At 46.6% G+C, this 57,671-nt stretch carries 52 protein-coding genes (2 of these 52 cut by a window edge); 18 read left to right on the top strand and 34 right to left on the bottom strand.

The window, feature by feature from the left end:
- The 24 genes from dnaN to mraZ all read right to left on the bottom strand — a co-directional run.
- Positions 1–251: the start of a DNA polymerase III subunit beta gene (gene dnaN / locus F752_RS0111350; RefSeq protein WP_017731863.1), read on the bottom strand. Its footprint begins 874 nt before the window's first position; only the first 251 of its 1,125 coding nucleotides appear in the window; its start codon is at positions 249–251; its stop codon lies off the left edge, out of view.
- A 214-nt stretch (positions 252–465) separates the two neighbouring features.
- Positions 466–1,161 (bottom strand): SGNH/GDSL hydrolase family protein, encoded by a 696-nt coding sequence (locus F752_RS0111345; RefSeq protein ID WP_017731862.1) that lies wholly within the window; start codon positions 1,159–1,161, stop codon positions 466–468.
- Between the two features lie 138 nt (positions 1,162–1,299).
- The gene (locus F752_RS0111340; protein WP_017731861.1) at positions 1,300–2,235 is read right to left on the bottom strand and encodes a hypothetical protein; all 936 of its coding nucleotides are present in this window, start codon (positions 2,233–2,235) and stop codon (positions 1,300–1,302) included.
- A gap of 1 nt (position 2,236) precedes the next feature.
- Positions 2,237–3,952, bottom strand: a complete 1,716-nt coding sequence (gldG, locus tag F752_RS0111335) for a gliding motility-associated ABC transporter substrate-binding protein GldG (protein WP_017731860.1) — start codon at positions 3,950–3,952, stop codon at positions 2,237–2,239.
- Positions 3,946–4,674: a gliding motility-associated ABC transporter permease subunit GldF gene (gene gldF, locus F752_RS0111330; protein WP_017731859.1), complete on the bottom strand. Its 729-nt coding sequence runs from the start codon at positions 4,672–4,674 to the stop codon at positions 3,946–3,948. Before gldF ends, gldG begins: the two co-directional genes overlap by 7 nt.
- Positions 4,671–5,600, bottom strand: coding sequence for a gliding motility-associated ABC transporter ATP-binding subunit GldA (gene gldA / locus F752_RS0111325; RefSeq protein ID WP_017731858.1), 930 nt, complete (start codon positions 5,598–5,600; stop codon positions 4,671–4,673). The genes gldF and gldA overlap by 4 nt, the downstream gene beginning before the upstream one ends.
- Positions 5,601–5,738: 138 nt before the next feature.
- A complete protein-coding gene (locus F752_RS25360) occupies positions 5,739–7,706 on the bottom strand; it encodes an ATP-binding protein (protein ID WP_081604549.1) in 1,968 nt (655 codons plus the stop codon).
- A 23-nt stretch (positions 7,707–7,729) separates the two neighbouring features.
- Complete coding sequence (locus F752_RS0111315; protein WP_040664538.1) at positions 7,730–8,872, bottom strand: acyl-CoA dehydrogenase family protein; 1,143 nt, start codon at positions 8,870–8,872, stop codon at positions 7,730–7,732.
- Positions 8,873–8,932: 60 nt separating this feature from the next.
- The gene (locus F752_RS0111310; protein ID WP_017731855.1) at positions 8,933–9,625 is read right to left on the bottom strand and encodes an SDR family oxidoreductase; all 693 of its coding nucleotides are present in this window, start codon (positions 9,623–9,625) and stop codon (positions 8,933–8,935) included.
- A 136-nt stretch (positions 9,626–9,761) separates the two neighbouring features.
- Positions 9,762–10,271 carry a DinB family protein gene (locus F752_RS0111305; RefSeq protein ID WP_017731854.1) on the bottom strand — a complete coding sequence of 170 codons (510 nt, stop codon included), beginning with the start codon at positions 10,269–10,271 and terminating at the stop codon, positions 9,762–9,764.
- Positions 10,272–10,274: 3 nt separating this feature from the next.
- Positions 10,275–11,093, bottom strand: coding sequence for a purine-nucleoside phosphorylase (locus F752_RS0111300; protein ID WP_017731853.1), 819 nt, complete (start codon positions 11,091–11,093; stop codon positions 10,275–10,277).
- Positions 11,094–11,503: 410 nt separating this feature from the next.
- Positions 11,504–13,021: a cell division protein FtsZ gene (ftsZ, locus tag F752_RS0111290; RefSeq protein ID WP_017731852.1), complete on the bottom strand. Its 1,518-nt coding sequence runs from the start codon at positions 13,019–13,021 to the stop codon at positions 11,504–11,506.
- A gap of 43 nt (positions 13,022–13,064) precedes the next feature.
- Entirely contained in the window at positions 13,065–14,378 is a 1,314-nt protein-coding gene (gene ftsA / locus F752_RS0111285) for a cell division protein FtsA (RefSeq protein WP_017731851.1), read from the bottom strand.
- A gap of 12 nt (positions 14,379–14,390) precedes the next feature.
- Positions 14,391–15,155: a cell division protein FtsQ/DivIB gene (locus F752_RS0111280; RefSeq protein WP_017731850.1), complete on the bottom strand. Its 765-nt coding sequence runs from the start codon at positions 15,153–15,155 to the stop codon at positions 14,391–14,393.
- Entirely contained in the window at positions 15,145–16,548 is a 1,404-nt protein-coding gene (gene murC, locus F752_RS0111275) for a UDP-N-acetylmuramate--L-alanine ligase (RefSeq protein ID WP_017731849.1), read from the bottom strand. The genes F752_RS0111280 and murC overlap by 11 nt, the downstream gene beginning before the upstream one ends.
- On the bottom strand, positions 16,545–17,657 hold the full coding sequence (gene murG, locus F752_RS0111270) for an undecaprenyldiphospho-muramoylpentapeptide beta-N-acetylglucosaminyltransferase (protein WP_026135677.1): 1,113 nt from the start codon (positions 17,655–17,657) through the stop codon (positions 16,545–16,547). Before murG ends, murC begins: the two co-directional genes overlap by 4 nt.
- Before the next feature lie 90 nt (positions 17,658–17,747).
- Positions 17,748–18,905 carry an FtsW/RodA/SpoVE family cell cycle protein gene (locus F752_RS23920; RefSeq protein ID WP_017731847.1) on the bottom strand — a complete coding sequence of 386 codons (1,158 nt, stop codon included), beginning with the start codon at positions 18,903–18,905 and terminating at the stop codon, positions 17,748–17,750.
- A gap of 25 nt (positions 18,906–18,930) precedes the next feature.
- Positions 18,931–20,271, bottom strand: coding sequence for a UDP-N-acetylmuramoyl-L-alanine--D-glutamate ligase (gene murD / locus F752_RS0111260; protein ID WP_017731846.1), 1,341 nt, complete (start codon positions 20,269–20,271; stop codon positions 18,931–18,933).
- Between the two features lie 2 nt (positions 20,272–20,273).
- Entirely contained in the window at positions 20,274–21,506 is a 1,233-nt protein-coding gene (gene mraY / locus F752_RS0111255) for a phospho-N-acetylmuramoyl-pentapeptide-transferase (RefSeq protein WP_017731845.1), read from the bottom strand.
- Positions 21,507–21,532: 26 nt separating this feature from the next.
- A complete protein-coding gene (locus F752_RS0111250; RefSeq protein ID WP_017731844.1) occupies positions 21,533–22,996 on the bottom strand; it encodes a UDP-N-acetylmuramoyl-L-alanyl-D-glutamate--2,6-diaminopimelate ligase in 1,464 nt (487 codons plus the stop codon).
- Complete coding sequence (locus F752_RS0111245; protein WP_017731843.1) at positions 22,996–25,089, bottom strand: penicillin-binding protein; 2,094 nt, start codon at positions 25,087–25,089, stop codon at positions 22,996–22,998. Before F752_RS0111245 ends, F752_RS0111250 begins: the two co-directional genes overlap by 1 nt.
- Positions 25,079–25,459, bottom strand: coding sequence for an FtsL-like putative cell division protein (locus F752_RS0111240; RefSeq protein ID WP_017731842.1), 381 nt, complete (start codon positions 25,457–25,459; stop codon positions 25,079–25,081). Before F752_RS0111240 ends, F752_RS0111245 begins: the two co-directional genes overlap by 11 nt.
- Positions 25,460–25,476: 17 nt before the next feature.
- A complete protein-coding gene (rsmH, locus tag F752_RS0111235) occupies positions 25,477–26,379 on the bottom strand; it encodes a 16S rRNA (cytosine(1402)-N(4))-methyltransferase RsmH (RefSeq protein WP_017731841.1) in 903 nt (300 codons plus the stop codon).
- Position 26,380: 1 nt separating this feature from the next.
- A complete protein-coding gene (gene mraZ, locus F752_RS0111230) occupies positions 26,381–26,824 on the bottom strand; it encodes a division/cell wall cluster transcriptional repressor MraZ (protein WP_017731840.1) in 444 nt (147 codons plus the stop codon).
- 679 nt (positions 26,825–27,503) lie between these two features.
- Here mraZ and F752_RS0111210 point away from each other — a divergent pair.
- On the top strand, positions 27,504–28,751 hold the full coding sequence (locus F752_RS0111210; protein ID WP_017731837.1) for a TlpA disulfide reductase family protein: 1,248 nt from the start codon (positions 27,504–27,506) through the stop codon (positions 28,749–28,751).
- Positions 28,752–29,005: 254 nt separating this feature from the next.
- Here F752_RS0111210 and F752_RS0111205 read toward each other — a convergent pair whose 3' ends face one another.
- A complete protein-coding gene (locus F752_RS0111205; RefSeq protein ID WP_017731836.1) occupies positions 29,006–29,983 on the bottom strand; it encodes a polyprenyl synthetase family protein in 978 nt (325 codons plus the stop codon).
- Between the two features lie 71 nt (positions 29,984–30,054).
- On the opposite strand from F752_RS0111205, the gene F752_RS0111200 reads away from it, so the two are divergent.
- The 3 genes from F752_RS0111200 (at position 30,055) to F752_RS0111190 (ending at position 32,088) form a co-directional block, all read left to right on the top strand.
- Complete coding sequence (locus F752_RS0111200; protein WP_017731835.1) at positions 30,055–30,918, top strand: alpha/beta hydrolase family protein; 864 nt, start codon at positions 30,055–30,057, stop codon at positions 30,916–30,918.
- A gap of 25 nt (positions 30,919–30,943) precedes the next feature.
- Positions 30,944–31,156 carry a hypothetical protein gene (locus F752_RS0111195; RefSeq protein WP_017731834.1) on the top strand — a complete coding sequence of 71 codons (213 nt, stop codon included), beginning with the start codon at positions 30,944–30,946 and terminating at the stop codon, positions 31,154–31,156.
- Between the two features lie 308 nt (positions 31,157–31,464).
- The gene (locus F752_RS0111190) at positions 31,465–32,088 is read left to right on the top strand and encodes a hypothetical protein (protein WP_017731833.1); all 624 of its coding nucleotides are present in this window, start codon (positions 31,465–31,467) and stop codon (positions 32,086–32,088) included.
- Between the two features lie 468 nt (positions 32,089–32,556).
- Here F752_RS0111190 and F752_RS0111185 read toward each other — a convergent pair whose 3' ends face one another.
- Both F752_RS0111185 and F752_RS0111180 read right to left on the bottom strand, forming a co-directional pair.
- Positions 32,557–32,934 (bottom strand): DUF3703 domain-containing protein, encoded by a 378-nt coding sequence (locus F752_RS0111185; RefSeq protein ID WP_017731832.1) that lies wholly within the window; start codon positions 32,932–32,934, stop codon positions 32,557–32,559.
- An 18-nt stretch (positions 32,935–32,952) separates the two neighbouring features.
- The gene (locus tag F752_RS0111180) at positions 32,953–35,577 is read right to left on the bottom strand and encodes a valine--tRNA ligase (RefSeq protein ID WP_026135674.1); all 2,625 of its coding nucleotides are present in this window, start codon (positions 35,575–35,577) and stop codon (positions 32,953–32,955) included.
- A gap of 185 nt (positions 35,578–35,762) precedes the next feature.
- On the opposite strand from F752_RS0111180, the gene fahA reads away from it, so the two are divergent.
- The 4 genes from fahA to F752_RS0111155 all read left to right on the top strand — a co-directional run bounded on the left by fahA (position 35,763) and on the right by F752_RS0111155 (position 39,978).
- Positions 35,763–37,040 carry a fumarylacetoacetase gene (fahA, locus tag F752_RS0111175; protein ID WP_017731830.1) on the top strand — a complete coding sequence of 426 codons (1,278 nt, stop codon included), beginning with the start codon at positions 35,763–35,765 and terminating at the stop codon, positions 37,038–37,040.
- 186 nt (positions 37,041–37,226) lie between these two features.
- Positions 37,227–38,078, top strand: a complete 852-nt coding sequence (locus F752_RS0111170; RefSeq protein WP_407635421.1) for a flavin reductase family protein — start codon at positions 37,227–37,229, stop codon at positions 38,076–38,078.
- Positions 38,079–38,295: 217 nt separating this feature from the next.
- Positions 38,296–38,952, top strand: a complete 657-nt coding sequence (locus F752_RS0111160; RefSeq protein WP_017731827.1) for a phosphoadenylyl-sulfate reductase — start codon at positions 38,296–38,298, stop codon at positions 38,950–38,952.
- 105 nt (positions 38,953–39,057) lie between these two features.
- Complete coding sequence (locus F752_RS0111155; RefSeq protein WP_017731826.1) at positions 39,058–39,978, top strand: NAD-dependent epimerase/dehydratase family protein; 921 nt, start codon at positions 39,058–39,060, stop codon at positions 39,976–39,978.
- 43 nt (positions 39,979–40,021) lie between these two features.
- On the opposite strand, the gene F752_RS0111150 is transcribed toward F752_RS0111155, so the two are convergent.
- The 3 genes from F752_RS0111150 to porX are packed head-to-tail and all read right to left on the bottom strand — an operon-like array spanning position 40,022 to position 43,251.
- Positions 40,022–41,251: an alanine dehydrogenase gene (locus F752_RS0111150; protein ID WP_017731825.1), complete on the bottom strand. Its 1,230-nt coding sequence runs from the start codon at positions 41,249–41,251 to the stop codon at positions 40,022–40,024.
- Positions 41,244–41,693: a tRNA (adenosine(37)-N6)-threonylcarbamoyltransferase complex ATPase subunit type 1 TsaE gene (gene tsaE / locus F752_RS0111145; RefSeq protein ID WP_017731824.1), complete on the bottom strand. Its 450-nt coding sequence runs from the start codon at positions 41,691–41,693 to the stop codon at positions 41,244–41,246. Before tsaE ends, F752_RS0111150 begins: the two co-directional genes overlap by 8 nt.
- A gap of 1 nt (position 41,694) precedes the next feature.
- Positions 41,695–43,251, bottom strand: coding sequence for a T9SS response regulator signal transducer PorX (porX, locus tag F752_RS0111140; protein WP_017731823.1), 1,557 nt, complete (start codon positions 43,249–43,251; stop codon positions 41,695–41,697).
- A 142-nt stretch (positions 43,252–43,393) separates the two neighbouring features.
- Between porX and F752_RS0111135 the strand changes: the two genes are divergently transcribed.
- The 6 genes from F752_RS0111135 to F752_RS0111110 all read left to right on the top strand — a co-directional run bounded on the left by F752_RS0111135 (position 43,394) and on the right by F752_RS0111110 (position 49,088).
- A complete protein-coding gene (locus F752_RS0111135) occupies positions 43,394–44,641 on the top strand; it encodes an HD domain-containing protein (RefSeq protein WP_017731822.1) in 1,248 nt (415 codons plus the stop codon).
- Between the two features lie 4 nt (positions 44,642–44,645).
- Positions 44,646–45,695, top strand: coding sequence for a UDP-3-O-(3-hydroxymyristoyl)glucosamine N-acyltransferase (gene lpxD / locus F752_RS0111130; protein WP_017731821.1), 1,050 nt, complete (start codon positions 44,646–44,648; stop codon positions 45,693–45,695).
- On the top strand, positions 45,696–47,093 hold the full coding sequence (locus tag F752_RS0111125) for a bifunctional UDP-3-O-[3-hydroxymyristoyl] N-acetylglucosamine deacetylase/3-hydroxyacyl-ACP dehydratase (protein ID WP_017731820.1): 1,398 nt from the start codon (positions 45,696–45,698) through the stop codon (positions 47,091–47,093). It begins immediately after the preceding gene.
- Positions 47,090–47,869 carry an acyl-ACP--UDP-N-acetylglucosamine O-acyltransferase gene (gene lpxA / locus F752_RS0111120; RefSeq protein ID WP_017731819.1) on the top strand — a complete coding sequence of 260 codons (780 nt, stop codon included), beginning with the start codon at positions 47,090–47,092 and terminating at the stop codon, positions 47,867–47,869. The genes F752_RS0111125 and lpxA overlap by 4 nt, the downstream gene beginning before the upstream one ends.
- A gap of 61 nt (positions 47,870–47,930) precedes the next feature.
- Positions 47,931–48,569, top strand: a complete 639-nt coding sequence (locus F752_RS0111115; RefSeq protein ID WP_026135672.1) for an ABC transporter ATP-binding protein — start codon at positions 47,931–47,933, stop codon at positions 48,567–48,569.
- 60 nt (positions 48,570–48,629) lie between these two features.
- Positions 48,630–49,088 carry a hypothetical protein gene (locus tag F752_RS0111110; RefSeq protein WP_152425111.1) on the top strand — a complete coding sequence of 153 codons (459 nt, stop codon included), beginning with the start codon at positions 48,630–48,632 and terminating at the stop codon, positions 49,086–49,088.
- Positions 49,089–49,157: 69 nt separating this feature from the next.
- Here the strand turns inward: F752_RS0111110 and F752_RS0111105 are convergent, their stop codons facing one another.
- Both F752_RS0111105 and F752_RS0111100 read right to left on the bottom strand, forming a co-directional pair.
- Entirely contained in the window at positions 49,158–51,566 is a 2,409-nt protein-coding gene (locus F752_RS0111105) for an endonuclease MutS2 (protein WP_017731816.1), read from the bottom strand.
- A gap of 252 nt (positions 51,567–51,818) precedes the next feature.
- The gene (locus F752_RS0111100; protein WP_017731815.1) at positions 51,819–52,166 is read right to left on the bottom strand and encodes a DUF4296 domain-containing protein; all 348 of its coding nucleotides are present in this window, start codon (positions 52,164–52,166) and stop codon (positions 51,819–51,821) included.
- Between the two features lie 52 nt (positions 52,167–52,218).
- Between F752_RS0111100 and F752_RS0111095 the strand changes: the two genes are divergently transcribed.
- Genes F752_RS0111095 through F752_RS0111085 form a run of 3 tightly spaced genes read left to right on the top strand, consistent with a single transcriptional unit; the run spans position 52,219 to position 55,037 of the window.
- Positions 52,219–53,097: a DUF58 domain-containing protein gene (locus F752_RS0111095; RefSeq protein ID WP_017731814.1), complete on the top strand. Its 879-nt coding sequence runs from the start codon at positions 52,219–52,221 to the stop codon at positions 53,095–53,097.
- Positions 53,090–53,992, top strand: coding sequence for a hypothetical protein (locus F752_RS0111090; protein WP_017731813.1), 903 nt, complete (start codon positions 53,090–53,092; stop codon positions 53,990–53,992). Before F752_RS0111095 ends, F752_RS0111090 begins: the two co-directional genes overlap by 8 nt.
- On the top strand, positions 53,985–55,037 hold the full coding sequence (locus F752_RS0111085; protein WP_017731812.1) for a vWA domain-containing protein: 1,053 nt from the start codon (positions 53,985–53,987) through the stop codon (positions 55,035–55,037). Before F752_RS0111090 ends, F752_RS0111085 begins: the two co-directional genes overlap by 8 nt.
- 105 nt (positions 55,038–55,142) lie before the next feature.
- Here F752_RS0111085 and F752_RS0111080 read toward each other — a convergent pair whose 3' ends face one another.
- Both F752_RS0111080 and F752_RS0111075 read right to left on the bottom strand, forming a co-directional pair.
- Positions 55,143–55,784 (bottom strand): LysE family translocator, encoded by a 642-nt coding sequence (locus tag F752_RS0111080; RefSeq protein WP_017731811.1) that lies wholly within the window; start codon positions 55,782–55,784, stop codon positions 55,143–55,145.
- A complete protein-coding gene (locus tag F752_RS0111075) occupies positions 55,772–57,334 on the bottom strand; it encodes a GH3 family domain-containing protein (RefSeq protein WP_017731810.1) in 1,563 nt (520 codons plus the stop codon). Before F752_RS0111075 ends, F752_RS0111080 begins: the two co-directional genes overlap by 13 nt.
- Positions 57,335–57,485: 151 nt before the next feature.
- Between F752_RS0111075 and F752_RS0111070 the strand changes: the two genes are divergently transcribed.
- Positions 57,486–57,671 carry the start of a YggS family pyridoxal phosphate-dependent enzyme gene (locus tag F752_RS0111070; protein WP_026135671.1) on the top strand. The gene runs 489 nt beyond the window's last position, so only the first 186 of its 675 coding nucleotides appear in the window; its start codon is at positions 57,486–57,488; its stop codon lies off the right edge, out of view.

The following is a 57,671-nucleotide window of genomic DNA, read 5'->3' as shown; positions in this document are numbered from 1 at the left end:
TGCTCCGGCAGGTTCTTTAGCGTATCCATTAAAATTCGGGCAGGTACTGCAATATTACCGCTATCTTTTGCCTCTACTTCGAGCTGGGTAATCATGCTGGTTTGCAGGTCGGAAGCCGTAATGGTTAATACGCCATTATTAATTTCAAACAGAAAGTTCTCCAGAATAGGAACCACCGGGTTTGTGGTAATAACTCCGTTTATTCCCGAAAGCTGCTTTAATAAGGATGAAGACGAAACAATAAATTTCATATACCTTGTTTTGATTGAATTTGAAGTAGATAGCTGCGAAAGCTGTAAAGATAAAATAAAAATATAAATAGAACGAAAAATACCCGGGCTGTTCCCTAAAAATTAGGGCTTCGGGCTATATTATTTGAACCTTCCCCTCAATTACTCTTTTCTCCTCTACAAAAATTCACCTCCCTATACTAACCATAAACTTCAATCAGGCCAGTAGAGCAGCTTAAGGCTCCTGTACCATCATCAACACCTCGTCCAGTATAAGGTCTATCCATAACTGATACATGGCACCGGAAGGATGCAGCCCATCATCCGCAACCAGTGCGGGTTGCTCAAGGCCCTGCCGGGAAATTGGCGTAATATTAAAGTAGCGGATACCCTCTTCTGCCGCTATTTCCTTATTAATGGTATTGAATGAATCAATTTGTTCGCTAATAGTTTCCTGCCGTGCCTCTCCAAAGGGGGTGTAGCCATAGTCCGGGATGGAAACAACAAAAACATTTTCCTTCTCTCCACCCGCCAGCTCAATGGATTTGTTCAGCAACAGCCTGAATTCGGCTTCATACTCCTCCAGGCTTCTCCCCTGATACTGGTTATTGACTCCAATGAGCAGGGAAACAAGGTCGAATTCCTGACCAGCCAATTCAGCAGCCTCAATGGCCGCCAGCAGGTCGCCGGTTGTCCAGCCGGTTTGGGCAATAATTTTCGGCCCCATCACCTCTACGCCTGCCTCTTCCAGCTCATTGGCTAAAATAACCGGAAAGCGCTCCGCTTCAGCCACACTTTCTCCAATGGTATAAGAATCGCCAAGGGCAAGATAAGAAACGGCATTTTCAGTTTCAGAAGGTGCCGGATCCTTTCCTTTGCAGCTGAGTAAAAGAAGGAAGGGGAGCAGCAATAGTATTCGCAGGTCTATCATGGTTGAATCTTTTTCTATAGACCTACGAAAAGAAAAGCTTTATGGATTTATTTTATTCCTGGGCTCCTTATTAGCTACTGCGGTGGTAAATAAAAAATTCTATTTCAATTCCCCTGTTACTTTTCAATTCCCCTGTTACTACTGCCGCAGCTCTCCTGCTTCTATAAGTAATGCCTGCGCAAGCCGCTCATCGAGCAGTAAAGCCTGCTGCTCTTCCGGCAGGTAGCCTAGCCGGAAACGGCCGTCGGGTGTGGGCGCATAAATTTCCAGCTCCTTGCCATCAGGATTATTGAGGTCGGTTACCACCACCTTTGCCACTGGTGGTTGCTGCAGGAGACTGTCCAGCTCCGGGTACTCCTTTACATTTACAAAGCCGGTGGCCTGCAGATTTTCGAACAAACTTAAAAAATTAAGTAGCTGTGCACTATCCGGCACGCCCGTACCTCCTACTTCCAGGGTAGCGCCATCGAAACGAACCACCACATCCTCTGTTTCTCCCGGGTAGTTCACCAGCACCTCCTGCAGGTTAAGATAATTACTGGTAAATAGGGTTCTGTCGCGCAGGTTATTTTCTGTAAGCCGGAAAATACCGCTGATATAATTGACATATCCAGGCAACTCTACCACATAAGCCTGGTCGTTCTGCATAAACACCGAGAGTTGCTCGGCTTCCTCACCGCCGGCTATATATTCTTCCAGCAATCCGTCTGCCCCAAAAATCTGCACACGTATCCCTTCCTTCCGGAGTTCGGCCTGCACTTCTTCCTGCTGGCTCCCGGCCACCGGGCGCTTCACCTCCACGCGCTCCAGCACGCTTAAAAGCACCCGCATCAGCTGCTCATCGGCCTTGTATTGCCCGTTCAGCAGCCAGCTCCCGCCCTTCTTTTCCAGCACCTGTGTCGCCCCTCCGGGCTGAAGCAGTTCAATTCGCTGGATTGCAGCTGTATCGGCAACGGCAAAAAGCTCTTCCTCTACTTCCAGACTGGTATTGGCGCTATCCTGGCTGATGAGTAAGCCAAAAATCCCGCTCAGCACCAGGAGTATGATTAGTAAGGCCCAGTTTTTCTTCGTCATCTTACAAATAGCTTTTAAAATGGGTATACCGGCGCTTCCGCACATAATTAAAAACAAGGCCGAGCAAAATGACCAGCACAACAGGCCCCGCCAGGTTCACTACCTGCCAGAAGAGCTTTTCCTCCTCGCTTTGCACCGGGTCCAGCGGACGGATACTTACTTCTTTGTTTCTGGCCAGAATAAGCCCTTCCTCATTGGTTAAATAAGCCAGTGAATTCATAACGAACTCCTGGTTGGCAAAGGTTTGCTGTGTAAAGGGTGCAAAGCCTAAAGGATAAGGCTCCCCCGTGCGGAAGTTTAATTCATTGGCAATAAAATCGCCATCTGCCACCGTAATTAGTCTGGCCTCTCCCTCTTCCAGAAAACCTTCATTAGGTACCCCCTCGGGTAAAAAGCGGTTCTGATAAAGGGAGGGAAACCGCCCTTCCAGCAGAAAGCCTACCGGCAGCGGCCCTTCAGTGTATTGCTTGGGGTTGAGGTCTCGCCGCAAATCGTTTATGCTAACCCGAACGGGAGCATTAAAGGTACGGGCATACTCAGAGGTAAGAATGAGGGGCACTTTACTAATTCCCTCAGACTTTACCGTATCGATGGTGCTCATAAACTGCCCGTAGGTAGCATCGAGGTTGCGGACGATGACGTGGGGCCCATAGTTGTTTAAAACCGGGAAGAAAGGCCAGGGCATCATCTGGATTTGGGGCTCGGTACCGATATTACCAACGACCACCGGATAAGCCCCTGAGCTCAGATCCTGCACCAGGTTTTGATTCAGGCGGATACCATAGTTAAAGAAAAAGTCATTCAGGTTGAGGTTGAGCGGAATTCCCAGGGTTCCTTCTCCCCCGGCGCTATCCATATTTACCAGCACCTGGTCGACAAAAAACAAGCCACGGCCACCATTGAGCAGGTACTGGTCCAGCTTATATTTAGCCTGCTCGCTAAAGGGCTGCGTAGGTTTGGCCATAATAAGGGCATCGTAGCGGTCGAGATTTTGCGCGGCAGGCAGAAAAACCTCTTCCAGTATATACTTTTCGGCAATTGCCTCCTGTACGCTGCTTACCCGCACCGAATCCAGCTCTCCGTGGCCGGTGAGCCAGCCAACTCTAAACTGCTGCTCCCGGGCCAGCGCCTGAATAGTGCTGGCGAGGGCATATTCTATTCCTTCCACCGACTGGTTCAGCTTTTCTTCCGGAGAGGCAGCTTTATTGCCTCCTAACAGCATTACCCCCTGCTCCTCGCCGCCATAGGAAATGACCGCACCGGGCACCACAATTTTTTCTGTTTTCCGGCCGCCTTCCGTATCGATGATATTGGTGGGCTGCAGCCCTTTGGCGGCCAGGCGCTGGTAAAATTCATTCCGGGCCTCCGGCGATGCCGCTTCGGCGGGATCTATAAAGCTGAACTGCACCTTAGGCCCTGCAATATTCCGGAACTCCTCCAGGGTTTCGCGGATGGAACGCTGCAGTCGTTTAAAACCGCCCGGTACTTCTCCTTCCAGGTATACCTCCACATATACCACATCGTCGAGCTCGCGCAGCAGGTTTTTGGTGGCATCGGTAATGGTGTAGCGCTTGTCTTCGGTAAGGTCGATGCGAAAAAAATAATCCCTGGCCAGTACATTGGCTATCAGCAGCAGCATAATAACAATGCCGAAGCGAAGGAGGCTTTCGATTTTCTTCTGGGTTCCGCTATAGGGCTGTCGGGAATTATTTACCATTTTCTACTGCTCAGAACTAATTTGGTGAAGGACAACATCAGTAAGATGACACTCAGGAAGTACACCAGGTTTCTGGAATCTATAAGACCACGGCTCAGGGCATCGTAATGGTATACAATCCCTAACTGCTGAATAATATAAGCGCCGGTTCCCCACACATCGATAGCTGCCAGGGAAGCAAAACCGGTATACAGCAGAAAGCAAAGGAAAAGAGCCACCAGGAAAGCCACAATCTGGTTCTCGGTTAAGGAAGAGGCAAAAACCCCGATAGCGGCAAACACTGCCCCTAAAAGGAACAAACCCAGGTAGGAGCCTGCAAAACCCGCCGTATCAATATTCCCCACCGGGTTCCCCAGCTCATATACGCTGTAATAGTAAAGAAGCGTGGGCAGCAGAGCTAACAGTAATAAAAACAGGCTGCTGAAGTACTTTCCGAGTATGATTTGCCAATCCGTTAGCGGACGGGTAAAGAGCAGCTCCATGGTACCGGCCTTTCGCTCTTCCGCAAACAGGCGCATGGTAATGGCCGGAATCAGGAACAGCAGCACATATGGCCCGAAGGAAAACAGGGTTTCGAGGTCGGCATAGCCATAATTGAGCACGCTCGTTTCGGGAAATACCCACACCAGCAGCCCTACTCCTATCAGGAATACGCTGAGCACGATATAGGCAATGAGGGAACTCAGAAATGCATTGACTTCTTTAAAAAAGATTTCTTTCATGCCGAGGGTTTTGGATTATGGGTTAACTCCTGAAAGATACTCTCCAGCGAGCTTTCTTCCTGTCTCAGCCCAATGAGCGGAAGGTCGTTATCGGCCGCCACACGAAAGATGCGGGAGCGCAGGCCCCGGTCTTCATTGCCATACAGCACGTAGCGGGTATTGGAAGGCTGCTCTATTTGGTGGATACCTTCAATCTGCTGTAAGAGGCGGCTATCCACAGGGCGTTCAAATTCTACGCTGATGACCCTCCCTTTTCCTCTTTGTTCCCTCAGGCGCTCCACCGGGCTATCGGCCACAATATTTCCACGATTGATAATAACTACCCGACTACACAGCGCCTGCACCTCCTGCATAATATGGGTGGAAAATACCACTGTTTTCTGGCTGCTGATATCTTTTATCAGCTCCCGGATTTCCAGAATCTGGTTTGGGTCCAGGCCGGTGGTGGGCTCATCCAGGATCAGCACTTTAGGGTCATGCACTAAGGCCTGCGCAAGCCCGACTCTTTGCCGATAGCCTTTGCTGAGTGCCTGAATCCGCTTATTTTGCTCATGCTCCAGCCCGCAAAGGCCAACAACATCCTTTACCCGCTCCCGGAGCTTTTTCCCTCCCAGGCCATGGAGGGAGCCAATAAAGCGCAGGTATTCGTGCACATACATTTCCAGGTAAAGGGGGTTATGTTCGGGCAGGTATCCAATAGTTTTGCGAACCGCCAGTGGGTTTTGCTGCACATCCAGTCCATTTACTTTTACTGTTCCTGCGGTAGGAGGAATAAAGCAGGTGGCAATTTTCATGGTGGTAGATTTACCAGCCCCATTCGGCCCCAGAAAGCCCAGTATTTCCCCTTCCTTTACAGAGAAAGAGATGTTATCAACCGCTTTCTGCTTTCCGTAATGTTTACTAAGACCGATTATCTCTAATGACATGGTGCAATTTTTAGCATTAACGGCTAAATTAATAAATCCTTATGGAGACTGGCAAACCACAACTGTTTTTATCTCATTAACCCATCCCCGGTTTTCTCTTCCATCGGAAGAGATACCTCTATCAGTCGTTTACCTGTTTTATCTTTCCGGAAAATAAACTCTAAAGGTAGAGCCCTTCCCCGGCTGACTTTCCACTTTAATAAAGCCTCCTTCATTTTCTATTATCTTTCTAACCATATATAAGCCTATTCCGGTCCCTTCTACATGAGAGTGCATTCGCCTGAACATACCAAAAATCTTTTCAGGATCTTTAAACTCCATTCCTAATCCATTATCCTGTACAGCCAGCACCTGGAACCGCCCTTCCTGGCAGGAAGTGATTTTAATATGTAGCTTCCGTTCCGGGCTTCGGTACTTTATAGCATTGGAAAGCAGGTTATAGATGATACTCTTTAAGTTTTTACGGGAAAAGGAAACCGTCAGATTATTATCAACCTGCACCTCCACCCTGGCCTCCACTTCCTGTAATTGTTGCGAAAAATCCAGTTTTACATCTTCTATTAATTTAGCAACATTAACCTCTTCCACCTCTATCTCCATCAGTCTCTGAAGCTTAACAACCTCTGTTAAATCAGCAATGGTCCCCTGAAAACGCCTGACGGAAGAATGGATCATTCCAAAAATATTCCGCACCTGCTGATTTTCCTTATCCTCCTTAACAAGCTTTTTTTCCAGAAGGAGCACAAGACCTTCTATATTGGCAATTGGTGCCTTTAAATCATGGGAAGCGGTATAGATAAAATTATCTAAATCGGCATTTACCTTTATTAACCGCTCATTTATTTCATGAAGCTCTTCATTACTGGCCGTAATCTCCTCATTGGCCGCGGAAAGCTCTTCATTACTGGCGGCCAACTCTTCGGCCGTCATCTGCAGCTCTTTCTGGGTGTCTTTTAAGCTTTGAATATCGGTACAGGTACCCACCCACGACAGGATTTTCCCTTCTTTATCCTTTACCGGAAGTGCACGGGTGAGGTGCCACCGGTAGATTTGGTCACTAGCCTGCAAATAACGGCATTCCAGCTGGTAAAGCTTTCCTTTCTGTAACGCCTCACCCCAGAGGGAAAGTACTCCTGGCAAATCATCCGGGTGAACGGCCTGTTCCCATGCAGCTACCGAAGGTGTTTGGCCAGTATACTCATACCAGCGATGGTTCAAAAAGTCAATCTTTCCATCCGGCTGGGCTGTCCATGCCATTTCAGGCATAGCTCCGACGATCATTTTTACTTTCTGGGCACTCTCCTCTATTGATTTCCGGGCCAGCACCTGGTCTGTTACATCTTTAATAAGGGCAATTTTGTAGGAGAAGCCTTCCTTCTCTACATAAGATAAAATAACCTCCAGAAAGGTTGGCTTCTTATCTGCCGGGTAGGCTACATTTCTGCTTATTGGTGCTGACCGGGACTGGCCAAAGAACTCCTCCATTTCCTCCCGCACATCTTCAGGAAAAAGCGTTGCTACAGAAGTGCCCAGCACCTCCCTTTCAGATTTCTTAAATAAACCAGCAGCATAGGTATTAAACGAAAGAATAATCCCTGCCTTACTCATCAGTACCAGTCCAACCGGAGCCCCTTCCAGCACCTTGTGTAAATAATCGGTCTTGATCCTTTCCACCTTTTGGGTGGAGACAACCGTAACACCAGCAAGGGAATTTTTAATACTGCTGTAGCTCCTCCGCTGTTGTGTCCGTTGCACATGATCTTTTACAACAGCAGCCAAACCTCTTCCGGCTGCATTTGATACGCTTTGAACAGTGGAACCAATAAAGGGAGTAAAGAGCAGGGACTGCTTTATTTTATGGTAGTTTTGTTCATCATTAACAACAATAATGGAAAGCTGGGCATCGTGGCTAAAAACCTTTTGGGTAATTTGAATAGGGTTAAGCGCTTCCTCTCCGATAAGAAGCAGATCTGCTTCGTGGAGCTCTCCCCAGGCAGAAGAAAGATCTGCTTCAGGTATGGGTAAGAATATTGCTTTCGGATCCTCCAGACTCTCCTTTATCAACTGCAATGTTGCTTCTCGTAACCCGATGTAGACAACCTTCATTTTTCCAGGAAAAAGTTTAGTTACTAATCATTTAAGATTGGCTGTTCAAGAATTGCCCGCCCCAACCAGGTATACAGCAAATCGGTAGTAGGTGCCATAATATGGGCGGCACGGGCATCGCGAAGCAGCACATCGAATCTGGAATTTTCGCGGTAGGCGAGGCCTCCTGTGAGCGTCATGGCTTCGTTTACCACCTCTTCCACACAATGTGCCACCTCTGCTTTAGCTGATAAAAGGGCCAGGAGAGCCCCCTCTCCCTCACGGGCCGCATGGTAAATAAGCTGTCGTGTTCTTTCTATCTTCGCCCAAAGCCGCCCTAGCTTATACTGTAAATGGGATACCTGCCCCAGCACGAGACCACTGTGACTATGCGAACGTTCTGATAAATGCTGTTTGGCCTCATCGAAAGCAGCCTGCGCAATGCCCAAATAAGTACCTGCCATGGCAGTTAAAAAGTAAGGAGCCACCACATGGAAGATATACCACAACTGATCTCCCCGCTCTCCCAGCAGGTTTTTGGCAGGAACCACCACGTTCTTTAAGTTCAGGTTACGTGACGAATTTCCCCGCATGCCCATTCCATTCCACCCCGGCCCCCACACCATTCCGGCCGTAGACTTTTCAAGCAGTACACACGAAAACTGGTGGACGGGAGCATCGGCCTCGACTCCTACGGTAGAAACTACATACGAATCGCAAAATCCCCCATTTGTCACAAAACTTTTGGTGCCATTGAGCATGAACCCCTGCTCCGAAGTGGCCAGCAACTGAGTTTGAGGAAAATAAAAGTGAGCGCCTGTTCCCGGCTCGCTCAGGGCCAGTGAAGTTAGATGTTCTCCTCTGGCAATGGGCTCCAGAAAATTCTTTGCCTGCTCTTTTGTGGCTTTTGCTGCAATAACGGCAGAGCCTACACAATGCATCCCAAAACACAAGGCAGTAGAGCCGGAGGCCTGACCAATGATCTCACAGGCCCTGGCCAGACCAAAAAGCCCCTGACCCAAGCCTCCAAATTCTTTTGGCACTACCAGACCAGCCAGTCCTTTCTGCTGCATCAGGCGGATACTGCTTTCCGGCCATTTAGCCTGCTTGTCTACCTCCGCGGCTTCCTTGCTGACTGTTGAATCAGTGATGGCTTTAAATTCTTTCAGAATATTTTCTAATTCCATAATTAAATAAATGAGGCAGCTGTAAGATAGCAAAAAGTGAATCCAATCACGAAGAGATGCTTATCCTTTCGGCTTCAGGGGACGCATTTCTATATCTACCAGGTGAAAGTTCCGGTGGGTTTGAATGGCATGCAGGATGGTTTCCGCAACATCTTCCGGCCGCATCATATTATCATTGGCTGTTACGGTATCGATAGCATCGAAAAAGTTGGTCTTAACAGAACCGGGGTATATGCAGGTCACTTTTACCCCATCGTTACGTACCTCCTTGTACAAAGAGTGAGAGATACCTCTTACCGCATGCTTTGAGCCGCAGTAACCTGCCATGGTTTCAATGCCAGTCGTTCCTGCAATGGACGAAACATTAATGATGTGCCCTTCGCCTCTTTTTTTCATCAGTGGAAGAACTAAGCGGGTTGCATAAAAGATCCCGTTAACGTTGGTTTCGAACATGGCATGCCACTCTTCCATTGGCATTTCTTCGAATTTTCCCTGGTAGCCAAGACCGGCATTATTCACCAGCACCGCCATTTCGTCGCCCCAACGCTCGCGGGTTTGCCGCAATGCCTGCTCTACCGAGGCATAATCGCGGATGTCTGTTTCCACATGTAAAAAGTTTTCATGCCCGAGTGCTGGTTTACTTCTACTCCACCCGGCTACTTTGGCCCCGGCCTCCAGCAGACTTTTGGCTGTTTCCAGGCCTATTCCCTTACTTGCTCCGGTTACTATCGCTATTTTATCTTTCAGTTCCATGTTAGTTGTTCGTTATTTGTTGTTGGTTGTTCGATTTTAGATGCTGGCAGGTTTGTTAAGAGCCACTTTAATGGCTTTCCTATCGCCCGAACTTTTCCTCTATTATCCTATTGTCTCAGGTCTAAAGTCATCCTTCTCATTTTAAATACCGCTCCTGCAGTATGTTAAAATGATGTCGCTGATGGCCTGCGATGATAAATCCTATGGCTCTAACCGAAGCAGGCTGCCCGCTGGCTTTTCCTTTTCTTTTTAAATCTTCTTCCGAAAAGCCCCTGAATAAACTAAGGGTACTGTTGCGGAGCTCCAGGAATTCAGCCACCAGAGAGGATAATTTTCTATTACTCAAATCCAGTACGCTTACATATGCATCCTCATCAAAGCCTGCGAGTTCCGTCTGGTCGTTTCGGGCAAAGCGGAGGGCCCTGTAGCCCATAATTCTTTCGGTATCGATCATATGCTGCAATAGCTCCTTTACACTCCACTTCCCTTCTGCGTATCGGTGGTCGGCCTTCTCTTTTGGGATGCTCTGCAAAAAAGGCAGGGCTTCTTTAAAAGACTGCTCAAGGGCTTCGATAGCCGATTCTTCCTTACATGCCTCTACATATCCGGCATAAAAAGGAGCATATTCTTCCTGCTTGGGTCTCATGTTTCAGTCGTTTAATTGTGCAGTTAGTTCTGTTATTATGCTGGTTAGCTTAGGCTCTGCTCCCGCAGCAGCGGCTAATACCTTTTCAATAGAAACCGGCTCCAGATAACCGGGCATGCATAGGTCGGTCAGGACGGAAATAGCCATTACCGGCAGGTTCATGTGCCGTGCCACTATATTCTCTGGTATGGTGGACATTCCCACCGCGTCGGCGCCGATGGTGCGAAGGTAGCGATACTCTGCCGGCGTTTCGAGGTTCGGCCCGGGAACACCGGCATATACTCCCTGGTGCACTTTAATGTTGAGCGTATCAGCTACATATAAAGTCTGCTTTAAAAGCTGGCGGTCGTAAGGCTCAAACATATCCGGGAAGCGAGGACCAAACTCATCCAGGTTTTGCCCCCAGAGTGGATTCTCCGGAAAAAGATTGATGTGGTCGTTTAGGACCATTAGGTCTCCTAACCGATGATCGGGGTTGAGGGCGCCTGCCGCATTGGAAATAAACAGCCGAAGGATGCCCAGTTTCTTTAACACCCTTACCGGAAAAGTTACCTGTTTCATGTTGTAGCCTTCATAATAATGAAAGCGGCCCTGCATTACCACTACCGGCTTATCGCTTAACCAGCCAAAAATTAAGTGACCGCTGTGGCTCTCTACCGTGGAAACCGGAAACTGAGGTATATCGGCATACGGAATCTGGGCCTCAATTTTCACTTTATTGATTAGCTGCCCCAGACCCGTACCGAGAATAATACCCGTTCTGGGCAAAAAAGAAGTCTTTCTGCGGATAAAATCAACCGCTTCATTAATTTGCTCTATCATAGATCCAAAAATTTAGGCGCCTGCAGAAAAACAACAAAAGTACTATCTGCTTTACGTTTAGCTGACTACCTGTTTATTAATACGTTAGCAAAAAGATTGTTTTATTGCTCAGCTTAAGGGGCTGAAAGAGGCAATTTAGAAAAAAAGCCTTCCCATTTGCAAAAAGGAAGGCTGCTTCTTTTCCGTGTAGCAGCTCCTAACCCTCTTCCTCCTCACTTTAAGAAGTTAAGAAGAGTTTCTTCCTGATCTGGAAATCAATGGCGCCTGGCTTAAGGGCATCTCATAATGGCATAAAAAAATCCTGGAGTACATGCCTTCGCTGTACTCCAGGATAAAGGAAATTAAAAGTATGACAGAAAAGATTAAAAAGTCTTTAAATGGCAGGGAATAAAAAGTCTTCCCTGCAAGACTTAATCTACATTATCGTGCAAAAACTTATTGTTCCCTAAAATCTGATTATCGTCATTCAGGTTAAAACGCGAAATATTCTTTTCAGAAGAGTGCGGCACATCCTTCAGGCGAACATTTTTACGCAAATAAGCCGGCTGGTCGAGGCGATCTTTAAAATCATCTTCGCTGTAATTCTGGCCTCCGTGTTTTAAGCCTTTCAGACGGCGTACCCGCTCCTGTGCCTTTTGCATTAATACCTGGCGCTTATGCGCAAGACTGGCATCGCTCTCCTCTTCTTCCTCAAACTTTGCTTCAAAGCTTTGTGGGTTCGCACTCACAAACTCATACTCCTCGCCCAAATCCAGATAAGGGGTTGACTCCTGCTCCTCAGGCTTGGGCGAATGGGCCGGCTGCTCGAAAGAGTAGCCTTTAGTAAAATTTTGCTTGCTGTCCTCGTTATTGTTTGGTTTTGACGACTCCTGCTCATACAGGTTCAGCTGTTTGTTCGACTCCAGGTCAATTACACGCTTGCTGTTATCGGAAGCCAAAAAGGCACTTGATTCTTCCAGGTTAAAGCCGGTGGCAATTACCGTTACTCTTATGCTGTTACCCAGCTCCGGATCAATACCATGACCGAAAATAACCTCTGCATCGTCGCCAGCTTTATCCTGGATAAACTCAGTGATTTCTGTCAGCTCATCCATCTGCAGTTCAGCCTGCTCGCCGGAAATAATTGAGAGCAGTATCTTCTGGGCTCCCAGAATATTGCGGCTGTCCAGTAGTGGCGAAGAAATAGCCTCTTCTGCTGCACGGCGGGCACGGTTCTCTCCTTCTGTCTGGGAAGAGCCCATTACGGCAGCACCGCTATCTTTCATGACCGTTTTCACATCTTCAAAGTCCACGTTTACGTGGCCCGGAACGGTAATAATTTCGGCAATACCTTTCGCAGCGGTAGTTAAAACATTATCGGCCTGTGCAAAGGCATCGCTAATAGGCAGGTTGCCATAGATTTCACGAAGCTTATCGTTCAAAATTACGATAACCGTATCGCAATTTGCCTTTAGCTCATCAATCCCTTTCTGGGCCTGTTTTAGCTTTTTACGGCCTTCGAAGTTAAAAGGAAGGGTTACAATACCCACGGTAAGTACACCAAGCTCTTTAGCTACACGGGCAATTTCAGGTGCTGCACCGGTACCGGTACCACCCCCCATACCAGCGGTAATAAACACCATTTTAGTGTCTTTGCTCAGCAGGTCGCGAATTTCCTCCTTACTTTCGATGGCCGCATTTTTACCTTTTTCAGGATTGGCACCCGCACCAAGGCCTTCGGTAAGGTTTACGCCAATCTGTAATTTATTAGGCACCAGGCTACCTTTCAGCGCCTGCGAGTCTGTATTACACACGTAGAATTCAACATCCCGGATACCCTGGCTAAACATGTGATTAACCGCATTGCTACCACCGCCGCCTACGCCTATTACCTTGATGATAGATTTGTGATGAGAGGGCATCTCGAAAGAATACTTATTTTCTGTCATAATAATTCTCCTTTCCTATAATAATTAAATTGTAAATTCTGGTTTAGTAATCTTCTTTATCGTCGATATCGTCGATGAGCAGATTTTTGGTTTTGTCTAGGATACGTCCGAAGAAACCGGCACCACCATTGGCTTTTCCGTCCTTCTTCGGCTGCTGCTTGTTTTGCAGCTGACTCCGCTTTTCGTTGTAACGGTTTTCGCGGTCATCCACTGCTTTAAAGCCTGTTAATACCAGGCCTACCGTAGTGGCGTACATCGGGCTCTTTACCAGCTCTATTTTGCTCTTACCCAGGTGCTCGTTCGGATAACCAATACGGGCATCCATTCCGGTCATATACTCAAACAGCTGCTTAACACCCGCCAGCTGCGATCCGCCACCGGTAATAACGATACCTCCTGCCAGGCGATTTTCATAGCCTGATGTAATTATTTCGGCATGTACCAGCTCGATAATCTCTTCCATCCTGGCTTCGATAATGTGCGCCAGGTTTTTGATGGAGATTTCTTTAGGTGCACGGTTGCGTAGGCCCGGAATAGAAACGATTTCATTCTCGCTCGCTTCTTCCCCTATGGCACGACCAAACTTTGTTTTTAACAGCTCTGCCTGGTGTTGCATTACCATACAGCCCTGCTTAATATCCGAAGTAATGATGTTGCCCCCGAAAGGAACAACAGCCGTATGGCGGATGATATTGTCATGGAAGATTGCAATATCAGTAGTTCCGCCACCTATGTCGACCAGGCAAACACCGGCTTCTTTCTCCTCCTCGCTCAAAACGGCAAGACTACTGGCCAGTGGCTCCAGAATCAGGTTTTCTATTTCGAGGCCTGCACGGCGCACGCACTTATTAACGTTGTTAATGGCATTTGTCTGGGCGGTAATAATATGGAAGTCGGCCTCCAGTTTTACGCCCGACATCCCTACCGGGTCTTTAATCCCTTCTTCATAGTCGACCGTATAGTTTTGCGGCATCACGTGAATGATTTCGCTGCCCGGAGGAATCACGATCCGGTACATATCATTGGTGAGCCTGTTTACATCCTCTACCGTAATTTCATCGTCGTTAGAGTTGCGGGTAATGCTGCCATGATGGATGGAGCTTTTGATGTGCTGACCGGCAATGCCAACATTTACCACGCCAATGCTAATGCCCGACTGCTCTTCGGCCTCCGCAATGGCTTTTTCAATTCCGCTCACCGTTTTATCGATGTTGGTAACAATGCCCCGGACTACTCCATCCGAAACAGCTTTGCCCATTCCCAACACCTCGAGCTTACCATACTCATTCCTGCGACCCACAATCGCACAAATTTTAGTGGTTCCAATATCGAGTCCAACTACTATTTTGTCTTCCATGCCTTAAAAAAATTATTCACAAATGATCTGGTCCTGGTATTTTACATTTACTTTTCTATAGCTATTCCAGCCTTTGGCAGGCAGAATTTTGTCATAGAAAATTTTGAGCTTTTTAAACTTCTGTTCAATCTGCTCGGCTTTACCAAACTCAATAAATTGTTTGGTCACCTGCGGGTACATTATTATGTGGCCCTTTGCGTCGATTTCCAATTGCGCAATCTGCGCCTTCCAGAAAGGATCTTCATCGATATAGCGCAGCAGTTCATAGACCTGCCGGCCTTCTTCAGTTTCTGAAAGGTCGCTCTTCACTAGCTTGTCGGTATAAGGGCCGCTGATTAATGGAACCCGGGCAGTAAAGCGTTCGGATACCGGCAGTATTTCTCCTTCAGTACTTATGTAAGCATGAGGGCTGTACTGGCGGATAATTCTGGCCAAGGGTCGGTTTTGTGTAATATTCACAAATAAATTACCCCTGAAGTCTTTGAAGACTTCCGTACTATTTACAAACTTATGAGTCTTTATCCTATTTTCAACTTTTTTAAGGCTTAAACTTTCGTAAGCAGTGCCTAAAATTTTTTCGGTCCCTCCGGCAGAAATCAGGTGCATTACATCGGCCTCATTTACAAAATAATTATCGTACTGATTTTCGATGTTAATGACAATCTTTTTAAAAGACCGCTCCCCTTCCTTATGCACCACCAGGCCTACCGAGCCTACTACTGCAATGGAAGCCAGCACCCACTTTCCTGCCCTTAAAAGTCCTGAATTAACCTTCATACTTTTCCTCCAATAGCTTCTTTATCAGCGGTATTTGTTTATCAATATCGCCTGCACCTATGGTTAGCACCACCTCAAATTCGCCTTTTCTTATCTGTTCCGGCAGGTGTACCATTTCAATCAGCTGCTTTTCCTGACTTGTAATATTTTTGAATATCATTTCAGAACTTACACCTTCCATCGGCAACTCGCGCGCCGGGTAAACCTCCGTCAGAATTACCTCGTCGGCCAGGCTAAGCGAAGCACTGAAGCCTTCGGCAAAATCGCGGGTGCGGCTGAAAAGGTGCGGCTGAAAAATAGCCGTAATCTTTTTTGTCGGAAACAGGGCCCTTACCGATTTTAAAAAGGCGCTGATTTCCTCCGGATGATGCGCATAATCATCGATAAACTTAATGTTAGGCCGGTCGAGTATATATTCAAATCGCCTTTTCACGCCCTTGTAACTGTCCAGAGCACTTCTTAATTGCTCTTCTGTCAGGTTGAGCTGAAGCCCCACACTAATGGCTGCTACTGCATTCTCTACATTATGGAAGCCTGGCATTGGCATAGAAAGTGCCGGAATGGTAGTACCATTGCCATAGTAGTCGAACACAAAGCGGCCCTCTTCTATCCTGATATTCTCCGCCCGGCAGTCGGCGGATGCTCCTGCCGCATATATTTTAGTGGTGGCCAGCTGCCCCGCTGCATTCAGCAGTTCGCCCGAAGCCGCACGCTGGCTCAGGAAAATATTACCTTCTGGATTAACCCGCTGCAGGAACTCCTGAAAGGACTGCAGTAAAGATTCATGCTTCCCATAAATATCGAGGTGGTCGGCATCGGTGGCAGTTAAAACCGCTACATTTGGCTTCAGCCACAGGAAGGAACGGTCGAACTCATCGGCTTCCACCACAACCACCGGCTTTTCCTCTCCGGAATGCCAGATAAGGTTAGAGTTGTAGTTGGTGGCAATACCTCCCAGAAAAGCTGAACAAGCCCGGCCGGAAGCCTTCAGGATATGGGCAATCATGGAAGAGGTAGTGGTTTTTCCATGGGTTCCGGCCACTGCTATAGTGTAATATGCCTGGGTAATAATGCCCAGCACCTCCGCTCTTTTCTTAATGGTAAAGCACTTCGCCTGCAGGTAATCAAACTCCTGGTGCCCTTTAGGGATGGCAGGTGTATAAACTACCAGTGTATGCTCCTTATCTTCCAGCACAACAGCCGGGATATGGGCAATATCATCCTCAAAGTGTATCTGCATCCCCTCCGCTTCCAGCTGACGCGTTAGCGCAGTGGGCGTACGGTCGTAGCCGCTTACCTGCCTGCCCTGGAGCATAAACCAGCGGGCCAGGGCGCTCATGCCAATGCCGCCAATGCCAAGGAAAAACACGTTATGGATATCGTCGAGCTTCAAGGTATCAGTTTTATTATTTCTTCTGCAATTTGCAGGGCCGCATCAGGCTTCGCCAGTTTGCTGATGTTCCTGCTTAATTCTTTTTGTTTTGCCTCATTATCCAAGAGAGCTAAAGCCTGCGGCACCAGTTGTCCGTTAGCTGCCTCACCGTCTTTCACCAGCACCGCTGCCCCCTGGTTTACCAGGGCCATGGCATTTTTGGTCTGGTGGTCTTCCGCCACATTAGGAGAAGGCACCAGCAGGGCAGGCTTAGCAGCCAGACATAATTCCGATATCGACAGGGCACCTGCCCTGGATACCACCACATCGGCCGCGGCATAAGCCAGCTGCATTTCTTTAATAAAAGGCTGCATACGGATATGCGCTGCCGGCTCTTTACCCAGCTCCGCCACCATGGAATCGTAGTAGAATTTTCCGGTCTGCCAGATCAGCTGTACGCCTGCTTCTTTTATTTTCTCCAAATCCCTTTTCATCCCTTCATTCAGGCTGCGGGCCCCGAGGCTGCCACCTATCAGCAGCAATACTTTTTTATCAGCCGAAAAACCAAAATGCGATAAGGCTTCTGCTCTTTTCTCTTCTAAATGCTGTATATCCTTCCGGACCGGATTTCCGGTAAAAACCAGTTTATCGGCCGGGAAATAGCGCTCCATATTTGGATAAGCCACGCAAATCTTTTTCGCCCGTTTTGCCAGCCATTTATTGGTAAGGCCGGCATAGGAATTCTGCTCCTGCAATACACCCGGTATACCCTGTGCTGTGGCGGCCAGCATGAGCGGACCGCTGGCATATCCCCCTACCCCAACGACCACATCCGGGCGGAAGCTTTTAACAATCGCACCTGCCTTCCGGAAACTGGCAATCAGCTTAAAAGGAAAGGACAGATTATCAAGGGTAAGCCTGCGCTGAAGGCCGCTGATGCGTAAGCCTTCAATGAGGTACCCTGCCTCCGGTACTTTCTGCATCTCCATACGACCCTCTGCCCCCACAAAGAGAATTTCTGTGTCGGACCTTAGCTGCCTGAGCGCATCTGCAATGGCAATAGCCGGGTAAATATGACCACCCGTTCCGCCGCCGCTGATAATAATCCTATATGGTCGTTGGTTTTTAATGGGTTTGGTAATTTAGTTTCAATTATTAAGAATTTTTTAAGACAAAATCACGTATGAAGCGGAATATATTTATCCACAATTGGTTTTGGTCTAAGCCGCTTTGGCATAATTTCCTGATTCTTTTTGCACTGGTTTAATCTCCTTAATATCTCCACGGCTCACACTCAGAATGATACCCAGCGACAAACCTGTAAAAAGCAAAGAAGTACCGCCCATACTTACCAGTGGCAGCGGTAACCCCGTTACCGGGAGCACTCCTACTGCAACCCCTATATTTACCAGTGCCTGCAGCACCAGTGCAAAGCTCAGGCCCGCAGAGAGCAGACCACCAAAGGCTCGTTCACTATTCGATACTGCCAGCATGCCCCGGTAAAGGAGCGCCAGGTACAGAAAGATGACGAACACGCCTCCTGCCAAGCCATATTCCTCTACAATAATGGCAAAAATAAAGTCGGAATAAGGGTGGGGAAGAAAGTTGCGCTGATCGCTCTGCCCGGGCCCTTTTCCTGTTATTCCACCCGTAGCTATGGCGATATAAGATTGTTTTGCCTGGAAGGAAATTTCAGTCGGGTCCAGAAAGTCCTGAATACGGCTTACGGCCGTTCCACCCCGCTGCCCCACCATAAAAGCAAATGAACCCGCCACTAAACCAACCAGCACCAGCATAAAAAGGAACTTGATAGGCACCCTGCCTACGAACATCAGGAGCATACAGGTAGCAAACAGCAACATGGCACTCGAAAAATTGGTAAGCGCTATTAAACCACAGATAATCCCTATCCAGATAAGGATTGGTATCAGGGATTTTTTGAAGTCTTCAATATTTTGCTGGCGCTTACTAAGCATGGCCGCCAGGTTACTGATAAGGGCTAGTTTGGCTAAGTCTGAAGGCTGAAAGGTTTTATTGATCAGCGGAATCTCAATCCAGCGACTGGCTTCGTTAATGTTGGAGCCAAAGAAGTATGCATACAATAAAAGCGGCACCGACAGCAGCAGGGCCAGCCGGGAAATGCGGGAATAATACCGGTAATCAACCTTATGCGCTACCCACATGGCAAACAAACCCAAAAGGAGCAGAAAGGTATGGTTAATAAGGTACTGCTCTACCTGCTGATCGCGCTTATACGCCAGCGTACCTGTAGCACTGTATACCACCAGTATACTAATGACAGAAAGAAAGAACACGATTACCCATATAACCGGGTCGCCTTTCAGATTTCTGTTTGCCCAAAGCTTAATGGTTTGCATACTTGAAAATGGTTAAATTCTCTGTTTACTCTAACTCCTTTGTAAAGCGCATAAACTGCTCTCCGCGGTCTTCGTAATTGCGAAAGAGATCGAAACTGGCACAGGCGGGCGAAAGCAACACCACATCGCCTTTTTCAGCTACTTCTTTTGCGGCATTTACAGCCTCCTCCATACTGGAAGTATCCAGTATTAAAGGAATCAATTCCTCGAAAGCCTCCCGCAAGAGACGGTTGTCTTTTCCGAGGCAAATCAACACCTTTACCCTGCCAACCACTTCGGTCAGCTGCCCATAATCATTTCCTTTATCAATACCCCCTGCAATCCATACCACAGGCCTTTGCATGGCCTCCAGTGCATAGAAAGTGGCATCCACGTTCGTGGCTTTGGAATCGTTGATATAGGTAACCCCCTCAACCGTGGCAACAGGCTGCATTCGGTGGGGCGCATTTTTAAAGCTTTTAAGCAAGGCCGGGAGTTTTCCGGCAGGCACTCCAGCCTCCATGGCTGCCAAGGCAGCACAAGCCATATTAAGGCTATTGTGCCTTCCCTTTAGGGGCAGTTCCGCCAGCGGGATTTGCACCTCTTCTTTAGAAGTTTTTAAATTCAGAAAATCCGGTTTAATTTGGGCACCAGAATCTTTTATCACCCCGGCTCCTACCGCCAGCTTACGGGCTGTAAAAACACGACCCTCCATCTCTTTGCCCACAATCGGGTCATCGGCATTATAAATGAAAGCATCCTCTCTTCTCAGGTTTTCAGTCAGGCGGAACTTGGAGTGAATATATTCTTCCAGCCTGTAATTATAGCGGTCGAGGTGGTCGGGCGTAATATTGAGCAAAACCGCCACATCGGGCCTGAACTTGCGGAAGCCATCGATCTGGAAAGAACTTACTTCCAGCACTACCCAGTCGAACTGCTTTCCTTCAGCAATCTGGCGCGCAAGACTAAAGCCTATATTACCTGCCAGGCCCACCTTAACGCCTCCTTCTTTCAGCAGGTGATAAGTTAAAAGTGTGGTAGTGGTTTTGCCATTGGTGCCGGTAATAGCAATAAACCTGCTTTGGGTATAGCGGCCGGCAAATTCCAGTTCATCAATTACAGGAATGTTCTTCGCCAGCAGCTTTTGCACCATTTCAGCCTTATCCGGAATACCGGGGCTTTTTATCACCTCATCAGCTACTAAAATCTTTTGTTCCGAATGCCGGCCTTCTTCATACTCAATTCCTTCGATCTCCAGTATCTCCTTATACTTTTGCGCGATGCTTCCCTTGTCCGACACGAACACAGCAAAGCCCTGCCGCTGCGCCAGTAAGGCTGCACCTGTGCCGCTTTCGCCTGCCCCGAGTATGACAATGGTCTTTTTCATCTTTAGCGCAATTTTAGCGTAGTAAGTGTCATGATAGCCAGTAGAATTCCTATAATCCAGAAGCGGGTAACAATTTTAGATTCGTGATACTCCAGCTTCTGGTAGTGGTGGTGCAGGGGAGCCATTTTAAAGATGCGGCGCCCCTCTCCGTATTTCTTTTTGGTGTACTTGAAGTAAGCTACCTGCAGCATTACCGACATATTTTCGACCAGGAAAATGCCGCACATAATGGGGATGAGCAGTTCTTTACGAACAGCAAACGCCAGCACGGCTATAACCCCTCCAAGCGAAAGGCTTCCGGTATCGCCCATAAATACCTGCGCCGGGTAGGCATTATAGTACAGGAAGCCAATGCAGGCCCCCACAAAGGCCGAACAGAACACCACCAGCTCACCGGAACCCGGAATAAACATGATGTTCAGGTAATCAGAGAAGATAGCGTTACCCGATACATAGGCAAAAATAGCCAGCGTTAGCGCGATAATAGCCGAAGTGCCTGCGGCAAGCCCGTCAATACCATCGGTAATATTGGCGCCATTCGAAACAGCGGTAATTATAAAAATGACAATCAGCACATATACCACCCAGGTGTACTGCTCGCCCAGGAACGGCATTAGCCAGTTATAATTAAACTCATTGTCCTTTACAAAAGGAATGGTGGTAATGGAAGATTTTACATCTACATAACTCGTCTGCACATCGCCCGGATCTACCGAAGCATTATCCACTTCCACCACCAAAGGCTCTTCTATAAACTCCCTTACTACCACATCTTCATGCATCACCAGGGTAAGCCCTACAATAAGGCCAAGGGCGACCTGCCCAACCACTTTAAACTTCCCTGCAAGCCCTTCCTTATTCTTCCGGAACACTTTAATATAATCATCCAGAAAACCGATAAAGCCCATCCAGAGGGTGGAAACCACCACCAGAATAATATAAATGTTATCGAGCTTCGCAAATAACAGGGCCGGAATAACAATGGCGGCAATAATGATAATCCCTCCCATGGTGGGGGTTCCTTTTTTCTCGATTTGCCCCTGCAAACCGAGATTACGAATGATTTCCCCTACCTGCTTTTTCTGAAGAAACTGAATGATTCTTTTCCCGAAGAATATACTAATTAAAAGAGAAAGGAAAGCCGCCCCTCCTGCACGAAAAGAGATATACTGAAACACCTGGGCCCCCGTAAGGCCGAATCGTTCATCCAGAAAATCGAAGATATAGTATAACATGCTTTTTCTTTGAGCCTGGCGCCGCCTTATTTATTTAACATTTTTAACATTTCGCTCAGTACCTGCCGATCGTCGAATGGGTACTTTACTCCTTTTATTTCCTGATAGGTTTCATGGCCTTTACCTGCTACCAGTACAATATCTCCTGGCTGAGCCAGCATACAGGCCGTCCGGATAGCTTCTTTTCTATCGGCAATAGTGAGTACTTTCCGCATCAGGCTGGCACTTACACCTGCCTGCATATCCGACAGAATTGCTTCCGGCTCTTCATTACGCGGATTATCGGAGGTAAGAATTACTTTATCACTCAGGTTTCCGGCTATTCCTGCCATCAATGGCCTTTTGGTTTTATCCCGATTCCCTCCACAGCCTACCACGGTAATAACCTGCTCGTTGCCTGTGCGGAAATTGCTGATCGTCTGCAGCACGTTTTCCAGCGCATCGGGTGTATGGGCATAATCAACTACTGCCACAATACCTGAATTGGACATGAGCTGCTCAAAACGGCCGGGCGCAGAAGAAATGCCTGATAGCTGCAGCAGCACCTCATCCTTATCTTCGCCCAGCAAAAGCGCTGCAGAATATACAGCCAGCAGGTTATAGGCATTAAAATCACCTATCAGCTTAAACCAAACCACTTTATGGTCAATATCCAGCTCCAGCCCCTGCAGAGTATTGCTGATAAGCTTTGCTTTAAAGTCGGCTGCTTTTTTGAGTGCATAGGTATGTTTGGCCGCTTTGGTATTCTGCAGCATTACCATCCCCCGCTTATCATCAATATTCGTTAACGCCCATGCGGTTTTAGGCAGCTGATCGAAGAGCTGCTTTTTAGCGGCTATGTACGCATCGAAGGTCTGATGATAATCGAGATGGTCGTGGGTTATATTGGTAAAAACAGCCCCTGCAATTTGCAGACCACTCATACGTCCCTGCACAATAGCATGCGAGGAGGCCTCCATAAAGCAGTAGCCACAACCTGCTTCCACCATCCGGGCCAGCAGGGCGTTGAGCTGAACGGCATCGGGCGTAGTATGGGTAGCCGCTACTTCATGGTCGTTTACCAGGTTCCGTACCGTGGAGAGCATACCTACATTATAGCCCAGGCTCCTGAACAGCTTGTATAAAAGGGTAACAGTGGTTGTTTTACCATTTGTGCCTGTAACAGCTACCATCTTTAGTTTTTCACTGGGGTTGCCGTAAAAGTTAGCCGCCACTACCCCAAGGGCAACCGAACTATCCTGCACCTGCAGGTAAGTCACACCCTCCTGTGTTTCAGCCGGAATCTCTTCGGCTAATATGGCCACCGCTCCCTGGCTTATAGCCTTATCTATAAAGGCATGCCCGTCGACCTGCGTACCACGCACAGCCACAAAAAGAACACCCGGCTCCACCTGCCGCGAATCGAATACGACCCGGACTATCTCCCGCTCCATATCGCCTGCAGTCGACTGCAGGGCTACTTTATATAATATATCTTTTAGCAATGCCATTAATATCCTAAATCTAACTTAATCGTTGAGCCTTTTAGAGCTTTCATTCCAGGTGCCTGCGACTGCCTCTCCACTCTGCCACTTCCGCTGTACTGCACCCGCAAGCCTTTATTTTCTAACAGGTACAGAGCATCTTTCAGGGTCATTCCCCGCACATCAGGTACACTTTCCATCGACAGCTTTTTAGGCGTCCATTCAATTTGATTACTATCTACCGTAGCCTTTACCCAGTCTTCTGCAGGAGCCACTCCCTGGTTAATACCTAACTCTCCAATAATCTCCGAAAGATCAGGTTGGTAACCTGCCTGCACCAAAGGAAACACCCCTGGTTCCACACTATCAGAAAGGTGATAGGGAGCATGCATCTGAAGGTCGGTGGCATATACCTTATCGGCAATTTCTTTAAATACCGGGGCAGCCACATCACTACCGTACTGATTATATCCTTTTGGATTATCAATAACCACAATGGCGCTGTATTTAGGCTTGTCTGCCGGAAAATAGCCAGCAAATGAAGTATAATACTCCCTCACATAGCGGCCATTTCTAAGGGTTTGAGCAGTACCGGTTTTACCTGCAATGGCATAATGGCTGTCGCGAATATTCTGGGCCGTTCCTCTTTCCACTACCCCTTCCAGCATTTGCTGCACCTCCTTAAGGGTTTCTTTGGAGCAAATTTCTTCGTTCAGCACCACCGGCGGATAGTTCTGTACTACCTTATCGGCCTTTTTTACGGCACTTACCAGGATGGGCTGCATCATTTTTCCGCCATTAGCCACTGCATTGTACAAACTAAGCGTTTGCAGCGGCGTAATCTCAAAGCCGTAACCATGCGACATCCACGGAAGCGTGATACCACTCCACTTATTGATTGGCGGGAATTTAGGCACTCCCTCCCCTTTTAGCTGAAATCCTAAAGGCTCTGTTAAACCCATATTGCGGATGTACTGCATAAACCGCTCAGGCTGCAGGTTAAAATGCTGATCCACCAGTTTGGCCACGGCAATATTGGACGAAACCACAAAGGCTTCCTCAAGGGTAATTTTACCGTATCCACCCGGTTTGTGGTCCCTAACGGTCTCCTTATAAAATTTATAAGATCCATCACCGGTATCGATGGTATCAGTAGGTTTAAGGTTGGTATCTTCGAGGAGGGCAATCATGGTGGCCAGCTTAAAAGTAGAACCCGGATCCCGAAGCCCCTGCTGACCTACGGCGAAGTTATAGGTTTCAGAATAATAGCCATCGCTGTTCCTGCTCAGGTTAGAGATAGCCTTTATATAGCCCGTCTCTACCTCCATTACTACCACGCACCCCCTGTCGGCAGAATGGTACTGAAGGTGACGAAGCAGGGCTGACTCTGCCACATCCTGCAGGTTGACGTCGATGGTAGTTACAATATCAGACCCTTCCACAGGCCGCACATCCGACTCATTAAAAACCGGCTTCCAGTTACCGCCTGCCATCTTCTGCGACAGTATTTCGCCATTGCGGCCTTTCAGTTGCTCATTAAAGCTATATTCCAGGCCTACCCCGTAATCATTTTCATTAATGTAACCAATGGTCCGGTGGGCCAGGGTGGAGAAAGGTTTGAAGCGTTTTTCAACCTTTTCGAAGATAACTCCACCCTGATACCGGCCTTCGCGGAAGAGAGGCCAGTTCTCCATTACCTTTTTGTCCTGATACCCTATTTGGACACGGTTGAGGATGAGATACTGGCGTTTGGCCTTGCGGGCATTGGTGATTCTCTGTTTATATTCTGTAGGTGTTTTGTCGCCAAAAAAGCGGGAAAGACGAATGGATAAGGAATCGATACTTTGCTTAAACACCTCCTCATCTGCAATGGTAGGATCCATACAAACCCTGTAAAAAGGCAAAGAGGTTGCCAGCAAGCTCCCATTGTCGGAATAGATATTTCCGCGGGTGGCTTCGATGGTCCGGTATTGCAGGCTGGTATTGGCAGCCACTTCCCTCCACTTGCTTCCCTCAATAAACTGCAGGTTGAATATGCGATAGGCTATACCTGCAGCAAAAAGGAAGACCAGCAAAAAGGCAATCCGTACTCTTACCAGAATTGACTTCTTAATATTCACCTTTTTGTATAACTAATTTGTAGGGCGGTTCCTGACTCTCGACTAAACCTAAATCTTTTACTCTTTTGGCAACTTCCGATTGTTTACTGGAAAACATATAGTCGGCCTTCAGGGTAGTGTAATCTGCCCTCAGGTCCTCTACCTCACGCTCCAGCTTTGTTATTTTACGGTTTGTTTTATCGGCATAATGACTGTTTCCGATATAGAAAAGGCCAATTAATACCACAAACATCATGTATGGCAAATAGGTAACCGGCAGGCCTTCATTAAACATCCCGTCTAAACCAATGGTCTTCTCTACCCAGTTAAAGACCCCGCGGCCTTTTTTTACCTTTTTCTCCTTCTGAACTTTTGGTCTGTTCTTTGCCATAATCGCTCTTCTCCTCTCTACACTTTTTCAGCAATTCTTAACTTTGCACTCCGGGCCCGGCTGTTGGTGGCTATCTCCTCCTCCCCTGCCTCTACAGGCTTGCGGGTAACAGGCACTAAGGGCCGAATCATATTTCCGTAAAAATCCTTCTCCATCTCTCCCCTGAACTTTCCCTTGGCCATAAAGTTCTTCACCAGCCGGTCTTCCAGCGAATGGTAAGACATCACCACCAGCCTTCCACCTTCTGCCAGGACTTCGGCCGACTGCTCCAGCGCCTCTTCCAGCGCCCTTAGCTCATCATTTACTTCTATCCGTAAGGCCTGAAAAACCTGGGCCTGGTATTTATACTCTTTCCCTTTTGGCGCAAAGCGGTTTACTACTGCTTTCAGCTCATCAATCTGCTCGAAAGGCTGATTAGTACGTGCCGCAACCAGCGCTCCGGCCAGTGTACGGGCATTTCTGACTTCCCCAAACTGCCCCAGCAAGCGGTGCAAATCTTTTTCGCTGTAGGTATTCAGCACTTCTTTAGCCGTTAAACTACCCTGCTGGTCCATTCTCATATCCAGCACCGCGTTAAAGCGGGTGGAAAAGCCTCGTTCGGCTTCATCCAGCTGGTGAGAAGAAACCCCCAAGTCGGCCAGTATTCCGTCAACCTGCTGCACTCCATACAGCTTAAGATAGCGCTTCAGGTAACGAAAGTTGGCCTGCACAAACTGAAAGCGGGTATCGTCTATATGCTCTGCCTGCTTCCGGGCATCATCATCCTGATCAAAACCAAACAAACGTCCACCACACAGAGCGGATAGTATCGCACGGCTGTGTCCGCCGCCTCCAAAGGTAAGGTCCACATACACGCCTCCTTCACGAAGCTGCAAGCCCTCCAGGCATTCCTGAAGCATCACTGGTTGGTGGTACGACATATTACTCAGTCAAATATTTTTCGGCCAGTTTACTAAACTCGCTCTGGTCCTGAATTAAATATTCCTCATATGTTTCCGGGTTCCAGATCTCTATTCTATTCCCCATTCCCACCACAATCACATCCTTATCCAGACTGGCATAGCGCAGCATTGTCTTCGGGATTAGGAAGCGGCCGTTATTATCCAGCTCCACCTGTGTATTCCCCCTAAAGAAGTTTCGCTGCAACTTCCGGTATTCTTCATTAAACTCGTTCAGCGAGGCAATTTTCGAATAAATTTTTTTGTACTCTGTAAATGGATACACTACCAGGCAAGGCTCAAAACCACGACGAACCACAAGCTCTCCTCCGGAAGTTTCCGGCAGGCTGGCCTTTATCCGGGCAGGCAAAACTAACCTACCCTTGGCATCAAGCTTACATTCATATTCGGAGGTAAAGAAAGCCATGAAACAGGGTTCATTCAAACAGGTACTCTTGCAAATCTAAAAAATTAAAAAACATATTTATCCACAATCTCCCACTTTCAACCACTTTCTTAAAATATTTTAATGAAATGCTGAAAATCACCTTTTTACCCCTTAAAAATGCCATCAAATTATTGGGCAAAAGAACATACAAAATCATAAAAACATTAGCCAAATATTACCAAAAACCTAAGTATTTAAGCTCAAAAGAGGCAAAATCAAAATTTATTTCCAGAATAATTCCTAAATAGAAATCACTTATTTTTTTAAATAAGGAGGAAGAACTTATTAGGGTGGTAAGAAGTGGGAGAAAGAGGGTGTTCATATTCGCTACATTCCTGAAATGCAATATTAGCCCAAATACAATAAGCTGATTACCAGTACATTAATTACAAAACATTTAGTTTTCCACACCGAAAATGTGGACAAACCAACTCCACTTTTTTTTTGTTTAACATTTTTCGATTTTTCCGCACAAACTGATTAAACACAAACTAAGCCAAATCCCTCTCCTTAAAAGCCTTAAACTCACTTAACTCCTCCTCCACTTTACATAATGTTGCCACCAGAGAGACTGAAGAAGGAGAATGGAAAAGAAAATAGGACCTAAAATTCAACAGGAATTACTAAGTTTGTTCTTCCACGATAAAAAAATTAAAAAATGTATAGATTAATTGGGAGCCTCATACTGGCCACACTGTTTATGAGTGCCTGCTCAAGCGAAAAAAGCGCAGAAACACTCCTGGAGAAAGATGGGGTGACGGGCTATTGGCGGGGACTCATCCACCTGCAGGAACAGGAAATGCCTTTTAATTTTGAAATAACAGGGTCGGGAGAGGATTTACGAATGAAAATCCTGAATGGCGAAGAAATACTCGAAGTAAATGAACTGCAATGGCAGGGAGACACTTTGCTAATGCCCATGCATATTTTTGACACTGAATTAAGAGCAGTGGTAGAAAGTGGGAGCATGAAAGGAATCTGGAAAAAGAATTATGCAGAAGATTATGAACTTCCTTTTACCGCCACCCGCGACACTTTCCGCTTTCCGGAACCCGCCAAAGCACCTATTGCAGATGTGAGTGGCAAATGGGCAGTAAAGCTGTTAGGAGAAGATGGCAACGACACTACCAAAGCGGTAGGTATATTCGAACAGAATGGAGAACAGCTGAGTGGCACCTTCCTTACCCCTACCGGCGACTACAGGTACCTGGAGGGAAATGTGGACGGGAATCAGCTCCAGTTAAGTGCTTTTGACGGCGAGCATGCCTTCCTGTTCAAAGGCACTATTGACAAAGAAAATAAGGACCAGATCAGCGGCACCTTTTGGAGCGGCAAAAGCTGGAACGAAAAATGGATAGCCCGGAGAGATTCTTCCGCCAGCCTCCCTGATCCTAACAGCCTTACGCACCTAAAAGAAGGTTATGATGAGCTGGCATTTGAATTTCCGAACCTGGAGGGAGAAATGGTTTCCCTGGATGATTCCGCCTACAAAGACAAGGTGGTGATAGTACAACTATTTGGCACCTGGTGCCCCAACTGCATGGATGAAACCATTTTTCTGGCCGATTGGTACCGCAAGAACAAAGACAGAGGAGTTGAAATTATAGGCCTGGCCTATGAAAAGAAGGACGACTTCGAATACGCACGCAACCGGGTGCAGCGGATGGTGGACAGGCTCGACGTTGGCTATGATTTTCTCATTGCCGGCACCGCAGATAAGGAAGCCGCCGCCAAAACCCTCCCCATGCTCAACCATGTAATGTCCTTCCCTACCACCATCTTTATCGATAAAGAAGGAAATGTTCGTAAAATCCATACCGGCTTCAGCGGACCAGGCACTGGCGAATATTATACTCGTTTTGTAGAAGAGTTCAACCTCTTTACAGATAAGCTGCTGGCAGAATAATTATTTCTCCTGCTTCCGTCCTTTTCTACTGGCGGAAAGTGCGGAAGCAGGAAATCTCCACGAGAATTCCCCCTTTTCTTTTTCGAGCTTCTTTAAAAGGCGAAACCCTATTAGCCGACACTTAAATAACGGCAGCGCACTCGAAGAGGTTTTCCCAAACTTAATTACCACCCACCGAACACCTTAGAAAGAAAAATAAGGGCTGCTGTTTCTTTTCAGAAAAGAATTAGAGAAAAACTGCAGGAGGAGCTGGTCTACTTGTTCCGCTCAATGGTATATTGCACCATTTGCTGTAAGGATGTTTTATAAGATGAATCGGGGAAACTTTTCAACAGATCCATTGCTTCGGCGTAATAGCGCTCCATCACCCGGGTAGCATATTCCAGACCTCCGGATTTTTTTACAAAGGCAATTACCTCCTGTACTTTTTGCGGCTTATGGCTCTGGTTACGTACCATATAGATGATTCGCCGCTTATCAAACCATTTAGCATGATTGAGGGCATAAATAAGCGGCAATGTCATTTTCCGTTCCTTAATATCAATTCCCAAAGGCTTCCCTATTTCATCATTACCATAATCGAACAGGTCATCCTTTATCTGGAAGGCCATTCCCACCTTTTCGCCAAACAGGCGCATCTGGTCAATGGTTTCGGCAGCTGCCCCTACCGAGGCTGCCCCTACAGCACAGCAGGAGGCGATGAGGCTGGCTGTTTTCTTTCCAATAATATCGTAGTAAACATCTTCGGTGATATCGAGCTGCCGGGCCTTTTCGATCTGCAGCAGCTCACCTTCGCTCATTTCGCGCACAGCCTGCGAAACTATCCGGAGTAAGTCGAAATCTCCATGGTCTACTGAGAGCAACAGCCCTCTCGAAAGCAGGTAATCGCCCACCAGAACGGCAATCTTATTTTTCCAGAGTGCATTTACGGAAAAAAAGCCCCGGCGCTGATAGGCATCGTCTACCACATCGTCGTGTACAAGAGTGGCCGTATGCAGCAGTTCAATAAGGGCAGCTCCGCGAAAAGTGGCTTCTTTTATTTCCCCACCTGCCATCCCGGCAGTCAGGAATACAAACATCGGCCGCATTTGCTTTCCTTTTCGCTTAACAATGTAGCTCATTATCTTATCGAGCAGCAGCACCCTTGTTCGCATAAACGAACGGAACTTCTTCTCGAAGTCCTGCATTTCGATAGCAATAGGGGCCTGTATTTCTTTTAATGAGCTTGTCATGGATGCGGATACAAGTATACGACCTATCCGGAAGCAAAACAAAAGGTTAATTTTTTATTTATTTGTAGTATATGGAAAAATTACAATTTATACCTAATACTCGTCTTCACTCGCCGCATGGCCGGCGCCCTTTTATATATGATGCCCGCTTCCTGCCCAATGGAGTAGCAAAACCGGTCATTATTTTTATTCATGGCTTCAAAGGCTTTAAAGACTGGGGGCATTTCAATCTTATTGCCGATTCCTTTGCGCAGGAAGGCTTTGTTTATATCAAGCTAAATCTTTCGCACAATGGCACGACCCCCGAAAAACCAATGGACTTTGCTGACCTGGAGGCCTTTGGCCAGAACAACTTCAGCATTGAGCTGGACGACCTTGACACCCTCCTCGACCACCTGGAAAAGGGAGAGTCAGCAATACCAGCCGGCGAAATGGACTTCAGCAGGCTTAGCCTGATTGGCCATAGCCGTGGAGGAGGCCTGGCCATGTTAAAAACGGCCGAAGACCCGAGGGTAAAAGCATGCGTTAGCTGGGCAGGTATACACGACCTGAGCAAACGATGGCCGGAAGAGTTTATCGAGGACTGGAGAAAGAAGGGGGTGCAGTACATTTACAATTCCCGCACTAACCAGCAGATGCCGCTTTACTTTCAGCTGGCGGAAGACTTTACAGATAATAAGGAACGCCTGGATATCCCTACTGCCGTTGCAAATATGGAACAGCCCCTCCTGCTGATACATGGCACTGCCGACGAAACCCTGCCTTACCAAATGGCCGAAGAAATGAAGCGATGGAAACCCGATGCTGAATTATTTCTGGTGGAGAATGCAAATCATACCTTTGGAGCGAAACATCCTTATGAAAATTCCGTATTACCCCCAGATAGCCAAATAGTGGCCCGGCGAACACTTGAATTTTTGAAAAAAGTTATTTAAATTACATCTAAACTTTTCTACCAGTATGGACTTTTTAACTATCCTCTTCATCATCCTGAATATCCCGGCAATGGTTGCGATGGTTTTCCTGATCAACCGAAGCACCAAACTTCGTGTATATGAACGGATTAGCTGGCTTGTTTTTTCATTTATAGCACCAATTATTACACTAGTGCTTTTTACCGTTCAGGTTCCCAACTGGAGAAAAGGACAGAGCAGCTTTGACTTGAAGTCGTAATATTCTACCAAAAGGGTAAAAATATTTAAGCTATACAATTTGTTGTATAGCTTTTTTTTTGCTCCTTCATCCCGTGGAGCATTATTATGAAAGCACCTTCTTCCATTATCATCCTCAAATAATGGAGTATTGGGGAAAAGCAATGTTGCCAGACCAGCTCTAACTAAACCAGTCAAGCAGAAATCTTCAAATCACTTCAACTTCCTGCTCTCCTTAAATAGGAATAAATAAAAAAAATATATTGTTTATAAGAGTTTGCTGGTTTACTTTTGACGTTTCACTCCAATTTTAAACGCTAAAAGTAACTAATGAAACACTTTCTACTACTCCTCAGCCTGTTTGCAGGAACCCTTTTTTCCACAGGATGCGCCTCCAGCTATCATTCCACACACCCTCCTTCTAACTATTTTAATTCTACAGAAAACACAGACGAGCTGGCGTTCTCTTATCGCTATGATGTACTGAGAGAGAAAGGGAACAAAAAATATGCAAAGAAAGAAGACAAAAAAGGATTAAGAGTAGTAGCCGTTAAGATCACGAATAATACTGAGCGGCCGCTTTTCTTTCCGGAAGATTTTGAAATTACTTCCGGCCATCAATCTGTTTATTTATTAGAGCCGGACTACATCCACAGCAAGCTTAAGCAGGGAGTGCCTATTTACCTGCTCTACCTCCTTCTTACGCCCATGAAGCTATACACCTCCAACAATACCGGAGATGTTACCACTACCGAAATCGGCTATGTACTTGGCCCTGGAATTACAGCCCTAAACATGGGAATGGCCGCCAACGCCAACAATAAATTCAAGAGGGAACTACTGGAATATAACCTGGCAAACCAGGTTATTGAAGTGGGTGAAACAGTGTATGGGATTATTGGCTTTCAGAGTATTGGCTACGCACCTTTAAAATTAAAACTGAAGAATGAGTAGCAGCAATTACAGGCTGTCTTCTCTTCTCCGCTAATCCCGGGGAAGAAGAAGGCTGCTCATTATCTTTCAGTATAAAAAAAATGAACCTACCCTTACTAAAGGGGCAAATAAAAAAGAGCACCGATTACCGATGCTCTTTTTTATATATCTACCAGAAAAAACGGCAGTTATTTTAGTTGCTATATATCCTTACCATTTGGTTCAGGTTAAAAGAATATACGCGGTAGAATTTTGCTTCTGTTGATTCAAATAGTTTATTCATGATTTCCCTGTTTAAATTTCTTAGATACAAGGTAGTACATTTGCCGACCGTCCGGAAACAAGAACCTCCTTATACATCACAATGTAAGGTTTAGCTTATTTTTCACCCTTACACCACCTCTATCCCGCATATTTAACTGAAATTCAGTTACTTAATACCAACATTCTATTACAAATAACTCCTGATTTACTGCGTTTTACTAAATTCTAATCCATTTTACGCTCTAATATTGCCTGAAGGTCGGGCGGAAGAGGCATAGAAAGTAGCGGCGGCACCTTGGCTCCGCCTGTATTTCCGACAGGGATTTTACCTACAAAAGATTTAACACCTCCCACCAGCAGGCGCAGTACCTGCCCCCTCACTTCCTTCCAGCTTTTAATGGAAAATCCAAAGCGCAGCATTAACCAATGAGCCTTTGTATGTTCCCATGGATAAGCCTGCCCAATAATGTGCGCCCGCTCCAGGTGATACCAGGCTAATGGTAAATCACCGGCAGCAAAAGCCACTCTATATGACAGAAGCTCTTCCGCATAAAAAGGCTTCAGGCGAGCCGGCATCACGGTATTGCACTTCAGCAAAGCCATATCTACAGCAAATGAAATTTAAAGAGAAGCCAAACTTTCTTCCAGCGCTTTAATTTTAGCTTCGGCATCGGCCTTTTTCTTTTTCTCTGCCTCCACTACCTGCGCCGGAGCTCCGCTTACAAAGCGCTCATTGCTCAGCTTTTTATCGACCGAAAGCAGGAAACCGCGGGTATACTCCAGCTCCTTCTCAATCTCCTGGCGCTCCTTTTCTACGTCGATTGTTCCCTGGAGAGGCACATAGAGCTCGTCGCCTCCATTTACAAAACTTACCGCATTGGCTGGTTTTTCCTCTGTAAAGCTCAGGCTGCTGATATTTGCCAGTTTATTAATAATGCCTTCGAAACGCTGGTATACCCCCGGCTCTTTGGTTTTTATTTGCAATTCCAGCGCCTCCTTAGGCGAAAGGCCTTTGCTGTTCCGCAGGTTCCTTACCTGGGTAACGGCTTCAAAAGCTTTGGCTGCATCGCGTAAAAAGGCTTCATCAATATTTTCAGCTGTTGGCCATGCTTCAATGCTTATACTCTCTCCATCTTTCCGCTCCTTCATGGTCTGCCAGATTTCCTCTGTAATAAACGGCATAAAAGGATGCAGGAGCTTCAACAGTTTATCCAGATGGTCTAGTGTGGCTTCATAAGTTTCCTTATCGATAGGGTCACCGAAAGGAGGCTTCACCATTTCGAGGTACCAGCTGCAGAAATCATCCCATGCCAGCTTATACACCGTCATAAGTGCATCAGATATACGGAACTTGCTGAAGTGATCTTCCAGCTCAACAAGAGCCTGGTTAAAGCGGTCTTCGAACCAGCGGATGGCAATTTCATTGTTTCCTTCACCACTTTGCTCCTTCACTTCCCATCCTTCAATCAGGCGGAAGGCGTTCCAGATTTTATTGTTGAAGTTACGGCCCTGCTCGCACAACTTTTCGTCGAACAGCAGGTCGTTACCGGCCGGCGAAGAGAACAACATACCCGTACGAACGCCATCAGCCCCATACTGTGCCATTAGCTCCAGCGGGTCGGGCGAATTGCCGAGGGATTTCGACATTTTGCGCCCCTGCTTATCGCGTACAATCCCTGTTAAATATACGTTCGTAAATGGCTTTTGGTCCCGGTACTCATAGCCGGCAATAATCATACGGGCTACCCAGAAGAAGAGAATTTCCGGAGCCGTTACCAGGTCATTGGTCGGGTAGTAATAATTGATTTCTTCGTTATCCGGATCAAGTATTCCTTCGAATACTGAAATAGGCCAGAGCCAGCTGCTAAACCAGGTATCCAGCACATCTTCGTCCTGGCGCAGATCCGCTGCCTGCAGGTTTCGGTTACCGGATTTCTCGCGAGCCAGCACAAGCGCCTCCTCTACGGTTTCGGCTACCACAAATTCACCATTGGGCAGATAAAAGGCGGGAATCTGCTGACCCCACCAGAGCTGACGGCTAATGCACCAGTCGCGTACATTCTCCATCCAGCTGCGGTACATATTTTTAAACTTCGGCGGGTGCAGCTGAATGCTGTCGTTCATTACATTTTCAAGAGCCGGCACCGTAATCTTGTCCATTTTCAGGAACCACTGCATGGAAATCTTTGGCTCAATTACGGCATCGGTCCTTTCGCTAAAACCTACGCTGGTTTTATAGTCCTCTTCTTTTACAAGAAAGCCCTGCTCATCAAGCTGCTTGGCAATCTTTTTCCGCACTACAAAGCGGTCTTCCCCAACAAACAACTGAGCGGCTTTACTAAGGGTACCATCATCGTTCAGGATGTCGATACTCTCCAGCCGGTGCTTCTGCCCCAGCTCATAGTCATTTACATCGTGCGCCGGCGTTACTTTTAAGGCACCGGTACCGAATTCCATATCCACATACTCATCTTCAATAATAGGAATGGCACGATTAATCAGCGGCACGATAGCTTTTTTCCCTTTCAGGTGCTCATAGCGACTGTCGTTCGGGTTAACGCAGATAGCAGTATCGCCCAGAATGGTTTCGGGGCGAGTGGTGGCAATCGTTACATATTCATCGCTATCTTCTATCTTGTAGCGGATATGGTAGAGCTTGCTGTTTACCTCGCGGTGGATTACCTCATCGTCGCTGAGCGCCGTTTTACCGGCAGGGTCCCAGTTCACCATCCGGATGCCGCGATATATCAGTCCTTTGTTGTAGAGGTCAATAAACACCTTAATTACCTGGGCGCTCATGCTTTCTTCCATGGTAAAGCGGGTACGATCCCAGTCGCAGCTGGCACCCAGCTTTTTCAGCTGTTCGAGTATAATTCCCCCATACTTCTCTGTCCACTCCCAGGCATATTCCAGAAACTCCTCCCGGGTAAGCGTATTTTTATTAATACCCCGCTCCTTTAGCATGGCTACTACTTTGGCCTCGGTGGCAATGGAAGCATGGTCCGTACCAGGTACCCAGCAGGCATTTTTGCCTTCCATTCGGGCTTTGCGCACCAGTACATCCTGTATGGTATTGTTGAGCATGTGGCCCATGTGCAGCACACCTGTCACGTTCGGTGGCGGAATCACCACGGTATATGGCTCTTTCTGCGGATCGGGTTCTGAATGGAAATACTTATTTGCCAGCCAGTACTGATACCATTTATCTTCTACCTCTGCAGGATTATATTTGGTACTTAATGCCATAATGAGTTGTATATAAAAAGGCCTAAAATTCTTTCTTCCGGATACTGTAAAATGCAAAATTAGTGAAATTAGCAAAAAACAGAAGCGCTTTGCCAAAGTTGTTGAAAGAGAAGCAGGCCTCGGTGGAGGTTTTTCTTTTAAAGTGAAACTTTTACCTTTGTCCCGAACCATTTTTTAAATTTACAATGAGCCATAAAACACAAGATCCTTCCCTTAAATCATGGGTAGAGGTTCCCTCCCACTCCGATTTTCCTATCCAGAACCTGCCATTTGGCATTTTTAGCACCGATGGCAAAAACACCCGCGTGGGCGTTGCCATAGGAGAGCAGGTACTGGACCTAAGCGTACTGGCAGAAGAAAGCTTTTTTGATGAAGTTGCCATTGAAGACCTTTCCGTTTTCTATGAAGAGGCACTCAACCCTTTTATTGCACTGGGTAAAGAGGTGACAAAGGCCGTAAGGGAAAGGATTTCTGATCTTTTAAACCAGACCAACAGCGAACTGCGCGACAACGAGCGGGTACGCAAAGATGCCCTTATCCCCATGAGCCGGGTGCAGATGCACATGCCGGTAAAGGTTGGCGACTATACGGATTTTTACAGCAGCGAAGAGCATGCCCGCAATGTAGGAACGATGTTCCGCGATCCGGACAATGCCCTCCTGCCCAACTGGAAACACCTGCCCGTGGGCTACCATGGCCGCGCCTCTTCCATTGTTGTTTCAGGCACCGATATCATCCGCCCTAAAGGACAAACAAAGGCCGATGATGCCGAAAAGCCTACTTTTGGTCCTTCCCGCCTGCTCGACTTTGAACTGGAAATGGCCTTTATTACCGGCAAAGAAACCAGAATGGGAGAAAGCATTAGCACTGCCAATGCAGAAGAATACATCTTCGGCTTCGTTATTTTCAATGACTGGTCGGCCCGCGACATTCAAAAGTGGGAATATGTACCCTTGGGCCCCTTCCTGGCCAAAAACTTTGCCTCCTCTGTTTCGCCATGGGTGGTAACTATCGAAGCCCTGGAACCTTATAGAGTAGAAGGTCCAAAGCAGGAGCCTGAGGTATTGCCTTACCTGCAATATGAAGGCAAAAAGAACTTCGACCTGAACCTGGAAGTAGCCATTCAGCCGGAAAAAGGGGAAGGAAAAGTGGTGTGCCGCTCTAATTTCAGGCATATGTACTGGAATGTAAACCAGCAGCTGGCGCACCAGACCGTAAATGGCTGTAATATTAAAGTAGGCGATATGTATGCCAGCGGCACCATTAGCGGTAAAGACAAAGATTCTTACGGCTCTATGCTGGAACTGAGCTGGCGGGGCACCCAACCCATCCAAATGCCCGATGGCAGCGAACGTAAATTCATCCTCGACGGCGATACCGTAATAATGCGGGCCCATGCCGAAAAAGACGGTGTACGCATTGGCTTTGGCGAAGTAAGAACGAAGGTTTTACCGGCGAAATAAGTAAATAGTGGCTAGTGGTTAGTGCCTGGTGCTGAATACCCATCTACCTTAAACCAAGCACTAGCCACCAGGCACCTGTCACTTTTCCTCATAATCATGACTCAAGACTCAAGCCGCATCGGCGGACCGCTCAAGACTAAGCCCGTTGACCCCAAACAGCTGTCAGTGCCGGAGTTCCATAGCTATATGCTGGGAGCAATTGCGCCACGACCCATTGCCTTTGCCAGTACGGTAGATAAAGCGGGAAATGTCAACCTCAGCCCATTCAGCTTTTTCAATGCTTTTGGCTCCAATCCTCCCATTCTTATTTTCTCCCCGGCCCGCAGGGTCCGCGACAACACCATTAAACATACCCTTGAGAATGTGCAGGAGGTAGATGAGGTGGTGATAAATATCGTGAACTATAAAATGGTGCAGCAGATGTCACTTTCCAGCACCGAGTATGAAAAAGGAGTCAATGAATTTATCAAGAGCGGGCTTACCCCTGTGACTTCGGAACGGGTTCGTCCACCGCGGGTAGCTGAAGCGCCCGCGGCCTTCGAGTGCAGGGTTAAGCAAATTATTCCAACAGGTACCGAAGGCGGAGCGGCCAATCTTATTATTTGCGAGGTATTACTCATGCATGTGCAGGAAAACATCCTGGATAAAAGTGGCAAAATCGATCCGTTTAAACTCGATGCTGTGGCTCGTATGGGTGGCGACTGGTATTGCAGGGCGCAGGGAGACGCGCTTTTTACCGTTCCAAAACCATTGCGCAATATGGGCATGGGGGTTGACCAGCTACCGGATGAAATTCGGAATAGCCATATTTTAAGTGGTAATGACTTAGGCATGCTGGGGAATACCGAAAAAATGCCCACTACTGAGGAGGTGGAATCATTTGTCCGCCAACACCACATTCAGGAGCTCCTGCAAAAATATAAATCCGAAGAGGCAGAACGCAATACGGAACATCAGCACCAGCTCGCGAAAGCCTATCTGAAAGAAGGCGATGTAGAAAGTGCCTGGAAAGTCTTACTAATGAAACAGGAATCTTAAGCTCCAGCTCCATTCTCCAGTAAAGCGGGTATAAAAGGCAGGAAGAAGTGTACAAATACTTCCTTCCCCTTTCCGCATTATCTTTTTCATGGGATTCCTATCATAGAGCATAGAGGCCCACTTTCCGCTTAAAGGCCTGGCCATAAATTTCTTTCCGAAAATCCTGCACCTTTGCGGGCTGCCCCTTACCTTTGCCGCGGAACCAGATTGTTCAAAAGTGGAATTTCACGAAATTGAAGCTAAAATACTGCAGTACAAAGAGGAAGGGAAGCGCCTGTTTACCACCTCCTCTTTCCAGTCTCACAGCCTGGTACTGCTCCACATCCTGAGCCGCATTGACCGGAGTATTCCCGTTTACTTTATCAATACAGGCTACCATTTTGCAGATACTGTCCAGTTTGCCCGGCAGATTTGCCATGAATTCGGCCTGCCTTTTGTGGATATTAAAAGCAGCACTCCTAAAATTATGCAGAAAGATGCAGATGGCCGGCTGCTATTTGTCTCTGACCCTGACTACTGCTGCTATTTGAACAAGACACAGCCCCTGGATACCATCCTTCGCTCGCACGATGTATGGATAAACGGCATCAGGGCCGACCAAAGCGCCACCCGCAGTGCCATGAAACTGGAACAGCCGGCGCCCCACGGCAGCTTCCGCTTCCACCCTATGCTCGACTGGGACAAGCGTAAAATTTTCGCTTATTTGCGGGAATATAAGCTGCCACGCAATCCGCTGGATGCAAAAGGCTACGCCAGTATTGGCTGCGAACCCTGCACCCGCCGGCTCGACCCCGATATGCAGGAGCGTGAAGCCCGCTGGTATGGCCTTAATAAAACTGAATGTGGTTTACATACCGATTTAGTGGCGAAGTAGGTTGGTTGTTGGTTGTTGGTTGTTGGTTGTTGGTTGTTAAGGGAAATTTAAAAGTCAGCACAACTCTTCTTTTTATTCACTCATTCTCTCACTCAAAATTCAGCCATGAAAATACTGGTAACCGGTGGAGCCGGCTATATTGGCACTTCTCTTATTCAGGCACTTGTAAAGGATGAACAGGTAAGCGAAGTAATTATTTACGACAATTTAAGCCGCACGAACTTTAACCTGTTTCTGGGAAGGCCTTATCCTGAGGGACAGAAAATAAGGTTTGTACAGGGAGACTTACTCGACTCCAGGAAGTTAAAGAAGAATCTGGAAGGTGTTTCAGTTGTTTATCATTTAGCCGCTAAAGTCAGCACCCCTTTTGCCAATACCGATGGCCATATGCACGAGCAGGTTAACCACTGGGGCACTGCCGAACTGGTATATGCGGTAGAAGATAGTGAGGTGGAAAAGCTTATCTACACAAGTAGCAGTTCTGTTTATGGCAGTTCAAAGGCTTTGATAAATGAGCAGGACCAGCCGAACCCTAAAACTCTTTACGGGATTTCGAAGCTGAGAGGTGAAGAGCATGTTCTCCGATTGAAAGATCGGTTAAAAACCTATGTTATCCGGCTGGGCAACGTATTTGGCTATAATAAGAGCATGCGTTTTGATGCCGTTATTAATCGCTTTATGTTTGATGCCCATTTCAAAAACCGCATCAGCATCGATGGAAATGGCAAACAATGGCGGGCATTTGTCCACGTAGAAACAGTGAAAGAGGTACTGAGCCAGCTTGCTTACCAGCAAATCCCTTCCGGCATTTATAACCTGGTTGATCGCAACCTGCAAATACTGGATGTGGTGGATGTGTTAAAGGAGATATACCCTCAGCTGGAATTCATTTTTATTAACCAGCACCTGCAGTTAAGTGAAATACAGGTAGAGCCAAGTGTTATCCTTCAGCAATATTTTCCACATTTAGCGAAAGACAACCTTAAAGAAGAATTACTGGCGTTCAAGGAAGAGTTTGCCTTCTAGTGCCAAACCTTCTTTAAAAGTCTATCTCTCCTGTACCAGTCCTTTAATTTCTGGAAGCCATTAACAGGTTTAAGTCTTTATGCTTGAGGCTAAATTTACGGGCCACATGGGCATTGCTTAAAAATCCTTTATAGGTATATACTCCATTCATAAACCACTTATAGGCAAATATCATTTCATCCACTCCTCCCACTTCGGCTGCCTGCAGCAGAATGGGTGTAAAGATGTTACTGAAGGCAGTGGTAGCAGTACGGGCCACTCTTGATGGTATATTGGGCACACAGTAATGGATGACGTCATGCTTCCTGAAAACAGGATTCCGATGCGTAGTCAGCTCAGACGTTTCCACACAGCCTCCCTGGTCGATGCTAACATCAATAATGATGCTTTCGGGCTTCATATTCATCACCATCTCTTCATTTACAACGCAGCGATTCCGCCCTTTTTCGGCCCGTATGGCTCCAATCACCACGTCGGCAGTTTTTAAGCTGCTACTGAGGGTCACCGTATCAATCGTGGAAGTATACAGCTGAGAGCCCAGCGATTGCTTGATACGGCGAAGCTTATACAGGTGGTTATCAAAAACCTGCACTTCCGCGCCCATACCAATGGCAGCCCTTGCAGCATATTCAGCAACGGTCCCTGCTCCCAGAATCACTATTTTAGTAGGTGGCACGCCGGTAATTCCCCCTAAAATAATTCCTTTCCCATTATTTACACTGCTCAGGTATTCAGAGGCAATCAGCATAAGCGTACTGCCGGCAATTTCGCTCATGGCCCGTACCACAGGCATCCCTCCCACCTTATCTTCTATCAGTTCAAACCCAACTGCGGTAATTCTTTTTTTATTGAGCTTGTTAAAATAATCGGGGCGCTGATTTCCAAGCTGCAGGGCAGAAATGAGGGTCTTACCAGGTTTCAGGTACTCAATTTCCTCATCTGTAGGCGGCTCTACTTTCAGTACGATGTCTGCTTCAAACACTTCTTTGGCGCTATACACAATTTTAGCCCCTGCCTCGCTATATTCATTATCTGCATATTTGGCAGTATGCCCGGCTTTGGACTCCACCCACACCTCATGCCCGTTATTGACAAGCAGCGCAACCGCCTCGGGTGTAAGAGAAACCCTGTTCTCCTGCATGGCCACTTCTTTGGGTATACCAATCCATAAATGCTTGTTGCTTCGCCTTACCTCAAGCAACTTCTCCTGCGTAGCGAGTCCGGTTTGTTTGGAAAGTGCTTCCATACCGGTCTGTGGATACGTTTTACTCATGTGTACTCAGTAGTATTGTTCTACTATTGTCTTCATTGACCTCTATCTGCACCTGCAAATACTGTTCGGGCAGTATCTCTTCAATTTTGGAGGGCCACTCAATTAAACAGTAATGGCCTGAATAGAAATACTCTTCGGCTCCTATCTGCAGCGCTTCGGCCACTTCCTTAATTCTGTAAAAGTCGAAGTGATACACCGGCTCATCACCCTCAGCTCTGTATTCATTTACGATGGAGAAGGTAGGGCTCTGCACGGTGTCTTCGACTCCCAGCCGGAGGCATATTTCCTTGATCAGGGTAGTTTTCCCTGCCCCCATACTTCCTTCAAACAGCCATATTTTCTGTCCTCCCTGCCCCCTGGCAAAAGCAATAATCGCAGCCGCGGTTTCGGGCAAATCTCTTTGCGAGGGGCAGCTAATTTCTAAACCTTTCTCCAACAGCATGCTATTTATTCCCTAAGGTAACAACCGGAATAATTATTTCTTCCAGAGAAATTCCACCATGCTGGAAGGTATCCCGGTAGTAGTTCACATAATAATTATAATTATTAGGATACGCAAAGAAATGATCTTCTAAGGCAAAAACATAGGCCGTGGACACATTTAACTTCGGAAGGCCAAATTTATCGGGGTGGCGGGCTTCCAGTACATGGTTTCCATCCCAGTTCAGGTTCTTCCCCTGCTTATAGCGAAGGTTGGTATTTACATTACGGTCGCCAATAATTTTAAAGGGCCGGCGTACTCTAATTGTACCATGGTCGGTACTGATAACCACCTTACATTTTTTCTCCGACAGCCGCTTCAGCAACTCAAACAGGGGGGAGTGTACAAACCACGATTTGGCGATACTCCTGTAGGCCGATTCGTCCGGCGCCAGCTCCTTGAGCATTTCCACCTCTGTTCGCGCATGCGAAAGCATATCCACAAAGTTGTAAACCACTACGTTCAGGTCATTATTCAGCAGGTTGTTCAGACTATCATTAACACTTTTACCCTGGCTGGTATGGATAACCTTATTGTAAGAAAATTTGGTATCTGCCAGCCCGTTTTGCTTTAGCTGCCGCTTCAGAAAATCTTCCTCGTAAAGATTCTTGCCTTCATCCTCATCGTCGCCCCGCCAGAGGTCGGGATATATTTTTGCCATTTTATCAGGCATCATTCCCGAAAATATAGCATTCCGGGCGTAAGCCGTAGTAGTTGGCAGTATGGAAAAGTAGGTGTCATCCTCCTCTACCGACAGGTATTCGGTAACAAGCGGCTCAATGCTTTTCCACTGGTCGTAGCGAAGGTTATCGATCACGATAAAGAACACCGGTTCCTTCTCCTTTAGTAAGGGGAAAACCTTTTTCTTCATCAGCTGATGAGAAAGCAGCGGTTTATCGGCCTTTGGATCGTTGAGCCAGTCTTCGTAATTATCAATAATGAATTTGCTGAAGTTGCTGTTGGCTTCATCCTTTTGCATGGTAAGCACCTCGCCCATACTGCCGGTATCGGCCGTCATAATCTCCAGCTCCCAGTAAACCAGCTTTTTATAAATTTCCACCCAGTCCTGGTAGTCGCGGCTATCAGACACCATCATGCTGATATTGCGAAACTCCTGCTGGTAGTTCATATTTGTCTTTTCCGACACCAGGCGCTTATTGTCGAGTATCTTTTTTACCGAGAGGAGAATCTGGTTAGGGTTGAGCGGTTTAATGAGGTAATCGGCAATTTTAGAACCAATCGCCTCTTCCATTATATGCTCTTCCTCACTTTTGGTAATCATGACCACCGGCTGGTTCGGCTTGCTGGACTTGATGTAACTGAGCGTTTCCAGCCCCGTCATTCCCGGCATATTCTCGTCGAGGAAAATAATATCGAAGGATTGCTGACTGACTTTATCGATGGCATCGGCTCCGCTGTTAACAGGGGTTACATCATAGCCTTTCTTCTCGAGGAACATAATGTGGGGCTTGAGCAGGTCAATTTCATCATCGGCCCATAAAATACTGTATCTTTGCATAAAAATTGAATTACTTCTCTAAAGCTTTTATAACTTTGCATCTGCTGGCATATTATATAAATAGCTGAAGTGTTGAAAAGTTAAGCTATCGGGCAATAATATATTATTGGCTCATTTGCCTTACAAGATAGAACATACCTGCGTGAATAAGAAGAAAATTTTTAATGACCCTGTTTACGGGTTCATCACGATATCCAGCGAGCTGATATTTGACATTATCGAACACCCCTATTTCCAGCGCCTTCGCCGGATAAAACAACTGGGACTGACTGATTTTGTATACCCGGGTGCCCTGCACACCCGCTTTCACCATGCCATGGGGGCCATGCACCTGATGAGCATAACACTCGATAACCTCCGGAGCAAAGGCCATGAAATAAGTCATGACGAGTATGAAGCCTGCCAGGTGGCTATTCTGCTTCACGACATCGGGCACGGTCCGTTTTCGCACGCCCTTGAATTTAGCCTTCTGAAAGGCATCCGGCACGAGCATATATCGCTCCAGCTAATGGAGTACTTTAATAAGGCCTTTAACGGGCAGCTGTCGCTGGCAATAAGTATTTTCACCAACCAATACGAGCGGCGTTTCTTTCATCAGCTCGTATCGAGTCAGCTCGACATCGACCGCCTCGATTATTTGCAGCGCGACAGCCTCTTTACCGGGGTTTCGGAAGGTACCATTGGAGCCGACCGTATTATTAAAATGCTGGACATTAAGGATGACCAGATAGTGGTGGAAGAAAAAGGCATTTACAGTGTAGAAAACTTTTTGAGCGCACGCCGCCTCATGTACTGGCAGGTATACCTGCACAAGGCCACGGTAAGTGCCGAAAAAATGTTAATAATGCTCATTCAGCGGGCAAAATACCTGGTAAGCCAGGGCGAACAACTGTTTGCTACTCCTGCCCTTCAGGTATTCCTTATTCATGATGTAAGCCTTCAGGGCATACAGGAGAACCAGGAGTTTTTAAGAGCTTTTGCCTCCCTGGATGATACCGACATCTGGGCTGCCGTCAAGATATGGAGTCATCATCCCGATCGGATTTTATCGGCCCTCAGTTGTATGCTGCTGGAGCGGCGGCTCTTCCGGGTAATCCTGTCGAACGATAAATTTGAAAAACGCCTTGTAGAAGAGCTGCGCCAGGCCATTAGCGAAACCTATGCTATCATCCCAAAGGATGTAAAATATTTCCTGGCCTGCGGCTCCATGAGCAATGCCGCCTATATAGCAGGCGGACAGAATATCAATATCCTTACCAAAAAAGGAGCGGTAATTGATGTAGCCCAGGCTTCGGACCTGCCTAATATTAAAGCTATGAGCAAGATTGTAAAGAAGTTTTACATTTGCTGGCCGAAGCACATAAAAATTGCAAAAGAAGTTCTAAGCTAAGCAGATGAAGTTTACGGTAAATCAAATAGCCCAGCTCCTGGGCGGAATGGTGGAAGGGAGTGGAGATGAAGAAGTCTCTACCCTCAGTAAAATTGAAGAAGCCCAAAAAGGAAGTATTTCTTTTTTATCCAACCTGAAATACGAGCAGCACCTGTACAGCACACAGGCCTCTGCCGTTATCGTCGCCAAAAATTTTCAGCCAAAAAAATCTTTCAGCACCTCTCTTATTCGGGTAGAGGACCCTTATACCAGCTTTACGGTATTGTTGGAGGAGTATCATAAAATTCTTTCTTTCCAGAAATCCGGGGTTGAAGAACCTGCGTTTATGGCCGAAGGCGTAAGTACCGGCAACGGAATATACCGGGGTGCTTTTTCTTATATTGGTAAGGGCTGCAAAATCGGAAACAATGTAAAAATTTACCCCCAGGCCTACATTGGCGAAAATGTGGAAGTAGGTGACAATACCATTATTCTTGCAGGCGTAAAAGTATACCCCAATACCAGAATTGGCAGCAACTGCACCCTACATGCCGGGGCGGTAATAGGCAGCGATGGCTTCGGCTTTGCTCCACAGGCCAATGGAAGCTATAAAACCATTCCACAGCTAGGCAATGTGGTACTGGAGGACTGGGTAAGCATTGGCGCCAATGCCACCATCGACTGTGCCACGCTTGGGAGCACGGTTATCAGGAGGGGTGTTAAAATCGATAACCTGGTACAGATAGCCCACAATGTAGAGATAGGAAAAAATACGGTTATCGCGGCACAATCCGGTATTGCCGGTTCTGCTAAAATTGGTGAAAGCTGTATCCTGGCCGGCCAGGTAGGAGTAGTAGGGCACCTTGAAATTGCCAGTAAGACCACTGTTGCCGCACAGGCCGGAGTAGGAAAAAGCATTAAGGAAGAAGGAAAGATTTTAATAGGCTCCCCGGCTTTTGAACGTGGACCTTACATGAAATCCTATGCCCTGTTCAGAAATTTGCCCGATTTAAATAAGAGGGTAAAGGAACTTGAGGAAAAAATCATAAATTTGCGCTCGTCAGACTCAGAATAGATGAATATTAAGCAGCATACTATAAAAAAGTCCATTACCCTATCCGGTGTTGGGTTGCATACTGGTGTAAGAGCAAATATGACCTTTTTGCCGGCTAAACCTAACCATGGAATAAAATTTCAACGGATAGATATTGAAGGCCATCCTACTGTAGATGCTGATGTGGACAATGTAGTGGACCTTTCCAGAGGAACAACCATTGAACAAAGTGGGGCCCGCGTTAATACAGTTGAGCACGTAATGGCAGCCTTAACAGGTCTGGAGCTGGATAATGTACTCATTCAGCTGGACGGCCCGGAACCGCCTATTATGGATGGCAGCTCCATCCAGTTCATCAACGCTCTTAAGGAGGCTGGCGTAGAAGAACAAAACGCCCTGCGCAATTTCTTTGAAGTACCTGAAGGAATTTTTTACCGTGAACCCGGGCGCCAGGTAGAGATTGCCGCCCTTCCACTTGACGACTATCGTGTTACGGTAATGGTCGATTACAATTCGCCTGTTCTGGGCAGCCAACATGCCTCCCTGAACAAAATAAGCGATTTTGAAGAGGAAATTGCCCACAGCCGCACCTTCTGCTTTTTGCATGAGCTGGAAATGCTGCACAAGCAGGGCCTCATCAGGGGTGGTGATCTGAACAATGCCATTGTGGTAGTAGACCGGGTAATAAAAGACGAGGAACTGCAGGAACTTGCTTCTCTTTTTAATAAACCCAAAGTGGAGGTAAGGAAAGAGGGCATTCTTAATAATGTGGAGCTACGATATAGCAATGAACCGGCTCGCCATAAACTACTCGATCTGGTAGGAGACCTGGCCCTTGTAGGCCGCCCCCTAAAGGCACAAATACTGGCCGCCCGGCCGGGCCATGCAGCCAATATTGCCTTTGCCAAAAAGCTGAAGAAAATGATGAACGACTTCAGCAGAAACAACAATATCCCGGCCTATAACCCTACGCTCCCTCCGGTGCTGGACATTAACCAGATCTCTAAAATGCTCCCCCACCGTTACCCTTTTCAGCTGGTAGATAAAATCTTTCACCTGGACGAAAGTACCGTTGCCGGCGTAAAGAACGTTACCATTAATGAGCCCTTCTTCCAGGGCCACTTCCCGGGCAACCCGGTAATGCCGGGTGTACTGCAAATTGAAGCCATGGCCCAGACAGGCGGCATACTGGTACTCAACACTGTACCAGACCCGGAGAACTACTGGACTTATTTCCTGGGCATCGACAACTGCCGCTTTAGGAAAATGGTAATGCCCGGCGATACGCTTATCTTCAAATGTGAGTTACTGGCTCCTATAAAGCGTGGAATTGCAAAAATGAAAGGCTATGCTTACGTAGGAAACACCCTTGTAAGCGAAGCTGAATTATCGGCAAGCATTGTACGAAAAAACTCATGAACCAACCCTTAGCCTACATACATCCCGAAGCTAGAATAGCTGCCAATGTCGTTGTTGAACCTTTTACCGTCATACATAAAAATGTAGTGATTGAAGAAGGCAGCTGGATTGGCTCCAACGTTACCATTATGGAAGGTGCTCGCATCGGTAAGAACGTAAGAGTATTTCCCGGAGCAGTTATCTCAGCCATTCCGCAGGACTTAAAATTTGCAGGGGAAGAAACGACTGTTGAAATTGGGGACAATACGACCATCAGGGAGTGCGTGACCATAAACAGAGGAACGATCGATAAGTACAAAACAGTGGTAGGAAGCAACTGCCTGATTATGGCTTATGTCCACATCGGCCACGATTGTATCATCGGCAATAGCTGCATCCTGGGGAATACCACACAGTTTGCAGGCCATGTACAAATCGAGGATTTTGCTATTTTTGGTGGTGCCTGTGCTGTACAGCAGTTCACGAAAGTAGGTGCACATGCGTATATTGGTGGCGGTTCTCTTGTAAGAAAAGACGTTCCTCCGTTTATCAAGGCAGCCCGCGAGCCTCTCAGCTATGCAGGAATTAACTCAGTTGGCCTGCGCCGGAGAGGTTACACCAATGAGCAAATCAATGAAATTCAGGAAATTTACCGACTGATTTATCTCAAAGGCCTCAATAATAGCGATGCTTTGGATAAAATTGAAGTTGAACTCCCGTCAAGCAAAGAGCGCGATGAAATTGTTAACTTTATTCGTTCCTCAGACCGGGGTATTATGAAGGGCTCTATAGGGTAATACATTAATGGCGGTCAGTAAAAAGTAAACAAACAGCCAGCCTCCTCCTTAACTTCTGCTTGTGATTGTTCGTCTTCAATCTTTAGGAAAAAAGTACTTCAGAGAATGGGTATTCCGGGGAATGGACTACCAGTTTGTGAGCGGCCAGTCTTATGCCATTACAGGCCCTAATGGAAGTGGAAAATCTACCTTTTTAAAAACCCTTAGCGGGGCTATTCCTGCAACAGAAGGAACAATTTCTTTTGAACAAAAGAGCGGGCAAGCCATTGAAGAGGATGCATGGCCGCACTACCAGGCTTATGCTGCCCCTTACCTGGAGCTGATTGAAGAATTTACCTTAAAGGAGCTGCTTCGTTTTCATTTCGCTTTTAAACAGCCTGTAGTTAACAGCTGCATGGAGGAGCTGGCAGAAAAAATGGTGCTGTCTTCGGCTTACCATAAAGAAATAAAGTATTTTAGCTCAGGGATGAAGCAGCGCCTTAAGCTGGGATTGGCTTTTTTTTCTCAGGTTCCCATCTTACTTTTAGACGAGCCTACCTCTAATCTCGACAGCAGGGGAATTGACTGGTACCTGGAGCGTGTAACCGAAGTAAAGAATGATCGTTTACTTATCATCTGCTCCAATCAGAAGTATGAGTATCAGTTCTGCGAAAAGTTAATAGATATTACCGACTTTAAAAGATATAAGCAAAACAAATAATCTTTTTTTAACTATCCACCAAAATTATTATTATAATTGTTTTCTAAACTATTAAAATCTATGAAAAAAGCATCTCACCTACTTTCTGTCTTATTTCTGATGGCCCTGGTAATTTTCACTTCCTGCAAAGATGATACTGTGGAAGAAACTCCCCTGGAAGAAAATACCCGCATCCTCACCGCCGGCCCTTTTGAGGTTAGCACTGTAGCTCTAGACCCTGCCGTTGATTATAATTTTACAGGTACTTCTACCCTAACCTTCTCAGAGAATGGCACTTACACCATCACAGGAGGAGATGCCTTACCAATGGTCCTCAGCACAGGCGCCTCTATTCCGGCATCAGGAGAGTGGAGCTTTACCGATACTGAAAATTTCAATGAAATTACGCTTGTAAATGGCTCAGAAAGTGTTGAATTGACTGTTACTTCTCTCACAGATAATGAAATTGTTTTTTCTTATGCTGGAGCAGAGCCTAAGCCTACCGATGAAGTAGAAGTTACCGTTACTGCAACACGATAGTTCTTACCTGAAAACGTATTATAAAAAGGGGAGGTACTCAATTGAGTACCTCCCCTTTTTTATGAATTTCTAATACTGCAATTCCACAATAGTAACACCTGGCCCTCCCCGATCGGCATGTTCATCTTTCATGGAAGCGACTATCCCATAGCCCTTAAGATGTTCCCTTATCATCTGGCGAAGAATTCCATCGCCTTTACCGTGGACAATACGAAGCTCCGGTGCTCCAAACATGGCGGCATTATCGAGCAGGTTATCTACAATGGACAAGGCTTCTTCTGCCCGCTTGCCCCTCACATCGAGTTGGGAGCTAAAATCGGCCATTCGCTGGTTAAGATTGATGCCGCGCATGGCAGGCTTACTTTCAACATCAGCTGTTTCCTGGCGGTACTCCTTTCTGCTAATCTTCTCCAGGCGGTTAAGCTTTACTTTAGACTTTAAAGAACCAATCCTGATTTCAGCATCCTTGCCTTTTATTTCCATCACCTCTCCTACAGTCTGCTGCCCCTTTATCCGGATGAGATCTCCCTCCTCAATGGCTCCTCCAACTACTTTTATGCTGGAGGTTTTCTCCTGGGCTTTTGCCTCTTCAGGCTTCAGCTTCACCTTTTCTTTTAGCTCCTGCAGCCCCTGCCTTGCCTGGCGTGTGCTCTCCTTTTCGGCACTGTTTTCTTTAATTTGCCGGATGGTCGCTTCTATACGCTGGTTGGCTTCGGAAAGTAACTGGCTGGCTTCCTGCTTAGCCTCCTTCAGAAGCTGGGCTTTTTTATTTTCTATGAAGGATCTTAACTCCTGGTACTCCTGAACTGCCTGCTGCAGTTCTTTTTCCTTTTTACTGAGTTCTTTGTTTTTATCATCAAACTCCTTTTTTTCCTTTTCCAGCTCAGCCAGCAGCAGCTCCATTTTCACCTGCTTTACCCCTACTTTTTCCTTCGCCTGCTGTAAAACACTTTTGGGGAGGCCTATCTTCCGGGCAATTTCCAGGGCAAAAGAGCTGCCGGGTTTTCCAATTTCCAGCTGGTACATGGGCTCCAGCTGGGCAGCATCGAAGCGCATGGCTCCATTAACAATTCCCGGTGTTCGCTCAGCCAGCTGCTTTAAGTTGCCATAGTGCGTATTGATTACACCGAAAGCCTGCTGTCGATTGAGCTCCTCCAGTATGGATTCGGCAATGGCTCCGCCAAACTGAGGCTCGGTACCCGTACCAAATTCATCGATGAGGAAGAGCGTCTTTTTATCCACCATCTGGGTAAAGAACTTCATGCTGGTAAGGTGAGAGCTGTAGGTACTCAGGTCATTTTCCAGTGATTGCTCATCGCCTATATCGATAAACAGATTTTTGAATAGGCCTACCCTGGAGCCATCTCCTACCGGAATAAGCAAACCGCACTGCACCATATACTGCAATAAAGCAACGGTTTTAAGCGCAACTGATTTACCTCCTGCATTTGGACCGGAAATAACCAAAATTCGCTGGTCCTGATGAAGGTGAATATTCAATGGCACTACAGGCTTTTGCTGCTGCTTATGCGAGAGGTACAGCAAAGGGTGCACCGCCTTATACCATTCTACCAGCTCCCGTTTTTCGAACTGCGGGTATACCGCATCTATTTTTAGCGCAAAACGAGCCTTGGCCCTGATAAAGTCGACTAATCCCAGGAAATTGGCTGCTTTTCGCAAAGCCTGCACATGAGGCCTTACCTGGCTGGTAATCGCCAGCAGAATACGCACAATCTCCCTCTTCTCCTCATACTCCAGCTCCCGAATGTTATTATTGATTTCCAGCACTTCAGCAGGCTCCAGGAATACAGTTTGGCCGGTGGCAGATTCATCATGAATAAAGCCTTTTATCTTCCGCTTGTACTCTGCCAGTACAGGAATTACAAGGCGACCACCCCGTATGGTGAGAGACACCCCTTCTTCCGAAAAGCCTGAGCTGACAGACTGGCGCAAAATGCTTTCCAGTGTTTTTCTTGCCCGGCTCTGCTCAGCAATTAAGGCCCTGCGAATTTGCTGCAAAGCAGGGCTTGCATCGTCGCGCAGATGACCTCTGTCATCAATAACCCTGGATATTTGCTTGAGCAATCCTTTATCCAGCACAACAACTGAAGAAAGCTGTTGCAATTGGGGATACTCCTCTTCTTTATCTGAAAAATAATCGAGACAGGCAAAGATGGTCTGGAGGCTTAAGCGAAGGTTGTTCAGCTCCTCCACACTTAAAAAAGCGCCTTCGAGTCGGGCCTTCTCGAGCTGCTTATCAATAGGAAAAAAGTTAGAAGAAGGAAACTCATCGCCACTCTGTAAAATGGCAGTAAACTCCCTGGTTTGCTCCAGCAGTTTCTGCAGTAAGGAAAAGTCATCGGTAAAACGAAGCTTTTCTACATAATACTGGCCCATTACACTCAGGCACTCCTCTTTCAACAAGCTTCTTACCTGATCGAAGCCTATTTTATTTTCTAAATTTCTCGGATATAACATCTATATTTTAACATGCTCTACCCAAAGGCAGGGCAAACTTTCTTTTATTAATATGAATGGAATTTAAATGAAGAAGACTCCGGCCGCTGCCCGATTTAATTCTTCCGGAAAAGTTCCCAGATTCTACTCCACAACAAGAAGGAAGGGTGTCAAATCAAAACGAGCTAAACTACATCAACAATCACCCGCTCACTTTTCTCTTTAACGAATTTTAGCTAATAAACATTCAGGCAAAAAGTTGGCTTGCCAAGATCAGCGTCTCTCTTTCTCAGCCTTCTGTCGCCTGCTAAGGGTGTCGATAAGGGCCGCATGAATATCAGACATTTCGTCGTACTCATTCAGGTAATACTCATAACTTTCCGTGTACTGCTCCGGGCTAATGTTCCACTCCTCAAATATCTGCAGCTCATAAATACTGAACAACTGGCGGGCCGAATCGGTAGAAACCCGCAAATTTTTTACTTTTGCTTCAGCAAGCTGCAAATCGGCCATTACCCTTACCAGCGTTTCCTGTGAAAGAACATTTTCGGGTTTATCTGCATTATTTGAACAGGCCGTCGTTAAGAGAGTAACAAGTAGCAGCAAAAAAAGATTTTTCATGCTGAAAATTACTTAATTAAGTCCTAATTTTAAAAGTTAAACATCAGCAAACATGAAAGAGCTCCTTAAAAAGCTCAGAAAGTATGAAATTCAGATAAGAAAGGCGGTCAACTGGCAAATGCAGGGCAACTTTCATTCCATTTTTAAAGGCTCCGGGCTGGAGTTTGACGATGTTCGGGCTTACCAGTATGGCGATGATGTGCGGGCCATTGACTGGAAAGTGACGGCTAAAGGTCATGGCACTTTTACCAAAACCTTCAAAGAGGAGAAGGAACAGTTAGTATACTTTCTGCTCGACGTAAGTGCCTCTCAGGAAATAGGCCAGCAGTCGCAGCAAAAGCTCGATATTGCCAAAGAAATTTGTGGTGTCCTTACCCTTTCTTCTATCAAAGAAGCCAGCCAGGTAGGACTCATCTGCTTTTCAGACAGGAATGAGAAATACCTTCGCCCCGGGGCAGGTGGTCGCCATGCCTATGAAATGATTAGCCAGATGTTCCGGCTCCAGCCCCAGTCTACCCAAACAGATTTAAGTGCGGCATTTCTGTTCGCCCTTAAGCTTATTCGCCGGCGTAGTGTAATTGTGGTGCTCTCGGATTTTATTGATACCGGGTGGGAACATAACCTAAAGGCCCTGGCCAGAAAACACGATTTGGTGGTAATACATATTGGGGATAAGCGGGAAACCCACCTTCCCGGCCTTGGGCTGATTCCGGTATATGATAAGGAGAAGCAAAAAACAGTATGGACCAATACTTCTTCCGGCGCATTCAGAAAAAAAATGGTCAAAACCTATCAGGAGAACCAGGAGCAGCTCAGAAAGATTTGTTCTCAGTATCAGGCCGACTACCTGTTTGTGGATACTGCGGAAAATTTTGTTCCCAAGCTTATTTCATTGTTTAAAATCCGTAATAAATCAAGAAAACGTGCTTAAACGCTTCCTGTACTTTATTATTTTTTGTTGCAGTCTTGCCCTTCCTGTTTCCGGATTTGCACAGGAAATTGAACTTAGAGGCCAGTTCTCAGATCAAAGCCTGAAAGTGGGCCAGCCGGTAATGTATACTTTTACCGTTCGGTACCCTCGCCACCTGAATGTGCTTTTGCCTGACTCCACCTTTAACTTTGCTCCTTTCGAGATTGTCGACAAAACTTATTATCCTACTGTTTCGGACTCTCTTTACAGCACCGATAGTGTAATATATACACTGGCAACCTTCGAGCTTGACTCTGTACAACTCTTACGCATGCCGGCCTATGTAATTCAGGGCGGTGACAGTAGCGTGGTCTTTTCCAGCCCCGACACTGTTTTTGTAGAAGAAATGATTTCGGTATTGACTGACTCTGCCACTTTTGTAGAACACATCGCTTATACGGATGTGGAGTATGAGTTTAACTACCCTTATGCCATTGCCGGCACTTTAGCGGGCCTGCTAATTCTGGTAATGCTTGGCTTTGTTTTTGGCAAGCCTTTGCAGCGGCGCTACCGGATTTACAAATTAAGAAAAGGGTACCGGAAGTATGAAAAAGCTTATCAGGAAGCATTGGCGGCCTACGAAGCAAAGAATGAACATGTGCAGCCGGAAGGCCTGCTGAATATATGGAAGAGCTATATGGAGCAACTCGAAAGCATACCCTATACACGTTTAACCACAAAAGAGATTGCAGCCCTGCAGCGGCATGAACAGCAGCTTAGCGACGTGCTGCGCATTATCGACCGGGGCATTTATGGCCGCCTGAGTGACAATCGTTTTTCTGCCAGTTTTCGTGAATTGCAAAAGGTGGCAAGAGAAAGCTTTGAGTCCAAAGTAAAGGAGGTGCAACATGCTTAAAACTGCCTCCGATAGCTGGATCTGGCTCTCCACACACTGGTTTCAGCCCGAAACGCTCCGTTCTTTTGAGTGGGCGAACCCGTTAATGCTTTACCTGATTCTCCTTATCCCCATTCTGTTCCTCCTCCGCTACCTGTTTCGCTGGCGAAGAAAACAGCGGCTGGATGTAGCCCTGCCGGAAGATCAGCTAAAGTGGAGCCCCGTCAGCCTTTTACGCTTTGTTCCTCCTGTGGTATTAGGCATAGCCCTTACTTTTTTATGCATTGCACTTGCCCGGCCCCAGAGAAGTAATGAGCAGGTAGAGCAATGGACCGAAGGCATTGACATTATGCTGACAATGGATATTTCAGAATCCATGAAAATAGAAGATTTTAAGCCGAACCGACTGGAAGCAGCCAAGGATGTGGCCAGAGAATTTATACAGGGCCGCTTTCAGGACCGCATTGGCATGGTGGTTTTCGCCGGAGAAGCCTTCTCGCTCGCCCCCTTAACCACTGACTACCAGCTACTCAATGAGTACATTGAAAGCCTTAACTTTTCCATGATAGAAGCCGGAGGCACGGCTATTGGCAGTGCGCTGGCCGTTTCGACCAACCGTATGCGGGAATCAGATTCTGAGTCAAAGGTGCTTATTCTGCTGAGCGATGGAGAAAATAACGCCGGGAGCATCGACCCCATTACCGCTGCCAAGCTGGCCCATGCCTATGGCATTAAAATATATACCATTGCAGTAGGGAAAGAAGGAAGGGTACCGTTTGGCAAAGATATTTTCGGCAATACCAACTACATTGAAAATGAGCTGGATGAAACCACCCTCCGGAAAATAGCCAACATAGGCGGTGGCAGGTTTTACAGGGCGGCGAATCAGGAGGCTCTGGAAGAAATTTTTGCCGAAATCGATCGCCTGGAAAAGGCCGAAATTAAGGAGACCCGCTTTAAAGATACAACCGACTTTTATGATATTTACCTGAGCTGGGCTATTGCTTTTTTTATCGTATGGATTTTCCTGAAAGGAACCTTCATCAGCAATATTTTGCATGACTAAGGAAGTAATGACTTACAACGCCTGCGCAGGTAGGTAGCTTTGCACAAGCTGATAAAATCCGCTCCTGAAAAAAGATATTTAAACGCTCACCATCCTTTCTTCCACCTAAAACCTGTAGTCTATTGCTTCAAAGGCAAAGAAAAACAACCTAAAGCTGAAGAGAATCAGCACAACACCTACAATTCTGTTCATCCAGTTCATGAAGAGAGGGGTTAACACCCTCCTTAACTTATTGGCGGCATACGCTTTTACAAAATCCAGTAGTAAAACGGTGAGAATGGTGGCAGCGAAGAAAACCACTTCAAGTTCAAAAGGATAACGATAGTTGAGAGCCACCATGCTGGCAACTCCAATCCAGAATAACAATACGAAAGGATTGATACCATTCAGCAGAAATCCTTTGATTAACTGCCGGCCAATTGACTTTCCGTTTACGGCAACTACCTGCCTCTGCTGCTCCTGTACTTTCCGGACTAAACTACTCCCGCCAAAAATCAGCATGATAATCCCACCGGCAAGGCCAAGCCACAGCTGAAAATCCGTATTTTTGGTGAGAGTGGCCACACCAATGGAGGCAATTACAACAAATAAAGCATCACTCAGGGCTATGCCTACTGCCATTCCTGCACCGGATGCAAAACCTTTTTCGATGCTGGTTTGGATAAGGGCAAAAAAAACAGGCCCAATCAGTAGCGCCAGGAGTAAGCCATGCAGAATGCCATTAATTAGAGCATCTACTGTTGCCATTCATTCTTGCGTTCTTCTTCAATAAAATGCAGGAGTTCCTGGTACATCTGGCTTTTAATTACCCGCGGAAACTTATGCTGCCCTCCTTCTTTTCCTTTTTGCTTCAGAAATTTATAAAAAGCCTGTACAGGCACTACATCCACTAGTACTTCCTTAAGGGCGGCACTGCGTTCCGTGGCATAGTCGTCATTTAGTGCTTTTAAATGAGTATCCAGCCTTTCTTTTACCACCTGAGGCTCTACAGCTTTATCGGTACCAATAATCCAGTGGTGGGCAAACAAACTTTCATAGGGTATCCCTGCCACTGTAAATTCATTAATTTCCGTGTCCAGCTCTTCTGCCACTAATTGAATTGCCCGGTTCATATTATCTACCGACAAATGTTCTCCACACAGGCTCAGGAAATGCTTGGTGCGTCCGGTAATTATGATTTCACTTTCCTTTTTCGATACAAATTTAATAACATCGCCAATCAGGTAACGGTAAGCTCCTGAGCAGGTGGTGAGCAGGAGTGCATACTCCTTCCCCTCCTCCACCTCATCTATCATACAGGTTTCGGGCTTTTCCACCATTTGCCCATCAGGGCCAAAGTTCTTTTCGGTAAATGGCACAAACTCATGGAAAATGCCATTGTTCAGCACCAGTCTCATGCTTCGGCGATTTGGGTAAGCCTGAAAGGCAATAAAGCCCTCGGAAGCCAGATAAGTTTCCATATAGGTTATAGGGCGCGCCAGTAGCTTTTCAAAGCTCTTTTTATATGGCTCGAAAGCCACTCCACCATGCACAAATATGGAGAGGTTAGGCCAGATATCGTGTATGGTATCTACCTTATAGTAGGCAATAATTTTCTCGATTAGAATTTGGATCCAGGCAGGAACGCCCACAATCACGCCAATATTCCAATCCTTTGCCTGGCGGGTAATCTCATTAAGCTTTTCTTCCCAGTTCCGCTCCTTGGCAATCTTCTGGCCGGGCTTATAGAACCCCTGGAACCAAAATGGCAGTTTAGAGGCCGTTATCCCACTTAAATCTCCTTCGTAGTAAGAACCCGAATGATTCAGCAAAGTGCTGCCACCCAACATCAGAATATTAGTTGTAAAAAGGTCCGATGGCAGGTTTTTATAATGGGAAAGCGAAAGAATTTGCCGGACACTGGTCCGCCGGATGGCCCTCAGCATGTCGTTGGTAACAGGAATATACTTTGACGCGGCCTCGGAGGTACCGGAGCTTAAAGCAAAATACTTAACCTGCCCGGGCCAGCAAACATCTTTTTCGCCGGTACGTGTACGGTGCCAGTAGGAATTGTACATTTTATTATAATCATGTACCGGCACATTTTCTTTGAAAGAGCGGTATAGTTCCTTAGCACCTCCCCCTCCTGCTGCAAGGATTTCAGTAAAGGAAAAGTCTTTCCCGATGGCTGTCTGCTGCGCTTTAGCCAATAGCTTTTTCAGTTCTTTGCACTGTAACTGCTGCGGTTCAAGTTTTTCCTGCTCTATACTTTCTCTTATTCTGATTCCTTTTTTGAGCAAGCTCCCTAAAATCGCCATAAATTCCTTTGTTCATTACCCTCTTTACATTCTGCTGTGTATTTTGCAGAGGTTTGGGGATTTTACTTAAAATTAAGCTTTATTACTTACAACAATATCCACTAAGGACATTTAAGTGATAAATATAGCTAAAGCCAAAAATAATAAAAGCATGAATATAGCAGAAAACATTAAAAGATTTGAAAACATAATACAAAACGACTCCTGCACTTTAATTGCTGTAAGTAAGACAAAGCCGGTGGAAGATATTCTGGAGGCGTATGAAGCAGGTTTAAAAGATTTTGGTGAAAATAAAGTGCAGGAGCTGACGGAAAAATTTGAACAGCTCCCAAAGGAT

This window comes from Nafulsella turpanensis ZLM-10, assembly GCF_000346615.1.
GTDB classification, from domain to species: Bacteria; Bacteroidota; Bacteroidia; order Cytophagales; family Cyclobacteriaceae; genus Nafulsella; species Nafulsella turpanensis.
Note: the sequence above shows the minus strand (reverse complement) of the source record. Positions and strands in the feature narration are given on the sequence as shown.

Coding starts and splice junctions, on each gene's coding strand:
- F752_RS0111210 (WP_017731837.1), top strand. CDS start 27,504: ATGTATAGATTAATTGGGAGCCTCATACTGGCCACACTGTTTATGAGT.
- F752_RS23920 (WP_017731847.1), bottom strand. CDS start 18,905: ATGCAAACCATTAAGCTTTGGGCAAACAGAAATCTGAAAGGCGACCCG.
- F752_RS0111150 (WP_017731825.1), bottom strand. CDS start 41,251: ATGAGTAAAACGTATCCACAGACCGGTATGGAAGCACTTTCCAAACAA.
- F752_RS0111190 (WP_017731833.1), top strand. CDS start 31,465: ATGAAACACTTTCTACTACTCCTCAGCCTGTTTGCAGGAACCCTTTTT.
- ftsA (WP_017731851.1), bottom strand. CDS start 14,378: ATGGAAGACAAAATAGTAGTTGGACTCGATATTGGAACCACTAAAATT.
- F752_RS0111125 (WP_017731820.1), top strand. CDS start 45,696: ATGAATATTAAGCAGCATACTATAAAAAAGTCCATTACCCTATCCGGT.
- F752_RS0111085 (WP_017731812.1), top strand. CDS start 53,985: ATGCTTAAAACTGCCTCCGATAGCTGGATCTGGCTCTCCACACACTGG.
- rsmH (WP_017731841.1), bottom strand. CDS start 26,379: ATGTCGTACCACCAACCAGTGATGCTTCAGGAATGCCTGGAGGGCTTG.
- F752_RS0111155 (WP_017731826.1), top strand. CDS start 39,058: ATGAAAATACTGGTAACCGGTGGAGCCGGCTATATTGGCACTTCTCTT.
- F752_RS0111185 (WP_017731832.1), bottom strand. CDS start 32,934: ATGGCTTTGCTGAAGTGCAATACCGTGATGCCGGCTCGCCTGAAGCCT.
- F752_RS0111095 (WP_017731814.1), top strand. CDS start 52,219: ATGAAAGAGCTCCTTAAAAAGCTCAGAAAGTATGAAATTCAGATAAGA.
- ftsZ (WP_017731852.1), bottom strand. CDS start 13,021: ATGACAGAAAATAAGTATTCTTTCGAGATGCCCTCTCATCACAAATCT.
- F752_RS0111100 (WP_017731815.1), bottom strand. CDS start 52,166: ATGAAAAATCTTTTTTTGCTGCTACTTGTTACTCTCTTAACGACGGCC.
- gldA (WP_017731858.1), bottom strand. CDS start 5,600: ATGTCATTAGAGATAATCGGTCTTAGTAAACATTACGGAAAGCAGAAA.
- F752_RS0111240 (WP_017731842.1), bottom strand. CDS start 25,459: ATGGCAAAGAACAGACCAAAAGTTCAGAAGGAGAAAAAGGTAAAAAAA.
- F752_RS0111195 (WP_017731834.1), top strand. CDS start 30,944: ATGGACTTTTTAACTATCCTCTTCATCATCCTGAATATCCCGGCAATG.
- F752_RS0111310 (WP_017731855.1), bottom strand. CDS start 9,625: ATGGAACTGAAAGATAAAATAGCGATAGTAACCGGAGCAAGTAAGGGA.
- tsaE (WP_017731824.1), bottom strand. CDS start 41,693: ATGCTGTTGGAGAAAGGTTTAGAAATTAGCTGCCCCTCGCAAAGAGAT.
- gldF (WP_017731859.1), bottom strand. CDS start 4,674: ATGAAAGAAATCTTTTTTAAAGAAGTCAATGCATTTCTGAGTTCCCTC.
- F752_RS0111170 (WP_407635421.1), top strand. CDS start 37,227: ATGCTGGGAGCAATTGCGCCACGACCCATTGCCTTTGCCAGTACGGTA.
- F752_RS0111280 (WP_017731850.1), bottom strand. CDS start 15,155: ATGAAGGTTAATTCAGGACTTTTAAGGGCAGGAAAGTGGGTGCTGGCT.
- F752_RS0111250 (WP_017731844.1), bottom strand. CDS start 22,996: ATGGCATTGCTAAAAGATATATTATATAAAGTAGCCCTGCAGTCGACT.
- F752_RS25360 (WP_081604549.1), bottom strand. CDS start 7,706: ATGAAGGTTGTCTACATCGGGTTACGAGAAGCAACATTGCAGTTGATA.
- F752_RS0111305 (WP_017731854.1), bottom strand. CDS start 10,271: ATGAGACCCAAGCAGGAAGAATATGCTCCTTTTTATGCCGGATATGTA.
- F752_RS0111200 (WP_017731835.1), top strand. CDS start 30,055: ATGGAAAAATTACAATTTATACCTAATACTCGTCTTCACTCGCCGCAT.
- F752_RS0111080 (WP_017731811.1), bottom strand. CDS start 55,784: ATGGCAACAGTAGATGCTCTAATTAATGGCATTCTGCATGGCTTACTC.
- F752_RS0111110 (WP_152425111.1), top strand. CDS start 48,630: ATGAAAAAAGCATCTCACCTACTTTCTGTCTTATTTCTGATGGCCCTG.
- mraY (WP_017731845.1), bottom strand. CDS start 21,506: ATGTTATACTATATCTTCGATTTTCTGGATGAACGATTCGGCCTTACG.
- mraZ (WP_017731840.1), bottom strand. CDS start 26,824: ATGGCTTTCTTTACCTCCGAATATGAATGTAAGCTTGATGCCAAGGGT.
- F752_RS0111205 (WP_017731836.1), bottom strand. CDS start 29,983: ATGACAAGCTCATTAAAAGAAATACAGGCCCCTATTGCTATCGAAATG.
- F752_RS0111340 (WP_017731861.1), bottom strand. CDS start 2,235: ATGACGAAGAAAAACTGGGCCTTACTAATCATACTCCTGGTGCTGAGC.
- F752_RS0111315 (WP_040664538.1), bottom strand. CDS start 8,872: ATGGAATTAGAAAATATTCTGAAAGAATTTAAAGCCATCACTGATTCA.
- F752_RS0111300 (WP_017731853.1), bottom strand. CDS start 11,093: ATGATAGAGCAAATTAATGAAGCGGTTGATTTTATCCGCAGAAAGACT.
- gldG (WP_017731860.1), bottom strand. CDS start 3,952: ATGGTAAATAATTCCCGACAGCCCTATAGCGGAACCCAGAAGAAAATC.
- F752_RS0111180 (WP_026135674.1), bottom strand. CDS start 35,577: ATGGCATTAAGTACCAAATATAATCCTGCAGAGGTAGAAGATAAATGG.
- F752_RS0111075 (WP_017731810.1), bottom strand. CDS start 57,334: ATGGCGATTTTAGGGAGCTTGCTCAAAAAAGGAATCAGAATAAGAGAA.
- fahA (WP_017731830.1), top strand. CDS start 35,763: ATGAGCCATAAAACACAAGATCCTTCCCTTAAATCATGGGTAGAGGTT.
- F752_RS0111345 (WP_017731862.1), bottom strand. CDS start 1,161: ATGATAGACCTGCGAATACTATTGCTGCTCCCCTTCCTTCTTTTACTC.
- lpxD (WP_017731821.1), top strand. CDS start 44,646: ATGAAGTTTACGGTAAATCAAATAGCCCAGCTCCTGGGCGGAATGGTG.
- murD (WP_017731846.1), bottom strand. CDS start 20,271: ATGAAAAAGACCATTGTCATACTCGGGGCAGGCGAAAGCGGCACAGGT.
- porX (WP_017731823.1), bottom strand. CDS start 43,251: ATGCAAAGATACAGTATTTTATGGGCCGATGATGAAATTGACCTGCTC.
- lpxA (WP_017731819.1), top strand. CDS start 47,090: ATGAACCAACCCTTAGCCTACATACATCCCGAAGCTAGAATAGCTGCC.
- F752_RS0111105 (WP_017731816.1), bottom strand. CDS start 51,566: ATGTTATATCCGAGAAATTTAGAAAATAAAATAGGCTTCGATCAGGTA.